The 57,671-nt window shown below is 70.8% G+C and carries 45 protein-coding genes, 1 tRNA gene and 1 pseudogene (2 of these 47 running past the window's edge); 24 read left to right on the forward strand and 23 right to left on the reverse strand.

The window, feature by feature from the left end:
- A protein-coding gene (locus tag A949_RS0126610; protein ID WP_026005061.1) for an ABC transporter ATP-binding protein crosses the window boundary here: on the forward strand, window positions 1-1,668 show its 3' portion. The gene continues 102 nt to the left of window position 1, outside the view; 1,668 of the gene's 1,770 nt are visible here — the last part of the coding sequence; the start codon falls outside the window, past its left edge; the stop codon is at window positions 1,666-1,668.
- A 42-nt stretch (window positions 1,669-1,710) separates the two neighbouring features.
- Here A949_RS0126610 and A949_RS0126615 read toward each other — a convergent pair whose 3' ends face one another.
- Window positions 1,711-2,505, reverse strand: a complete 795-nt coding sequence (locus tag A949_RS0126615; RefSeq protein ID WP_019359099.1) for a metal-dependent hydrolase — start codon at window positions 2,503-2,505, stop codon at window positions 1,711-1,713.
- Window positions 2,506-2,674: 169 nt separating this feature from the next.
- Between A949_RS0126615 and A949_RS0126620 the strand changes: the two genes are divergently transcribed.
- The gene (locus A949_RS0126620; protein WP_026005062.1) at window positions 2,675-5,203 is read left to right on the forward strand and encodes a DEAD/DEAH box helicase; all 2,529 of its coding nucleotides are present in this window, start codon (window positions 2,675-2,677) and stop codon (window positions 5,201-5,203) included.
- A gap of 52 nt (window positions 5,204-5,255) precedes the next feature.
- Complete coding sequence (gene tesB, locus A949_RS0126625; RefSeq protein WP_019359101.1) at window positions 5,256-6,179, forward strand: acyl-CoA thioesterase II; 924 nt, start codon at window positions 5,256-5,258, stop codon at window positions 6,177-6,179.
- A 55-nt stretch (window positions 6,180-6,234) separates the two neighbouring features.
- On the opposite strand, the gene A949_RS34680 is transcribed toward tesB, so the two are convergent.
- The gene (locus A949_RS34680; protein WP_158687639.1) at window positions 6,235-7,227 is read right to left on the reverse strand and encodes a DUF6397 family protein; all 993 of its coding nucleotides are present in this window, start codon (window positions 7,225-7,227) and stop codon (window positions 6,235-6,237) included.
- Between the two features lie 87 nt (window positions 7,228-7,314).
- Entirely contained in the window at window positions 7,315-7,722 is a 408-nt protein-coding gene (locus tag A949_RS0126635) for a roadblock/LC7 domain-containing protein (protein ID WP_019359103.1), read from the reverse strand.
- Between the two features lie 183 nt (window positions 7,723-7,905).
- Here A949_RS0126635 and A949_RS0126640 point away from each other — a divergent pair, with 183 nt between their 5' ends.
- Window positions 7,906-8,520, forward strand: coding sequence for a class I SAM-dependent methyltransferase (locus A949_RS0126640; RefSeq protein WP_019359104.1), 615 nt, complete (start codon window positions 7,906-7,908; stop codon window positions 8,518-8,520).
- Between the two features lie 81 nt (window positions 8,521-8,601).
- Here the strand turns inward: A949_RS0126640 and A949_RS0126645 are convergent, their stop codons facing one another.
- On the reverse strand, window positions 8,602-9,522 hold the full coding sequence (locus tag A949_RS0126645) for an oxygenase MpaB family protein (protein ID WP_019359105.1): 921 nt from the start codon (window positions 9,520-9,522) through the stop codon (window positions 8,602-8,604).
- A gap of 138 nt (window positions 9,523-9,660) precedes the next feature.
- Between A949_RS0126645 and A949_RS0126650 the strand changes: the two genes are divergently transcribed.
- Window positions 9,661-10,446 carry a hypothetical protein gene (locus tag A949_RS0126650; protein ID WP_026005063.1) on the forward strand — a complete coding sequence of 262 codons (786 nt, stop codon included), beginning with the start codon at window positions 9,661-9,663 and terminating at the stop codon, window positions 10,444-10,446.
- 126 nt (window positions 10,447-10,572) lie between these two features.
- On the opposite strand, the gene A949_RS0126655 is transcribed toward A949_RS0126650, so the two are convergent.
- On the reverse strand, window positions 10,573-10,755 hold the full coding sequence (locus tag A949_RS0126655) for a hypothetical protein (protein WP_019359107.1): 183 nt from the start codon (window positions 10,753-10,755) through the stop codon (window positions 10,573-10,575).
- Window positions 10,756-11,004: 249 nt separating this feature from the next.
- Between A949_RS0126655 and A949_RS0126660 the strand changes: the two genes are divergently transcribed.
- Together A949_RS0126660 and A949_RS0126665 are read left to right on the forward strand one after the other, a co-directional pair.
- Window positions 11,005-13,977: a DEAD/DEAH box helicase gene (locus A949_RS0126660; protein WP_051019653.1), complete on the forward strand. Its 2,973-nt coding sequence runs from the start codon at window positions 11,005-11,007 to the stop codon at window positions 13,975-13,977.
- A 53-nt stretch (window positions 13,978-14,030) separates the two neighbouring features.
- Window positions 14,031-15,353 (forward strand): SWIM zinc finger family protein, encoded by a 1,323-nt coding sequence (locus A949_RS0126665; protein ID WP_026005064.1) that lies wholly within the window; start codon window positions 14,031-14,033, stop codon window positions 15,351-15,353.
- 57 nt (window positions 15,354-15,410) lie between these two features.
- On the opposite strand, the gene A949_RS0126670 is transcribed toward A949_RS0126665, so the two are convergent.
- From A949_RS0126670 to A949_RS0126690, 5 genes are all read right to left on the reverse strand, one after another.
- Window positions 15,411-16,211, reverse strand: a complete 801-nt coding sequence (locus tag A949_RS0126670) for an SGNH/GDSL hydrolase family protein (protein WP_019359110.1) — start codon at window positions 16,209-16,211, stop codon at window positions 15,411-15,413.
- A gap of 182 nt (window positions 16,212-16,393) precedes the next feature.
- Window positions 16,394-16,966: a hypothetical protein gene (locus tag A949_RS0126675; RefSeq protein WP_237735917.1), complete on the reverse strand. Its 573-nt coding sequence runs from the start codon at window positions 16,964-16,966 to the stop codon at window positions 16,394-16,396.
- Between the two features lie 323 nt (window positions 16,967-17,289).
- A complete protein-coding gene (locus A949_RS0126680) occupies window positions 17,290-18,099 on the reverse strand; it encodes an SAM-dependent methyltransferase (protein ID WP_026005065.1) in 810 nt (269 codons plus the stop codon).
- 57 nt (window positions 18,100-18,156) lie between these two features.
- Window positions 18,157-18,393 carry a DUF397 domain-containing protein gene (locus tag A949_RS0126685; RefSeq protein WP_026005066.1) on the reverse strand — a complete coding sequence of 79 codons (237 nt, stop codon included), beginning with the start codon at window positions 18,391-18,393 and terminating at the stop codon, window positions 18,157-18,159.
- 3 nt (window positions 18,394-18,396) lie between these two features.
- Complete coding sequence (locus A949_RS0126690; protein WP_019359114.1) at window positions 18,397-19,269, reverse strand: helix-turn-helix domain-containing protein; 873 nt, start codon at window positions 19,267-19,269, stop codon at window positions 18,397-18,399.
- Window positions 19,270-19,490: 221 nt separating this feature from the next.
- Here A949_RS0126690 and A949_RS34685 point away from each other — a divergent pair, with 221 nt between their 5' ends.
- The 5 genes from A949_RS34685 (at window position 19,491) to A949_RS0126715 (ending at window position 23,694) form a co-directional block, all read left to right on the forward strand.
- Window positions 19,491-19,904 carry an ATP-binding protein gene (locus A949_RS34685; RefSeq protein ID WP_037707841.1) on the forward strand — a complete coding sequence of 138 codons (414 nt, stop codon included), beginning with the start codon at window positions 19,491-19,493 and terminating at the stop codon, window positions 19,902-19,904.
- A gap of 122 nt (window positions 19,905-20,026) precedes the next feature.
- The gene (locus A949_RS0126700; RefSeq protein WP_432069284.1) at window positions 20,027-20,845 is read left to right on the forward strand and encodes a basic amino acid ABC transporter substrate-binding protein; all 819 of its coding nucleotides are present in this window, start codon (window positions 20,027-20,029) and stop codon (window positions 20,843-20,845) included.
- Window positions 20,818-21,621, forward strand: a complete 804-nt coding sequence (locus A949_RS0126705; protein WP_037707764.1) for an amino acid ABC transporter permease — start codon at window positions 20,818-20,820, stop codon at window positions 21,619-21,621. Before A949_RS0126700 ends, A949_RS0126705 begins: the two co-directional genes overlap by 28 nt.
- 40 nt (window positions 21,622-21,661) lie before the next feature.
- The gene (locus A949_RS34690) at window positions 21,662-22,510 is read left to right on the forward strand and encodes an amino acid ABC transporter ATP-binding protein (protein ID WP_051019654.1); all 849 of its coding nucleotides are present in this window, start codon (window positions 21,662-21,664) and stop codon (window positions 22,508-22,510) included.
- Window positions 22,511-22,650: 140 nt separating this feature from the next.
- A complete protein-coding gene (locus tag A949_RS0126715) occupies window positions 22,651-23,694 on the forward strand; it encodes a sigma-70 family RNA polymerase sigma factor (protein ID WP_019359119.1) in 1,044 nt (347 codons plus the stop codon).
- Window positions 23,695-23,852: 158 nt separating this feature from the next.
- On the opposite strand, the gene xylA is transcribed toward A949_RS0126715, so the two are convergent.
- The gene (gene xylA / locus A949_RS0126720; protein WP_019359120.1) at window positions 23,853-25,019 is read right to left on the reverse strand and encodes a xylose isomerase; all 1,167 of its coding nucleotides are present in this window, start codon (window positions 25,017-25,019) and stop codon (window positions 23,853-23,855) included.
- 134 nt (window positions 25,020-25,153) lie between these two features.
- Here xylA and xylB point away from each other — a divergent pair, with 134 nt between their 5' ends.
- The 5 genes from xylB (at window position 25,154) to A949_RS0126750 (ending at window position 32,626) form a co-directional block, all read left to right on the forward strand.
- On the forward strand, window positions 25,154-26,602 hold the full coding sequence (gene xylB, locus A949_RS0126725; protein WP_019359121.1) for a xylulokinase: 1,449 nt from the start codon (window positions 25,154-25,156) through the stop codon (window positions 26,600-26,602).
- A 153-nt stretch (window positions 26,603-26,755) separates the two neighbouring features.
- On the forward strand, window positions 26,756-27,973 hold the full coding sequence (locus tag A949_RS0126730) for an ROK family transcriptional regulator (RefSeq protein ID WP_026005068.1): 1,218 nt from the start codon (window positions 26,756-26,758) through the stop codon (window positions 27,971-27,973).
- A 222-nt stretch (window positions 27,974-28,195) separates the two neighbouring features.
- Window positions 28,196-28,846, forward strand: a complete 651-nt coding sequence (locus A949_RS0126735) for an N-acetylmuramoyl-L-alanine amidase (protein ID WP_019359123.1) — start codon at window positions 28,196-28,198, stop codon at window positions 28,844-28,846.
- A 1,415-nt stretch (window positions 28,847-30,261) separates the two neighbouring features.
- A complete protein-coding gene (locus A949_RS0126745; protein WP_019359125.1) occupies window positions 30,262-31,032 on the forward strand; it encodes a bestrophin-like domain in 771 nt (256 codons plus the stop codon).
- A 136-nt stretch (window positions 31,033-31,168) separates the two neighbouring features.
- Window positions 31,169-32,626: an acyl-CoA synthetase gene (locus A949_RS0126750; RefSeq protein WP_019359126.1), complete on the forward strand. Its 1,458-nt coding sequence runs from the start codon at window positions 31,169-31,171 to the stop codon at window positions 32,624-32,626.
- A 114-nt stretch (window positions 32,627-32,740) separates the two neighbouring features.
- Here A949_RS0126750 and A949_RS0126755 read toward each other — a convergent pair whose 3' ends face one another.
- From A949_RS0126755 to A949_RS0126770, 4 genes are all read right to left on the reverse strand, one after another.
- Window positions 32,741-33,793, reverse strand: a complete 1,053-nt coding sequence (locus A949_RS0126755; RefSeq protein ID WP_019359127.1) for an MsnO8 family LLM class oxidoreductase — start codon at window positions 33,791-33,793, stop codon at window positions 32,741-32,743.
- Window positions 33,794-33,848: 55 nt separating this feature from the next.
- The gene (locus tag A949_RS0126760; protein WP_019359128.1) at window positions 33,849-34,523 is read right to left on the reverse strand and encodes a response regulator transcription factor; all 675 of its coding nucleotides are present in this window, start codon (window positions 34,521-34,523) and stop codon (window positions 33,849-33,851) included.
- Window positions 34,524-34,605: 82 nt separating this feature from the next.
- A complete protein-coding gene (locus A949_RS0126765) occupies window positions 34,606-35,817 on the reverse strand; it encodes an FAD-dependent monooxygenase (RefSeq protein ID WP_019359129.1) in 1,212 nt (403 codons plus the stop codon).
- Between the two features lie 222 nt (window positions 35,818-36,039).
- Window positions 36,040-38,664, reverse strand: a complete 2,625-nt coding sequence (locus A949_RS0126770; RefSeq protein ID WP_019359130.1) for an excinuclease ABC subunit UvrA — start codon at window positions 38,662-38,664, stop codon at window positions 36,040-36,042.
- Window positions 38,665-38,758: 94 nt separating this feature from the next.
- Between A949_RS0126770 and A949_RS0126775 the strand changes: the two genes are divergently transcribed.
- Window positions 38,759-40,213 (forward strand): lipase maturation factor family protein, encoded by a 1,455-nt coding sequence (locus A949_RS0126775; protein WP_019359131.1) that lies wholly within the window; start codon window positions 38,759-38,761, stop codon window positions 40,211-40,213.
- A gap of 302 nt (window positions 40,214-40,515) precedes the next feature.
- Here A949_RS0126775 and A949_RS0126780 read toward each other — a convergent pair whose 3' ends face one another.
- On the reverse strand, window positions 40,516-41,862 hold the full coding sequence (locus A949_RS0126780; RefSeq protein ID WP_026005071.1) for an NAD(P)/FAD-dependent oxidoreductase: 1,347 nt from the start codon (window positions 41,860-41,862) through the stop codon (window positions 40,516-40,518).
- Window positions 41,863-42,159: 297 nt separating this feature from the next.
- On the opposite strand from A949_RS0126780, the gene A949_RS0126785 reads away from it, so the two are divergent.
- From A949_RS0126785 to A949_RS0126800, 4 genes are all read left to right on the forward strand, one after another.
- Window positions 42,160-42,233, forward strand: a tRNA-Pro gene (locus tag A949_RS0126785).
- Window positions 42,234-42,814: 581 nt separating this feature from the next.
- The gene (locus A949_RS38285; RefSeq protein WP_019359133.1) at window positions 42,815-42,958 is read left to right on the forward strand and encodes a hypothetical protein; all 144 of its coding nucleotides are present in this window, start codon (window positions 42,815-42,817) and stop codon (window positions 42,956-42,958) included.
- 1,310 nt (window positions 42,959-44,268) lie between these two features.
- Window positions 44,269-45,627 carry a hypothetical protein gene (locus A949_RS0126795; protein WP_019359134.1) on the forward strand — a complete coding sequence of 453 codons (1,359 nt, stop codon included), beginning with the start codon at window positions 44,269-44,271 and terminating at the stop codon, window positions 45,625-45,627.
- A gap of 150 nt (window positions 45,628-45,777) precedes the next feature.
- On the forward strand, window positions 45,778-46,647 hold the full coding sequence (locus A949_RS0126800) for a transposase (protein ID WP_237735913.1): 870 nt from the start codon (window positions 45,778-45,780) through the stop codon (window positions 46,645-46,647).
- Window positions 46,648-46,716: 69 nt separating this feature from the next.
- Here A949_RS0126800 and A949_RS39795 read toward each other — a convergent pair.
- The 4 genes and pseudogenes from A949_RS39795 to A949_RS0126820 form a co-directional block, all read right to left on the reverse strand.
- Window positions 46,717-46,833: pseudogene (locus A949_RS39795) on the reverse strand (hypothetical protein); the annotation flags it as partial.
- 809 nt (window positions 46,834-47,642) lie between these two features.
- Window positions 47,643-48,161 (reverse strand): hypothetical protein, encoded by a 519-nt coding sequence (locus tag A949_RS38290; protein ID WP_158687640.1) that lies wholly within the window; start codon window positions 48,159-48,161, stop codon window positions 47,643-47,645.
- A gap of 43 nt (window positions 48,162-48,204) precedes the next feature.
- The gene (locus A949_RS34700) at window positions 48,205-50,721 is read right to left on the reverse strand and encodes a hypothetical protein (RefSeq protein ID WP_158687641.1); all 2,517 of its coding nucleotides are present in this window, start codon (window positions 50,719-50,721) and stop codon (window positions 48,205-48,207) included.
- A 247-nt stretch (window positions 50,722-50,968) separates the two neighbouring features.
- Window positions 50,969-51,874 carry an Lrp/AsnC family transcriptional regulator gene (locus tag A949_RS0126820; protein WP_019359139.1) on the reverse strand — a complete coding sequence of 302 codons (906 nt, stop codon included), beginning with the start codon at window positions 51,872-51,874 and terminating at the stop codon, window positions 50,969-50,971.
- A 224-nt stretch (window positions 51,875-52,098) separates the two neighbouring features.
- Between A949_RS0126820 and A949_RS0126825 the strand changes: the two genes are divergently transcribed.
- Complete coding sequence (locus tag A949_RS0126825) at window positions 52,099-53,796, forward strand: amidohydrolase (RefSeq protein ID WP_019359140.1); 1,698 nt, start codon at window positions 52,099-52,101, stop codon at window positions 53,794-53,796.
- A complete protein-coding gene (locus A949_RS34705; protein WP_019359141.1) occupies window positions 53,793-55,124 on the forward strand; it encodes an MFS transporter in 1,332 nt (443 codons plus the stop codon). The genes A949_RS0126825 and A949_RS34705 overlap by 4 nt, the downstream gene beginning before the upstream one ends.
- A 112-nt stretch (window positions 55,125-55,236) precedes the next feature.
- Here the strand turns inward: A949_RS34705 and A949_RS0126835 are convergent, their stop codons facing one another.
- From A949_RS0126835 to A949_RS0126845, 3 genes are all read right to left on the reverse strand, one after another.
- Window positions 55,237-56,034, reverse strand: a complete 798-nt coding sequence (locus A949_RS0126835; RefSeq protein WP_019359142.1) for an SAM-dependent methyltransferase — start codon at window positions 56,032-56,034, stop codon at window positions 55,237-55,239.
- A 258-nt stretch (window positions 56,035-56,292) separates the two neighbouring features.
- The gene (locus A949_RS0126840) at window positions 56,293-57,048 is read right to left on the reverse strand and encodes a dienelactone hydrolase family protein (protein ID WP_026005073.1); all 756 of its coding nucleotides are present in this window, start codon (window positions 57,046-57,048) and stop codon (window positions 56,293-56,295) included.
- 318 nt (window positions 57,049-57,366) lie between these two features.
- On the reverse strand, window positions 57,367-57,671 hold the 3' end of the coding sequence (locus tag A949_RS0126845) for a site-2 protease family protein (RefSeq protein WP_026005074.1). 838 nt of this gene lie beyond the right edge of the window; the window shows 305 of its 1,143 coding nt (coding positions 839-1,143); the start codon falls outside the window, past its right edge — the gene reads right to left on this strand; it ends in the stop codon at window positions 57,367-57,369.

Raw genomic sequence — 57,671 nt, forward strand, 5'->3', positions numbered from 1 at the left:
CGCCACCGGCGCGCCTTCGTGCTGCTCGTCGGGGTGAACAGCGGCGCCGTCCTCGCCTCGACGGTGGGCCCCTGGCTGCTGGGCGGCATCGTGGACGGGCTCGCAGCCGGCCGGGAGGACCTGCGACTGGGCCGGGTCACCGCCCTGTTCGCCCTCGCCCTGCTGGTGCAGACGGTCTTCACCCAGCAGGTGCGGGTGCGCGGAGCGATGCTCGGCGAGGAGATGCTGGCGGACCTGCGCGAGGACTTCCTCGTACGTGCGGTGGGGCTGCCGCCCGGCGTGCTGGAGCGGGCCGGAACGGGCGACCTGCTCTCCCGGATCACCACCGACATCGACCGGCTGGCCGACGCCATGCGCAAGGCGGTACCCCAACTGGCGATCGGCCTGGTGTGGGCCGCGCTGCTGGTGGGGGCGCTGTGCGTCACGGCACCGCCGCTGGCCCTGACCGTGCTGCTCGCGCTGCCGGTGCTGCTGGCGGGCTGCCGCTGGTACTTCCGCCGGGCTCCGCACGCCTACCGGGCGGAGGCCGCCGGCTACGCGGCGGTCGCCGCGGCACTGGCCGAGACGGTGGACGCGGGCAGGACGGTGGAGACGCACCGGCTGGGCTCCCGCCGGGTGGCGCTCTCCGAGCGCCGGGTCGCCGAGTGGACTGCCTGGGAGCGCAGGACCCTGTGGCTGCGCACCGTGCTCTTCCCCGCCGTCAACCTCAGCAACATGCTGATCATGGGTGGTGTGCTGCTGCTGGGCGGCGTCTTCGTCCTGCAGGGCTGGATCGGCGTCGGCCGGCTCACGACCGGTGCCCTGCTCGCGCAGATGCTGATCGAGCCCGTCGGCCTGATCCTGCGCTGGTACGACGAGCTCCAGGTCGCCCAGGTCTCCCTCGCGCGGCTGGTGGGCGTCCGGGAGATCGAGACGGAGGCGGGCGAGGGTCCGGCGCCCGACGGCGAGGACCTCCGCGCCGGCGGAGTGCGGTTCGGCTACCTGGCCGATGTCGACGTCCTGCACGGGGTGACCCTGGATGTCGCCGCCGGCAGCCGGGTCGCTTTGGTCGGGCCCTCCGGGGCGGGCAAGTCGACGCTCGGACGGCTGCTGGCCGGGATCTACGGACCGCGCCGCGGCGAGGTCACCCTGGGCGGGGCCGCGTTGAGCGAGCTGCCGGCGGAAGAGGTGCGCCGCCATGTGGTGCTGGTCAACCAGGAGCACCACGTCTTCGTGGGTACGCTGCGCGACAATCTGCTGCTGGCGCGGCAGGACGCGGACGACGCCGGGCTGTGGGCGGCACTCGGCGCGGTGGACGCCCGCGGCTGGGCCGAAGCACTGCCGGACGGGCTGGACAGCGCGGTCGGCTCCGGCGGGCTGGCCGTCACCCCGGCACAGGCCCAGCAGATCGCACTGGCCCGCCTGGTACTGGCCGATCCGCACACACTCGTTCTGGACGAGGCGACGTCGCTGCTGGACCCGCGTGCTGCCCGGCATCTGGAGCGTTCGCTCGCCCAGGTCCTCGAGGGGCGCACCGTGGTGGCGATCGCGCACCGGCTGCACACCGCGCACGACGCCGACGTCATCGCGGTGGTGGAGGAGGGCCGCATCAGCGAACTGGGCTCCCACGACACGCTGGTGGCCGCCGACGGCCCCTACGCCGCCCTGTGGCGCTCCTGGCACGGCTGATCCGCGGCGGGGGCCGCGGCGCACCGGGGCCGCGGCGGGGGCTCAGCCTATGAACCCCAGGGCCACCACGCTCCCGGCCCCGCTCAGCACCATGAAGACGGGCATCAGCACCGCGTTCTCGACCTTGGCTCCGGCCCGGAAGCGCATGAACCGGGGGGTACCCAGCGGATACCACCGCTTGCCCGCTATCGGGATGGGCCACAGTATCGGGCAGCCGGAGATCGTCAGAGCGTCGCCGATGTTGTGCACCATCGCGCCCAGCACGATCGGCAGCCCCATCCACAGGTACTCCTGGCCGTCCCCGGTGAACAGCCAGTCGGCACCGCTGCCGGGCTTCTCCAGCAGGTTGGCCAGGATCCATGCGCACGCGGCTCCCAGCAACCACACCAGCACATCGCTGGAGACCCGGGCCATCCGCCACAGCAGGCCCTCCACCGCGAGGACCACGTGGATGAAGAGGATGACCAGCACCGCCCAGCGGCCCCAGACGGCGGCGGCCGCGGAGAAGCCCGCACCGATGAGGAGCGCCCAGGGCCAGGTGTGGGTGAGGGTGCGGTGTCCTCCGGAGCGGCGCCGCTCGCCACCGGAGCGAGTGCTGTTGTAGACGGCGGCGGAGGTCTTGTCCACCACTCCGCACAGCAGGCGGGAGAGCGGACCGAAGGCCCGGGAGATGGTGGCGGACTTCTGGTCGAGGTCGGGGGCCAGCGCCGCCCCGGCGCACAACAGCGCCCCGATCACGACCACCGGCCAGGGCATCGGATGGTCCAGCAGCGCCGCGGCCGCCCCCACCCCGAGCCAGGCAGTGGCTCCCGACAGCGAGTGCGCCGGTCCCATCATGCGTATCCCCGCCCTGTTCCTTGTGTCGCGTCGGCGGCGGCCCACGCGGGGCCCGCCCCGCGCCCGCGCCGCTGCCCTCGGCAGCTGATGCCCGTTCGGCGACACAGCGTAGCGCCAGGTGATCTTCATGAGCCCACCGGTTCCCTGATCGTCCCGGGCAGCAGGCAGTATGGGGGGCGTGACAGCCACCCTTATCGACCAGATGCCGAGCGACGCCGATCCCGATGCCCTCTTCGAGTCCTTCTCCGGATGGGCGGAAGAGCGGGGCATCTCGCTCTATCCCGCCCAGGAGGAGGCGCTGATCGAGGTGGTCTCGGGGTCGAACGTGATCCTGTCGACCCCGACGGGATCCGGCAAGAGTCTGGTCGCGGCGGGAGCGCACTTCGCCGCGCTCGCCCAGGACAAGGTGACGTTCTACACCGCGCCGATCAAGGCACTGGTCTCGGAGAAGTTCTTCGATCTGTGCAAGCTCTTCGGCACCGAGAACGTCGGGATGCTCACGGGGGACGCGTCCGTCAACGCGGACGCACCCATCATCTGCTGCACCGCCGAGGTGCTGGCGTCCATCGCGCTGCGCGACGGGGCGGACGCCGATGTCGGCCAGGTGGTGATGGACGAGTTCCACTTCTACGCGGAGCCGGACCGGGGCTGGGCCTGGCAGATCCCGCTGCTGGAGTTGCCGCAGGCGCAGTTCGTGCTGATGTCGGCCACCCTGGGGGACGTCTCGCGTTTCGAGGAGGATCTGGCCCGGCGCACCGGCCGCTCCACGGCCGTGGTGCGCTCCGCGACCCGCCCGGTGCCCCTGTCGTACGAATATCGCACCACGGGTCTCACGGAGACGCTGACCGAACTGCTGGAGACGCATCAGGCACCCGTCTACATCGTGCACTTCACGCAGGCGCAAGCCGTGGAGCGGGCCCAGGCGCTGATGAGCATCAACATGTCGACCCGCGCGGAGAAGGACGAGATCGCGAAGGTCATCGGCAATTTCCGCTTCACGACGGCGTTCGGCCGCAACCTCTCCCGCTATGTGCGGCACGGGATCGGAGTGCACCACGCCGGAATGCTGCCGAAGTACCGGCGGCTGGTGGAGCGGCTGGCCCAGGCGGGACTGCTGAAGGTCATCTGCGGCACGGACACCCTCGGTGTGGGCGTCAACGTGCCCATCCGGACCGTCCTGTTCACCGCGCTCACCAAGTACGACGGCAGCCGGGTGCGCACCCTGCGCGCCCGCGAGTTCCACCAGATCGCGGGCCGGGCCGGCCGAGCGGGCTTCGACACCTCGGGCTTCGTCGTCGCGCAGGCCCCCGAGCACGTGATCGAGAACGAGAAGGCGCTGGCCAAGGCGGGAGACGACCCGAAGAAGCGCCGGAAGGTGGTCCGCAAGAAAGCCCCGGAGGGCTTCGTGAGCTGGGGCCAGCAGACCTTCGAGAAGCTGATCGCCTCCGACCCGGAACCGCTGTCCTCCCGCTTCCGGGTGACGCACGCCATGCTGCTGTCGGTGATCGCACGTCCCGGTGACGCCTTCGCGCAGATGCGGCGGCTGCTGGAGGACAACCACGAGGGGCGGCGGGCCCAGTTGCGGCACATCAGGCGGGCCATCGCCATCTACCGCTCGCTGCTGGACGGCGGCATCGTCGAACAGCTGGAGGAGCCGGACGCCGAGGGCAGGCGGATCCGGCTGACCGTGGACCTCCAGCAGGACTTCGCGCTCAACCAGCCCCTGTCCACTTTCGCGCTCGCCGCCTTCGAGCTGCTGGACCCCGAGTCGCCCTCCTACGCGCTGGACATGGTGTCGGTCGTCGAGTCGACGCTGGACGACCCGCGCCAGATCCTCGCGGCCCAGACGAACAAGGCCAAGGGCGAGGCCGTTGCCGAGATGAAGGCCGACGGGGTCGAGTACGAGGACCGGATGGAGCGGCTGATGGACATCAGCTATCCGCAGCCGCTCGAGGAACTGCTCTTCCATGCCTACGGCCTCTATCGCAAGTCCCACCCCTGGGTCGGGGACCACCCCCTCTCCCCCAAGTCGGTCATCCGGGACATGTACGAACGCGCGATGACCTTCAGCGAGTTCGTCTCCTTCTACGAGCTGGCTCGCACCGAGGGCATCGTGCTGCGCTACCTGGCGAGCTCCTACAAGGCTCTGGAGCACACCGTTCCCGACGACCTGAAGTCGGAGGACTTCCAGGACATCATCGAGTGGCTCGGCGAGATGGTCCGCCAGGTCGACTCCAGCCTGCTGGACGAGTGGGAGCAGCTCGCCAACCCCGAGGACGAGTCGGCGGAGGAGGCCCAGGAGCGGGCCGACCAGGTCAAACCGGTCACCGCCAACCCCCGCGCCTTCCGGGTCCTGGTGCGCAACGCGATGTTCCGACGGGTCGAACTGGCTGCCTTGGACAAGTTCTCCGAGCTGGGTGCCCTCGACGGCGACGCGGGCTGGAGCGAGGACGCGTGGGCCGAGGCCATGGCCGGATACTGGGAGGAGTACGACGAACTCGGCACCGGACCGGACGCACGCGGTCCCCGGCTGCTGCGGATCGAGGAGGCTCCGGAGGACCGGCTGTGGCGCGTCCGGCAGGTGTTCGCCGACCCGCGCGGCGATCACGACTGGGGTGTCTCTGCCGAGGTGGACCTCGTCGCCTCGGACGAGGAAGGCCGCGCGGTCGTCGAGGTGACCGGCGTCGGCCCCATGTGAGCACGGTACCGCGCGTACCGGCTGCGCCGGACGCGAGAGAGGAACCCACGAGATGACCGGGCCCAGCCCTGCCGAACGCCTTGTCGACCTGCTGAACCTGGAGGAGATCGACCTCAACATCTTCCGGGGCAGGAGCCCCAGGGAGTCCCTCCAGCGGGTCTTCGGCGGCCAGGTCGCCGGGCAGGCACTGGTGGCGGCGGGCCGCACCGTGGACGAGGACCGTCCGGTGCACTCGCTGCACGCGTACTTCCTGCGGCCGGGGATTCCCGGTGTGCCGATCGTGTACCAGGTCGAGCGGGTCCGGGACGGGCGCTCGTTCACCACACGCCGGGTGATCGCCGTCCAGCGGGGCCGCACCATCTTCAACCTCACCGCCTCCTTCCATGTGAGAGAGCCCGGCTTCGAGCACCAGATGCCGATGCCCGGGGTGCCGGAACCCGAGAGCCTGCCGCGGCTCGCCGACGAGGTGCGCCGGCGGCTGGGCTCCCTGCCCGAGCCGCTGGAGCGGATGGCGCGCCGGCAGGCTTTCGACCTGCGCTACGTGGACCGGCTCCGGTGGAGCACCGAGGAGCTGACGGGAGTCGAGCCGCGCAGCGCGGTGTGGATGCGGGCGATGGGCTCGCTCGGCGACGACCCGCTCGTCCACACCTGCGCCCTCACCTACGCCAGCGACATGACCCTCCTGGACGCGGTACGGCTGCCCATCGAACCCCTGTGGGGTCCGCGCAACTTCGACACCGCCTCGCTGGACCACGCCATGTGGTTCCACCGCCCGTTCCGGGCCGACGAATGGTTCCTCTACCAGCAGGAGTCCCCCATCGCGACCGGTGCGCGCGGTCTGGCCCGGGGCCAGATCTTCGACCGGCAGGGCAACCTGATCGTTTCGGTGATGCAGGAGGGCCTGTTCCGCCCGCACAGCCCGGAGCCGGGGACCTCGTCCAGCGAGGAAACCCGAGGAGAGACGCCTTCGCCCTGAGCACCCCCTCCTGCGCCCCGGTACGCGGGGCGGACGGGCTGCCGCGCGGCCTGGTTCACCCGGCGGCCCGCACCCCGGGCCGCGGCCTGCGGCGGCGCAGCAGGGACCACCGGCGCCGCGCGCCGGAGGCGGCGGGCGGTCCCGCGACGGGACGCGCGGTTCCGGGGCGGGGCCGCCCCTCTCCGGCGGCGCCCGAGGGACCGCTGCGGCCCTCCGCGGGTCCGGAACCCGGCTCGCGGGCACCGCGGGCGGCGCACGCCGCTGCGGTGGCCTCTGCGGCCCTGGCAGTCTCCAGGTCGGCGTCCAGCAGGAAGCGGTACCAGCGGATCTCGTCGGCGCCGTCGGCCAGGCAGACGTCCTCCAGAACGTCCCGCGTGGCCTCGGCGACACTGCGGGCCCCCAGGAAGTCGGGCCGCAGCGCCCTGAGCCTGGCGCGTTCACCCGAGTCGGGCACGGCGTCGGCGAGCGCCGCGTCGTCCAGCACGCTCGCCCGGGCGGCGGCCCGCTCCCAGTGGCCGACGGCATGCCGGGTGAGCTGGCCCACCCGGCGTCCCCGCCAGCGCCGGGCGCGGTGGTCGGTACCGGCCTCCAGCCCGGCCCGCAGTCCGGCGGGAAGGCGATCGGAGAGCAGCCGGGGGTTGTTCTCCGCGAAGTCCCGGAGCTCCTCGGCGAGATAGAACCAGACGACGGTACGGTACCGGTTCACATAGAAACCGGCCGGGCCGAAGCAGCCTGCCCTGGCGAGCCGTGCGCACCGGGAGTGGCTGATGTCCAGCAGTGCGGATGCCTCCCCTGCGTCCATCACGCGCAGCCGCTCGCGCAGCGCCCCGGGGAATCCCGGAGCGGCCTTGATCCGCTCCACTTCCGTCCGGGGCACCCGGCGTGCCCGGCCTCCCGGCCCCGGTACGGTACGCACCTCTTCGATCTGCACCGCCAGGTCGAACTCCCTGGGGCGCAGCCCCAGTTCCCGCGCAGCCGTACGCAGACCCACGTCGGCTGTCTCCCGGAGCGGCGCCGACGTGCGGTGCTCCATGGGCTGATGTCGCATACGGTCATCCCCCGTCGCTCGTTCCTCACCTTGCGTGACAACGACGGTAGCCCGGAGCGCGGAACCCCGCCCGGCCTGTGGAAAACCCTAGGGACCCGCAGGCCGGTCGCCGTTCCGGGCGGCCAGCCCGAGGTGCTCGCCGACGCGGTTGACCAGCAGCGTCATCTCGTAGGCGACCTGCCCGATGTCCGCTTCGGCCTCCGCCAGCACACACAGGCAACTGCCGTCGCCCGCCGCCATCACGAAGAACACTCCCTCGTCGAACTCGATCATGGTCTGGCGCACTCGTCCGGCCTTGAAATGCTGCCCGGATCCCTTGGCCAGGCTGTGCAGCCCGGACGAGACCGCGGCCAGATGTTCCGCGTCCTCACGCTCGAGGTCGTGGCTGCTCCCCGTCACGAGCCCGTCGTTGGAGAGGACCAACGCGTGCCGGACCGACGAGATCCGCTTCGTCAGGTCGTCCAGCAACCAGTCGAGTCCCGTGTTCAGTGCCACGACGCGCCCCCTTTTCCTCGGCATCTGCCGTGCCACCCTTACCCACGAGAGCACAGTCAGCAACCATGAGCTGGTGATCTGTTGCGCACAGTTACTCCCTTGTCGCAACTGTCACAGAGGTAACGAGGGAGCGGGTCCGAATCAGCTTTGCCGAAGTCGCCGCCGGGCGGGGAGGATAGGAGGATGGCACAGGACCTGGCAGACGACCGCGAAGCGGTCCGGGCGTTCTTCGGCGAGCGCGCCGCCCACTGGGACGCACGCTTCCCCGACGACGGACCCGCCTACGCCGCGGCCGTGGCCGAGATCGGGCTGCGGCCCGGCGACGCCGTACTCGACGCGGGGTGCGGGACCGGACGGGCGCTGCCCGCGCTGCGCGACGCGGTGGGTCCGCGGGGCACGGTACTGGGCGCCGACCTCACTCCGGAGATGCTGGCAGAGGTGGTGCGGGCGGGCCGGGGGAACACGGCCCTGCTGTTCCTCACCGACGTCGCCCGGCTCCCTCTGCGACGGGCCTGCCTGGACGCGGTGTTCGGCGCCGGGCTCATCTCCCACCTCCCCGGCCCGCAGAGCGGTCTGCGCGAGCTGGCGCGCGTCGTTCGCCCGCGCGGGCGGCTCGCCCTCTTCCACCCGGTGGGCCGCGCCGCGCTGGCGGCCCGCCGGGGCCGCCGGCTCACGCCGGACGACGTCCGGGCCGAGCCGCGACTGCGGACGCTGCTCGACGCCACCGGCTGGCGGCTGGTGTCCTTCGCCGACGAGGACGACGGATATCTGGCACTGGCGGAGCGACTGCCCCGATGACACCCCGGAACCGGAACCGGGAGACCGTACCGGCATCCCCGCGGACCGGCGGCTGGGGAACGAGCCGGGGCGCCGCCGCGCTCAGGCGTGCCGGTCACGCGGCTCCTCCGCCGCCCGCGGCACGGGACACGAGCCGACCGGGCCGCCCCGGGCGGGAAAGACCCCCAGATCAGCGATACGGAAGCCGTCCGGATAGCCGGGGTATCCCTTGATCTCCGGGTTCTGCCTGGCATAGTGCGGTCGCCGGCGCGGCGGCATCAGCCGCACCGCCCGGCCGCGGAGCCGCAGCGCTCCCCTGGTCAGCCTCCGGGCGAGTACGCCCGGCTCCGGGTACCGGAACGCCCGCAGCAGCGCATCGTCGAGCAGCGCCAGACTCGCACCGCGCACCACAGGGGCGAGCGGGCGCGGATACCAGGACGCCATCAGCTCCAAGGTGGCGTCGGAGACCTTCCGCGCTCCCTGGTCCCAGCCGAAGTGCTCCGCCTCGTAGCGGTCGAGGAAGCGCTCGAACTCGGCGTAGCTGCCGGGGACCTGCTTGATGCCCATACGCTGCCCGAGGGTGCGGTAGTAGGTGCTCACCGCGCGCAGCTCGTGCTCGGTGAGACGACGCCAGCCGAACGCGTCGAGCCAGCGCTTGGGCATGACGACGAAGGTGCACAGCACGTAGCGCATGTCGTCGTCGCCGATGTCATGAGCGTGATGCATCTGGTTGATCCGGCGCACCGCGGTACGCCCCTGCACACTGTCGAAGCCATGCTCGACAACCGCGTCCAGCAGGAGCGCCGTGTCGTCGTAGCGCTTCTGCGAGCGGTCGGTCAGCTCCGCGGTGGCGGCCAGCAGCGCGCCGATGCTCGGTACGGCGTACGTGCGGTACAGGGCGAGTTCGAGGGCCCGGGTGAAGTCCCAGGGGAACTCGTATGCCGCGATCAGGCGGTAGATCTCATGCGCGTCCTGCTCCGGGTCGAGCCGGAGGATGTGGCCGAGCCGTTCGTAGCGGCGCACGCGGGGTGCTCCTCTCCCTCGGATGCTGGTGTCGGTCACGGAGGTGTTTCGGCTGCCCCTCCTGGACACGTTCCATCTGTCGCCTCCGGACTCCGGGGGCTATCGTCACCGAGATCCACCAGGAACGGGAGGTCATCGGTGGCTGCGGAAGAGGAAGATTCGCTCTATGTGCTGACTGCCGTGCTGCTGACGCCCGCACAGTTCCCCAGTGTGCTTGCCGACGACTACCCCGCCGCTTGCGCCGCGCTGGGCCTGGAGCCCTATGCCGAGGGATACGGACTCGTGCTGGGACAGGACGGGGCCGGTGCGCGCTGGACCGTGGTGACGGAGGAGGTGCCCCAGGTGGCGTGTGCCATCGCGGCCTGGGACTGCGGTATGGAAGCGGATCTGTCCGCGGACGAGCGCGACATCGTCGCGGTGCTGCCCGGGTGGCCGCTGGCACTCGCGGTCTCCGCACCCGGTCTGCCCGAGCCGCACGATCCGGCCCTGGAGGGGGAGCTGGCGGACGCCGGGCCCCTGCTCGCGCCGCCGGACACCTCCGGCTGGGGACCGGCGCAGCGGCGGCTGGGCGCGGACGAGATAGCGCTCCAGTGGGCGCAGTGGCGGGCGCAGGTCGACGACGAGGTGGAGTTCGTGGAGTCGGGCGGCGAGCCCGCCGCACCGGTGCGGCGGGTTCTGGAGGAGGTGCGGGCCTATCTGGCGGCGCCCCCGCCGCCGGGGCGGATACGGTCCGCGTTCGCCTCGGGCGACTCCCGCACCCTGCGGGCGGACGGCCCCGGCTGGAGCGTGGTGGCACGCACCGACGACATCGCGTTCGTATTGCTGGACGAAGCGCCCGGAGAGGTCCTCCCGGTCGGCCGCGGTCGCGAACTGCCCGAGCTTCTCACGGCCCTGGACGGCATCGCGCTGCGCCCGGCCGCGTGACGGCTGGGCACCGCCCGGTCACCGCACCCGGCCGTGTCCTGCGGCGCAGCGGCGCCGGGGCGCCCGGTGCCCCGGGCATGCCCGCCCCGGCGACGACTGCGTGGGGTGCGCCGCGGGCCGAGCGGCTCAGCGGTCCAGTTCCTTGCGGCTGACTCTGCGCAGCCTCCTGCGCTGCGACGGATCCAGCGCCAGATAGGCGACCGCGGGGACGCCCACGATCACCAGCAGCGCGATCCAGAACGACGTCAGCCACCACAGCAGCAGCCCGACGGCCACCCCGCCGACGGCGATCTTCGCTCGGTTGGTCATCTCCGTACCTCCTGCGCACCCGCGGCGTGCCCTCTGTCGTCCAGTCCGGCAGCTCCGCCTCTCCTTCCATTGAACGCCATCCGGGCACGGCGGGTTCCCTCTCCCACCGGCGGGACCACCGCGTGCCGCGGGGATGCGCCGTACGCGGCGGACGGCTCCGGCGTGCTGTACTCTCGGCCGCCCCGCTCACTAATCAAATTTGAGGAATGCATCAGCACTGTGGCAGCGACCCTGGCAAACACCCCCCGGATGTCCCAGCTCAGCGACTGCGTGGCCGTCTTCCTGCCCGCCGACCCGCCACGCCGGTCCCGTGTCGCCTTCCGGCTCCCCGAAGGTGCCGTGCAACAATCCGCCGCGCCCGATGCGGCGCCGTACCGCACCCGCGGAGCCGACTGCGGTCCTGATGCCGATCTTCTCGAAGTGACAGTTGCCGTTCCGGTCGACGGCAGCGCGGAGACCCGTACGGTGCCGACTCTCACGCTTCCTGCGGCGGCGGCCCTGCCCGTACTCATCGGAGCCCGTGCCGCGCACCAGGAGGAGGGGGCGGGGCCGACCACAGCATTCTGGGGCGCCGCCGCGCTGTTCGCCCTCCGGCTGACCGCCGAGGGGCGACTGCGGCCTCGAGTGACGCCGGCCGGCTACGACGCCTGGGGCCTGGGCCCGCTCACCGGTGCGGACCGCACGGCGCTGGAGGAGCTGGCCGCCGCGATGCCTCCGGAGGCCCACGCCGTGCCGCTGCCCGGAGGCGGCCCGCTGCGCGTTCCGGAGCCCGGTCCACTGCTGTCGGCCTTCCTGGACGCGGTCGCGGACGGCCTGCCACGCACTCCTGCCGCAGCGGAGGCGGCAGGAGCTGCCGCGTTCGCGGGTGACGAGCCCGTCGCGGTGCCTCGGCTGCGTCAGTGGGCCGCGGAGGTGGCCGCCGGCGTCGACGGAGGGCTGGGCCTGTCGCTGCGGATCGAGATCGAGAGTCCGCATGCGGCCGGCGAGGAGGCAGCACGGAACGGAGCGCGCCCCGAGGAGCAGGGCGGCCCCGTCTTCCGGGGAGTGCTGCAACTGCACGCGCCTGCCGACCCTGCGCTGGTCGCCGACGCCGCAGCGGTGTGGGCGGGCACCGCGCCCCTGACGAAACGATTCGGCCCGCAGGCGCGCACGGACGCGCTCCTCGCGCTGCGGCGCGCGGCTGCCGCCTGGGAACCCCTCGCCCCGCTGCTGTCGGCTGCGGTGCCCGACTCGCTCGAACTCGCCGAGGAGGAGGTGGCCGAGCTGCTGGGCACCTCGGTTCCGCGTGCCCTGGCCGCCGTCGGCTTCCAGGTGCACTGGCCCCGGGAGTTCGCCCGGTCGCTCACCTCCCGCGCCGTGATCGGCCCGGACGGCGGAACCGGTCCCTCCGGCGCCGACGGACAGGATCCGCGACGCCGGGGGCTGCCTGCACGGCTGGATCCCGGCACGCTGCTGCGCTTCGACTGGCGCTTCGCCATCGGCGACCAGGAGGTGACCCGCGCCGAACTCGACCGGCTGGCCGAGGCGGGACGCCCGTTGGTGCGCCTGCGCGACCGGTGGGTGCTCGTCTCGCCGCAGGAGATCGCAGCCGCGCGGCAGCGCGAGGACCGCAGGGTGGGCACACTGGAGGCACTCGACGCCGTACTCACCGGAGCAGCAGGCACCGGAGCGGCCGGCCGGGAGGCGGCACGCGTCGAGATCGAGGCCACCGGATGGCTGGAGACGCTGCGGGAGCGGCTGTCGGATCCGGAGCGGCGCGAGGAGCCTCCGCTGCCCGCACCCGCGGAGCTGAGGGCGACGCTGCGCGACTACCAGTCGCGCGGACTGGACTGGCTGCACCGGATGACCTCGCTCGGCCTCGGCGGCTGCCTCGCCGACGACATGGGGCTGGGCAAGACGCTCACCCTGATCGCCCTCCACCTGCGCCGGCAGCACGTCGAGGGCTGCGGCGGGCCGACCCTGGTGGTGTGCCCCGCGTCCCTGGTGGGCAACTGGCAGCGGGAGATCGAGCGTTTCGCGCCGGACACCCCGGTTCGCCGCCACCACGGCCCGAACCGCTCGCTGGAGGGGCTGCGCGAGGGTGAGTTCGTACTGACGACCTACGGCACGATGCGACTGGACTCCGATCGCCTGGTCCCCGGCGACGGCGAGCCCTGGGGCATGGTCGTCGCGGACGAGGCCCAGCACGTCAAGAATCCGTTCGCCGCGACGGCCAAGGCGCTTCGCACCATCCCGGCACGGGCGCGGGTGGCGCTGACGGGAACACCGGTGGAGAACAACCTCTCCGAGCTGTGGGCGGTGCTGGACTGGACCACTCCGGGGCTCCTGGGCCGCCTCGGTACGTTCCGCAGACGCTACGCGGACGCGGCCGAGGGCGGCGACCCGGTGGCCGCGGAGCGGCTGGCACGGCTCGTGCGGCCGTTCCTGCTGCGGCGGCGCAAGACGGATCCGGGCGTCGCCCCCGAGCTCCCGCCGAAGACCGAGACCGACCGGGCGGTCGCCCTGACGCCCGAACAGGCGGGGCTGTACGAGGCCGTGGTGCGCGAGAGCCTGGAAGCGCTGGAGGGGACCGAGGGGTTCGAACGGCGCGGCCTGGTGGTCGCACTGCTCACCTCACTCAAGCAGATCTGCAACCACCCCGCGCAGTACCTCGGGGAACACCGCGGCCGGCTGTCCGGTCGCTCGGGAAAACTGGAACTGCTGGACGAACTGCTCGACGTCCTGCTGGCGGAGGGAGCCTCCATTCTCGTCTTCACCCAGTACGTGCAGATGGCCCGGCTGCTCGAACGCCATCTCGCCTCCCGGCGCGTACCCACCCAGTGCCTGCACGGGGGTACCCCGCTGCCCCGGCGCGACGAGATGGTGCGCCGCTTCCAGGAGGGGGCCGCACCGGTGTTCCTGCTCTCCCTCAAGGCCGCCGGGACCGGTCTGAACCTCACACGGGCGAGCCATGTCATCCACTACGACCGCTGGTGGAACCCGGCGGTCGAGGCCCAGGCCACCGACCGGGCCCACCGCATCGGCCAGACCCGGCCCGTTCAGGTGCACCGGCTGGTCACGGAGGGAACCGTCGAGGACCGGATCGCCGACATGCTGCGGCGCAAGCAGGCACTGGCCGACTCGGTGCTCGGCACCGGCGGGGAGCCGGCGCTGGCCGGACTCACGGATTCCGAACTGGCCGAGCTCGTCGAGCTCGTCGAGCTGCGAAAGGTGGAGCGTTGAGCGGCGGAGACGCGCAGGAGCACGTCATGGCGGAGGCGGGGAGCGGAACGCACATGAGCACTGCGGCACATGCGGAAGGCGCTGAGGGGCGCGAACGCGTCTTCGCGCCCCTGCCTCCCGCGCACGGGCGGTCCTTCGCCCGCACCTGGTGGGGCCGGACCTGGCTCAAAGCCCTCGAGGACACCGCACTGGACGGTGCGCAGCTCAAGCTGGGCCGCGCGTTCGCGCGGCGGGGCGCGGTGGGGGCCGTCGCCGTCCGCCCCGGCCGCATCACCGCGCTGGTCCTCGGCACCGACCGGACACCGTGCCGCGCCGATGTGCTGCTGCGCCGACTGACCGCGGACGAATGGGACCGGCTGCTGGACGTGGTCGTCGCGCAGTCGGGCCATATCGCCGCACTGCTGGACCGGGACATGCCGCCCCGGCTGGTGGAGGACGCGGCCGATGCCGGACTGGATCTCCTGCCCGGCATCGGCGACCTGGAACCCGAGTGCGCGTGCGGCGGATGGGACCACTGTGCACACACGGCCGCGCTCAGCTACCAGACCGCGCGGCTGCTGGACGAGGACCCGCTCGCTCTGCTGCTGATGCGCGGGCGGGGAGAGCGGGAGCTGCTGGAGACGCTGCAGGTGCGCAGCGCGGCACAAGCCGCCAAGCAGGACGGCAGACCGCCCGGGGCAGCCACGCACGAGGAGGACGGGCCGGAGGGGGTTGATGCCACGGAGGCGTTCGCCCTCGGCATGCTGCTGCCCCCGCTGCCCGAACCGCCCGTGCCGGTGAGCGGAACCGCGGGGGCCGTTGCGCTGGACGGTGCCGCCGATGTGCCCGGACTGGACGTCGGGGCGCTCTCCTTCCTGGCCGCGGATGCCGCCGCGACAGCGCGCCGCATGCTGGCCGCGGCCGTCTCCCCGCAGGCGGCCGGCCAGCCGGGGCAGGAGTCGCTCACGGCTCAGGAGGACGCCGTGCGACTCGCCGCCGCGAGTCCCGGACCGGCCGTCACGGCCCGGCTGGCCACCTTCTGCGGCTGCTCGGAGGCCGAACTCGGGATCGCCGTACGCGCCTGGGGATTCGGCGGCGCGGAGGCGCTGGCGGTCCTGGCGGACCGGCCGGCATCAGCTGCGGCTCTTCGGCAGGCGCGGGACGAACTCGACCTCGCCTGGGACGGGATGGAGACCCGGCCGGTGCTGCAGGGCCAGGGCCCGCGCTGGACGGTGCCGGGAGGCGAGGCCCAGCTGCGCTACGGACCGGACGGCCGCTGGTGGCCCTTCCGCATCCGGGGGCGGGTGTGGTGGCCGGTGGGCGGGCCGGAGCGGGACCCGGCGGCCGCGCTCGCGACCGCGCTGGCCGGCGCGGAGGAGTCGCCGCCCGGGCGCTGAACACGGGCGTGCCGCCGCCCCGGGACACGGGCGGCGGCACGGACCGAAGGTGTTCTGTCAGGCGAGGCCCTCCAGAACGGGGAGGTAGCCACCGGACTGCCCGGCGGCGGTGGGGTGGTAGGACTCGTCGATCGGGAAGGTGACGCTGTGCAGCCACTCGTCGTCCGAGCAGATCTCGTGGCCCGAGAAGGTGGGACGGACGTCGCCGAAGCTGAAACCGTGGTCGGCGGCGCGCTTGGCGGTGACCTCGTCCAGGGCGTCGGACGCGGAGTTGATGGCTGCGCGGGACTTCTCGCTGATGCCCACGATGCAGCCGCCGTCGAGCTGGTAGATGTGGGGATAGCCCAGTACGACGACCTTCGCGGCGGGGGCGCGCTGGGCGATGGCGTCGTAGACGCCGTCGAGCTTGCCCGGCAGGGTGTTCTCGACGTAGTCGCGGGCCTCCTGGACGCGCGCCAGACAGGCGCTCTCGCCCTGGGTGACGCAGGTCGTCATGGTGTCGGCGAACCCGGCGTCGTTCCCGCCGATACTGATGCTCACCAGGCCCGTGGAGGAGCTGAGGGGGCCGAGCTGACCGGCGAGCACATCGTCGGTCCGCGCGCCGGAGCAGGCGGTGAAATCGAAGGACGAGGGGGAGTTGGCGGCGTTCCAGAGATTGGGGTAGGCGTGTGCGCTTCGCTTGCAGTCGCCTCCCGAGTAGTCCCCGGCGCCCACTCCGGAGGAGTAGGAGTCGCCGAGGGCCACATAACCGGTCGCGGCCGCCTCTTCGGCGGAGGCGGACGCGGCACCGGTGAGGGAGGAGAGTCCGAGGAGGACGGCGACGGCCGCAGCCGTGGATGTCCATCTGCGCAGCTTCATGGAGCCTCTCAGGGATAGGCACGGTAGGAACTGCTGTCACTTCGGTCGCGGCTGGACTTACCCCGCGATCGATGCGTCCATGCCAACTTTGGAAGCTCAACTACGCGCGCAGACCGTCGCGTTGAAGCGACAGGGGAGCGTACTCCCGGCCGATCACACCGGCCGGGCCCCACCGGGAAGGTTCACACCAGGGGTTTCGAGAGCTGCTTCCCCTTGCCGGCCGTCAGACTGCAGGTGACATAACTCAGGGCCGTTCCCGCGTTCTTCGCCTTGGGGTAGGTGATGAGTGTTCCGCCCACCGTGCCGCGCGGCTGCTTCGCGGCCTTGTTCCGCAGCAGGGTGCGGCACATCGAGTCCGCCTTGCTGCGGACCGCGTCGTTGGTGCTGTAGTCCCCGGTGAGCTTCTTGCGGCTGACCACCTCCGCGTCATGGGACTCGTCGCACTCGCGGTCGATGATCGCGCCCTCACTCTCGTCGGACTGGTCGAAGCAGTCGCCGACGCGGAGCAGGAACGACGGGAGCGGCACATCGCTGGGGCTCTCGTCGGGGTCCTCGGAAGGGGCGTCCGGAGTCGGATAGTCGGTCGCCTCCTCGTCGGAGGGCTCGTCCGTCGGCGTCGGACTCGGCTCGGGGGAGGACGAGGACGAGGGGGCAGCCGCACCCCCGGCGGAGTCCTCGGAGCCGGAGTCGCCCCGCGTCAGGTACACGACCGACGCGGTGATCAGGGCGAGCGCGACGACGGCCGCCGCGACCACCGCCGCCACCACCTTCCCGGTGTTGCGACCGGGCGGCGGTGGAGGCGGCCATCCGCCACCCGGCATTGCGCCGAAACCACCGGAATCGGGAGGCCCGAAACCTCCTCCCGGAGGCTGCGCCGGGGGCGGCGGACTGCCTGGAGGCGGATGATTCGGCGGCGGTGGCATCGTCATGGACACCACTGTGTCATGTCGCACTCACTGTCGGCATCGAGGTTCCGGCGGAGGCACCGGCTCCGGCACGGCACGCGCTCCCCCGGTCCGCGGCGGCGGAAGGCGGGGCCGCGACGGGTCCGTCGCGGCCCCGGAGACCGGGCCGTTGGTCACTTGGCCCCGACGCCGCCGTATCCCATGTGACGCCGGAGGTCGGCGCCACGCGGCACGGGCCCGTCCGGCCGCCACAGCGGGAGCTGGACCAGACCCGGCTCCAGAAGCTCGAACCCCTCGAAGAAGGCCGAGATCTCCTCCCCGGTCCGCCACTGGGCGCTGGAGGTGGACTCCTCGTTGTAGACCTTCGTCACCTTCCCGAAGCCGTCGCTCTGGTTGAAGTCCGCCGTACCGTGGCTGAGGATCAGCCGGCTTCCGGCGGGCAGCCGCTCGGTCAGGGACCGCACGATGCCCACCGCGTCCTCGGCGTCGGTCACGAAGTGCAGTACGGCGAGCAGCACCAGTGCGACCGGCTCGTCGAAGTCGATGAGGTCCTGGGTGACCGGGTGGTCCAGGATCGCGGCCGGATCGCGGATGTCGGCCAGGACGAACCCGGCGTTGCCGGAATTGGTCAGCTTCGCTCCGGCGTAGGCCGCGACGATGGGGTCGTTGTCCACGTAGGCGACCCGCACCTCGGGATCCACCCGGCGGGCGACGTCATGGGTGTTGGGTGAGGTGGGGATACCGGTGCCGATATCGATGATCTGGCGGACACCGCTGTCGACCACTGTCCGCACGGCCCGGTGCATGAAGTCCCGGTTGCTGCGGGCCGTGACCCCCACGTCCGGCAGAGCCGTGAGAATGCGGTCCGCCGCGTCCCGGTCGGCCTCGTAGTTGTCCTTGCCCCCGAGGTAGTAGTCGTACATCCGGGCCGGGTGCGGCCTGGTGGTGTCTATCTGATCCGGGCTGAATCCAGCCTCCGACACGTGCTTCTCCCACTCGTCCGTCGATCCGGACCGGGCTTTCGCGGTCCGGTGGTGTGCTCAGCCGACCAGGAAGTCGGCTTCCCCCGCCTTGGCCGCCTCGATGAATCCCGAGATGTCACTCCGGCTGCAGATGAGCGCCGGGCCGTCGGGATCGGTGGACTGGCGCAGCGCGACCCGGCCGTCGGCCAGCTTGAGCGCCTCCACGCAACTGCCGCCGTTGCCACCGCTCCAGGGCTTGCGCCAGCCCTCGTCGCCCAGATGTGCGGCGGGCATCCCGTTGTAGATTCGACCCATGGTTCAGATCTCCTTGCGCAGTGCACTCAGGACCGCCCGGGTCCGCACCAGCGGCACGGCCTGGGCGCTCATCCGGTCCAGCGCCTCGAGGAACACGCTGACGTCGTCGCGCTGGTCGAAGTAGACCGCGCCCACGAGACTCTCGGAGCAGACCATGTCGGGCAGCTCGTCGAGAGGGAACCGGAAGAGGTGGAAGGGGCCGTACATGGCCGGATGCGGCCCCGCGCTGAACGGCATGATCTGCAGCGCCACGTTCGGCCGCTCGATGGCCTGGATGAGGTGGTCGATCTGCTCGCGCATCACATCGGGCGAGCCGAGCGGGCGCCGCAGGACCGTCTCGTCGATGACGGCCCACAGCAGCGGCGGGTTCGTCTCCTGGGTGAGCACGGTCTGCCGTTCCATGCGCAGCGCGACGCCCCGTTTGATCTCCGCCTCCGGTGCGTGCGGCATACCCGCTCGCAGGACGGCCCTGGCGTAGCTCTCCGTCTGCAGCAGTCCGGGGACGTAGTGCGGCTCGTAGGCGCGGATGACCTCGGACTCGCTCTCCAGGCTCACGAACACGCTGAACCACTCGGGCAGCACGTCGCGGTACCGGTGCCACCAGCCGGGCTGGTTGGCCTCCCGGGCGAGCGAGACGAAGCCGTCGATCTCCTCCGGGTCGCTCACCCCGTAGGTGCGCAGCAGCTTCTCCACATAGGGGACCTTGAGGCCGACCTCCGCCTTCTCCATCCGGCGGATGGTGGCGTGCGTGACGTCGAGCGATCTGGCCGCCTGTTCGAAGGTCACTCCCGCCCGCTCACGCAGGTGCTGCAGTCTCTTCCCGAGCACCACCCGCAGCACGGTGGGCGCCGCACCGCCCGTCCGTGAGTCCGCCACAGCCGCTCCCCTCCAACTGACATCGGTAGAGGGAAGTTTGGCATGTGCCAGCTCGCCAGCACACCCTGTCAAACACAATTCTGCAATTCACAGACTGATCCTTGCCTAACGCGAGTGACGAACCGCATAGTGGACCTGTGGCTGCCCCCCATGACGCCCTGCCTTTAGAACACCGGCCAGACGGCGCGCCGACGACCCGTCCGCTGCGCGACGCCTTCCACCTGCCGGCCCGCGACACCTCCGTGGCCCTGGCACGCGCACGCGTGCTGGAGAGACTCCGCGAGTGGTATGTCGACGACGAGTCCAACGCCGACGCGCAACTGCTCATGTCCGAGCTGTTCACCAACGCCGTCCGCCACACGGACAGCGAGAAGGTGAGCTGCGAACTGTGGGTCATCGGAGTGCGGCTCCGCCTCGAAGTGGCGGACGAAGGCGGCGGCCGGTCGGTCATGCGCGTCGAGGACGCGGACCGCGGCCGGACCGGCGACGACGAGCGCGAGAACGGAAGGGGCCTGCTGCTGGTGAGCGTGCTCGCCGACGACTGGGGCATACGCAGGGCCCGCACGAGCGGCTCCGGGACGACGACGGGGCACGCGGTGTGGGCCGAACTGGAATGCAACCGCACGCACGGCTGACACTCCGCTCGCGATCGACGGCGGACGCAGAGCTGACAGCGCCCCGCACCGGTGGCAGGATGCACGGCACTTACCGGCCATGATCGGGCTCCTTTGCCGACCTGTCCCCCTGTGGAGGCGCTGTGTCCGCACGATCCGCGCGTAAGCGACAGTACGGGATATCCCTGACCGCAGTGCTGACGGCCGCCCTGCTGACGGCCGTCACGGCCTGTTCCAGCACCAAGACCTCCGGCAGGAGCGGCGACGAGGTCCAGCTGGTGGCCTCGGGCAAGCTCACCGTCTGCACCCATCTGCCCTACGAGCCCTTCCAGTTCAAACAGGGCAAGAAGATCGTCGGCTTCGATGTCGACCTGGTCGACCTGGTCGCGGAAGACCTCGGCGTCGAGCAGAAGATCGTGGACACCCCGTTCGAGGGGATCCAGTCGGGCGAGGACCTCAACGCGAGCAAGTGCGATCTCGCTGCCGCGGGCATGACCATCACTCCGGTCCGCGAGAAGAACCTCGACTTCTCCGCTCCCTACTTCGAGGCCACCCAGGCGCTGCTGACCGGGAAGGGCGGGAAGTACGACTCCCTGGAGGACCTCAAGGGCCGGAAGCTGGGGGTCCAGCAGTCCACCACGGGCGAGGAGTACGCCAAGAAGCACGCCGACGGCGTCACCGTGCGCCACTACGAGGATCTCGCCCTGCTGCTCAGTGCCGTCAAGACCGGTCAGGTCGACGCGGGGATCAACGACAACGGCGTGCTCTACGACTACGCGAAGAAGAACCCGGACACCGAGGTCACCACCGAGTTCGACACCGGTGAGCAGTACGGCATCGGTGTGCGCACCGGGAACGACGCACTGCGCGAGCAGATCGACAGGACCCTCGAGAAGGCCAAGGCCGACAAGCGGTACGACAAGCTCTACAAGAAATGGTTCGGCACGGAGCCGAAGAAGTGAGCCGCCGCAACCGCACCCGCGCCATCCGAACCGCCCAGTACGGCGTTCTGCTGGCCGTCGTGCTGGCCCTGGCCCTCGCCGCGGACTGGGGCGAGCTGCGCCGCGCCTTCTTCGACGTCGAGGTCGCGAGGAAGCAGTTCCCGGACGTGGTGACCACCGCCTTGGTCAACACGGTGATCTACACGGTGCTCGGCTTCACCTTCGGGCTGGCGCTGGGGCTGCTGCTGGCCCTGATGCGGCTGTCGCAGGTACCGCCCTACCGCTGGCTGGCCGTCGCCTACATCGAGTTCTTCCGCGGCGTACCGGCGCTGCTGGTGTTCATCGCGCTCGGCTTCGGCGTACCGCTGGCGTTCCAGGTCTCCATCAACCAGTACGTGACGGTGATGCTGGCGCTGGGACTGGTCGGCGCCGCCTACATGGCCGAGACGATCCGCGCCGGTATCCAGGCGGTCCCCCGGGGCCAGACGGAGGCGGCCCGGTCCCTGGGGATGTCGCCGACGTGGGCGATGGTCTCGATCGTCATCCCGCAGGCGTTCCGGATCGTGCTGCCGCCGCTCGCAAACGAGCTGATCCTGCTCACCAAGGACTCCTCACTGGTGTATCTGCTCGGGCTCTCGATGGACCAGTACGAGTTGGCGAAGTTCGGCAGGGACGCGCTCAACCAGCACCGCAGCCTGACCCCGATTCTGATCGCGGGACTGTTCTATCTGGCCATCACGCTGCCCCTGGGCCACCTGGTGCGGCGCCTCGAGGCCCGTACGGCGAAGGCGAGGTGACACCGGGGTGAGTGAGAACACGGGAGCGCCGGCGGCGGACATGCCCGCCATCGAGGTGCGGGGGCTGCGCAAATCCTTCGGCGAGCTGGAGGTACTGCGCGGGATCGAGGTCACGGTGCGGCGCGGTGAGGTGGTCTGCGTCATCGGCCCCTCCGGATCGGGCAAATCCACACTGCTGCGCTGTGTGAACCTGCTGGAGGAACCCACCTCCGGCACGGTGCGGGTGGCCGGCACCGAGGTGACCGACCCGGAGGTGGACATCGACCGGGTCCGGCGCCGCATCGGCATGGTCTTCCAGTCGTTCAACCTGTTTCCCCACCTGACGGCTCTGGGCAACCTGACCATCGCGCAGCGCCGCGTGCTGGGACGCGGCAGGGCGGAGGCGGAGGAGGTGGCACGGCGCAATCTGCGCCGTGTGGGACTCACGGACAAGGAGTCCGGCTACCCCGCCCAGCTCTCCGGAGGGCAGCAGCAGCGGGTGGCCATCGCCCGCGCACTGTCCATGGGCCCCGAGCTGATGCTGTTCGACGAACCGACCTCGGCACTCGACCCGGAGCTGGTCGGCGATGTCCTGGCGGTGATGCGCGGACTGGCCGACGAGGGGATGACCATGCTGGTGGTCACCCACGAGATGAGCTTCGCCCGGGAGGTGGCCGACCGGGTGGTCTTCATGGACGACGGACTGATCGTCGAGGAGGGACCGCCGGAGCAGGTCGTGGGCGCCCCGCGGCAGGCACGTACCCGCGCCTTCCTCGCCCGGGTGCTGGACCCTGCTGCCGCCGGAGTGCTGGAGGGCGGCGCGGCACGGCCGGAACCACCGCAGCCGGAACCACCGGCCGCGCCGCCCGGACAGGTCCCGGAGGAGGTGCGCAAGCGGCCGCTCCGATAGCGGAGGCCGCCGTGCGGAAGGACGCCGTCCGCCCTCAGGGGGCGCCGGCCTGTCAGACCTGTGCTCTACATTTCCTCTCATCGAGGACGAGTGTCCGCCGGCGCCGACGGGCGCCCGGTGGAGAACGAAAGGCCAGGACCATGGCAGACAGCCCCCGCTCGGCGGACGCTCCCGTCACCGAACCCCCGGCCGGCCCGGAAGAGCTGCTGGAACAGGCGAAGCCCTACCGCAAGGAGCTGCTGGCGCACTGCTACCGCATGATGGGCTCGGTGCACGACGCCGAGGACCTGGTCCAGGACACCTATCTGCGCGCCTGGAAGGCCGGGGACCGGTTCGAGGGCAGATCCTCGCTGCGCACCTGGCTCTACCGGATCGCCACCAACGCGTGTCTGACCGCGATCGAACAGCGCGGCCGCCGGCCGATGCCCTCCGGTCTCGGCGCGCCCAGCGACGATCCGGAGCGCCCGGTGGTCGAGGCCCCGGAGGTGCCGTGGCTGGAGCCGATCCCGGATGCCATGTTCGCGGGCTCCTCCGGGCCCACGGACCCGGCCTCGGTGGTGGTGGGCCGCTCCTCGATGCGGCTGGCGCTGGTGGCGGCCCTGCAGCACCTGCCGACCCGGCAGCGGGTCGTCCTGCTGCTGCGGGACGTGCTCAAGTGGCGCGCCGCCGAGGTCGCCGAACTGCTCGGGACGACGACGGCGAGCGTGAACAGCGCCCTGCAGCGGGCCCGTGCCCAGCTCGAGCAGGTCGCCCCCGTGGAGGAGGAGCTGACCGAGCCGGCCGACCCGGCGGCACGAGAGCTGCTGGACCGGTACGCGGCGGCGTTCGAGTGTTCCGACGTGACGGCCATCGTGGACCTGTTCAAGGAGGACGCCGTCTGGGAGATGCCCCCCTTCCCGGAGTGGTTCCGCGGCCGGGAGAACATCGTGCGGCTCATCGGGGCCCAGTGCCCCATCGGCCGGGACGAGGGCCTCATGCTGCCGACCTGGGCCAACGGCCAGCCCGCCTTCGGGCTCTACAGCCTGCGGGGGGACGGTGTGCACCGGCCGTTCCAACTCCAGGTGCTCACGCTGCGGGACGGACAGATCGCGCATGTGGGTGCGTTCTTCGGCGAGGAGCTGTTCGCCACGTTCGGCCTCCCCGCCGAGGTGGACGCGCAAGGAGCGGCGGCGCTGCGGCGCTGAACCGGCTGCGGCGCACGACACCCCGCCGCGACGGCGCGCGGTACCGCCCGGTAGCGGGCGGGCGCGCCGTGCGGTGAGGGCCGCGCGCCGCAGCCGGGGGCCGCGCCGCCACGCCCCGGGCAGCGGGGACGTTCGGGAGCGCCCGGCCCTCCGGCGGCTCAGACGCCCAGCAGGTGGTCCATCGCCAATTGGTCCAGGTGTTCGAAGGCCATGCCCCGCTCCGCTGCCGCGGCGGGATCGAAGTCCTCGAAGGCGGCACGGTCGGCCAGCAACGCACCCGGCGTCTCCTGCGGGCCGAGCGTCGGGCGGGAGAGCTCGTCCACCCTCGCGGCCCGCAGCGCCTCCTGGACGGCGGGATCCGCGCGGAACGCGGCGGCACGCTCCCGCAGGATGAGGTAGTTGCGCATGCAGCCCGCCGCCGAGGCCCACACCCCGGCGGCGTCCTCGGTGCGGGGAGGCTTGAAGTCGAAGTGTCGCGGGCCCGCGTAGCCGCTGTGCTCCAGCAGGTCGACCAGCCAGAACGCGGCTCGCAGGTCCCCGGCGCCGAACCTGAGGTCCTGGTCGTACTTGGCACCGGACTGACCGTTGAGGTCCAGGTGGAAGAGCTTGCCGGCCCAGATGGCCTGCGCGATGGCGTGCGGGTAGTTCAGCCCGGCCATCTGCTCGTGTCCGACCTCCGGGTTGACACCGAAGAGTTCGGAGCGCTCCAGCTGCCCGATGAAGGCGAGGGCGTGTCCGACCGTCGGCAGCAGGAGGTCGCCGCGCGGCTCGTTGGGCTTCGGCTCCAGGGCGAAGCGCAGTGCGTAGCCCTGTTCGGTGACGTACTCGGCCAGCAGGTCGAAGGCTTCCTTCAGCCGGTCCAGGGCGGCCCGGACGTCTTTGGCCGCACCGGATTCGGCGCCCTCCCGGCCGCCCCAGGCGACGTAGGTGTCCGCCCCCAGTTCGGCGGCCAGGTCGATGTTGCGCATCGTCTTGCGCAGGGCGAAGCGCCGGATGTCGCGGTCGTTGGCGGTGAAGGCGCCGTCTTTGAAGACGGGGTGGGTGAACAGGTTCGTCGTGGCCATCGGCACCGCCATGCCGGTCGCCTCCAGTGCCTTCCGGAACCGTGCGACGTGCGCCTCGCGTTCCCCGTCCGGGGCGCCGAAGGGGATGAGGTCGTCGTCGTGGAAGGTGACTCCGTAGGCGCCCAGTCCGGCGAGCCGGTGCACCGACTCGACCGGGTCGAGGGGCTCCCTCGTCGCGTCACCGAACGGGTCCCGGCCCTGCCAGCCCACCGTCCACAGGCCGAAGCTGAACTTGTCCGCCGGTACGGGTTCGTAGCTCATGCTGTCGTTCCTCTCCCACGCATCGTCGCCCTCGGTACGCACGGGCGGGCACCTCGATGCGCAGCTATTCGTCATGGCTGCTTACAAATTAGTATGCGCACAGCACCGGAAGCCAGGGAAGGGAGCGGCAGGCCATGAGCGCACCGGAAGGCCCGTTCGTCATCGGGGTCGACAGCTCGACCCAGTCCACCAAGGCACTCGTGGTGGACGCCGCGACCGGCCAGGTGGTCTCCCGAGGACAGGCACCGCACACCGTCTCCCCGGGCGACCGGCGCGAGTCGGACCCCGAGGAGTGGTGGCAGGCGCTGCGCACCGCGGTGGGGCAGTGCGGGCGGGCCGCCGGCGAGGCCGCCGCCGTGTCCGTCGCAGGCCAGCAGCACGGCCTGGTGACGCTGGACGGCGCGGGAGATCCGGTGCGGCCCGCACTGCTGTGGAACGACGTACGCTCGGCGCCCCAGCGCGACCGCCTGGTCGCCGACCTCGGCGGCCCCACGGCCTGGGCCGAACGGGTCGGCAGCGTCCCGGCACCGGCCTTCACCGTCACCAAGTGGGCCTGGCTGCGGGAGAACGAACCGGAGGCCGCACGGTCGACGGCTGCCGTGCGGCTGCCGCACGACTTCCTGACCGAGCGGCTGACCGGGCAGCCGGGCACCGACCGGGGCGATGCCTCGGGCACCGGCTGGTGGTCCTCGGCGACCGGCTCCTACGACACGCAGATCCTGGAACTCGCCGGCCTGGACCCCGCGCTGCTGCCACCCGTACTCGGCTCCGGGGAGGCGGCGGGCACGGTCAGGGAGACCGGGGACGGTCTCCTGCCGGCCGGCACCCTGGTGGCCACCGGTACCGGGGACAACATGGCGGCGGCACTCGGCCTGGGGCTGCTGCCGGGACAACCGGTGCTCAGTCTCGGCACCTCGGGCACGGTGTACGCCGTCTCCAGTCGCCGCCCCGCCGATCCCAGCGGAACGGTCGCGGGCTTCGCGGACGCGCACACCGGCTGGCTGCCACTGGCCTGCACCCTCAACTGCACCCTGGCCGTGGACCGGATGGCCGCGCTGCTCTCCCGGGACCGCGAGGACGTGGAACCGGGCGGGCGGGTCACCGCGCTCCCCTTCCTCGACGGCGAACGCACGCCCGACCTCCCGTACGCGACCGGACTGCTGAGCGGGCTCCAGCACGCCACGACGGGCGGCCAGGTCCTCCAGGCCGCCTACGACGGCGCCGTCTTCGCACTGCTGCGTGCGCTCGACCTGGTGCTGGCCGAGGGCGGGGACCCGGCTGCGGCGCAGGAAGCACCGCTGCTGCTGATCGGCGGCGGCGCCAAGGGCACGGCATGGCGCGAGACGGTGCGGCGGCTGTCCGGCCGGGCCGTCCAGGTGCCCAGCGCGCAGGAACTGGTGGCACTGGGGGCCGCGGCACAGGCCGCGGGGCTGCTGCTCGGCGAGGACCCGGGCGCCGTCGCCCGCCGCTGGCGCACCGCGCAGGGGGCCTCGTACGAGCCCGTGGCACGCGACGACGACGCACTGGCCCGCCTCTCGGCGACGCTCGAAGGGGCGGGTGCGCTGCTCGGCCGGCGCCCGTGACCGGCGGCCCTCCGGCACCGGCTCCGGACCCGCGGCCGCACATGTTCCGCCGCCTCCTTGCCGCGGCTCCGGCCACTCGCACCGGCCCCTCGCACGGGCGGCGCACGACCGGCTCCGACGAGTCCCACGGGGCGCCACGAGAAGGAGCCGTTCATGACAGCTGAGGCACCCGGACCGCAGCGCGAGATTCGCAGGCGGAACCTCTCGCGCGTGCTGTACGCGGTGGCCCAGCAGGGGCCCTCGTCCCGTGCGGCGGTGGCGACGCGGCTGGGGCTGACGCGCACGGCCGTCTCGACCCTCGTGGACGAACTGCTGCGCGGCGGCCTGCTGACCGAGCAGGGGCCGACGCCGGCGGCCGGCGGGCCCGGGCGGCCCGGTACGGCACTCGCGCTCACCGACAGCGGGCCGTGCGGGCTGGGCGCCGAGATCGGCGTCGATCATCTGGCGGTCTGCGCGACCGACGTACGGGGCCGGGTGCGCGCCCGCGCGGAGACCGGCTCGCCGGGCAGGGACGGTGTGCCGGGCGCCGTGCTCACACCGCTGCGGGAGCTGGTGGACCAGGTGGCGGCCCGGGCACGCGGGCTCGGACTGGCCCCGGCCGCTCTGGCGGTGGCGGTACCCGGACTGGTCGCCCGCGGCACGGCGTCGGTTGTCCGCGCACCCAACCTCGGATGGCAGGGTGTCGACCTCGCTCCCCCGCTCGCGGAGGCGGGAGCGGAACGGGATCCCCTGCCGCTCCTGGCGGACAACGAGGCCAACCTCGGAGCGCTCGCCGAACTCTGGCTGGGCGGCGGCAGGGTCCCCCGGGACTTCGTGCACGTCTCGGCAGAGGTCGGTATCGGTGCCGCCGTGGTGCTGGACGGCGCACTGCTGCGCGGCCACCGCGGGTTCGCCGGGGAGATGGGCCACATGCCGGTACACCCGGACGGAGACCGGTGCGCCTGCGGGGGCAGGGGCTGCCTGGAGCAGTACGCGGCGGAGCCGGCCCTGCTGCGCGCCGCCGGGATCGCAGCCGACCGGCCGCGTGCCGCCGCACTGGCCGACCTGCTGGAGCAGGCAGCAGCAGGCGGTGTACGCGCGCTGGACGCTCTGGAGGCGGCAGGTGGCGCGCTGGGGCTGGCACTGGCCGGAACGGTGAACCTGCTGGACCCCCGTGCTCTGGTGCTCGGCGGCGTACTGGCCCGCTTCGCTCCGTGGCTGCTGCCGCCCCTGGAGCGGGAGCTGAGCGAACGCACCGCCGCGCCCGGCGCCCTCCCGGAACTGCTCGTCTCGGAACTGGGCGCGGACGGACCGCTGCTGGGTGCTGCGCACGCGGCCGTGCGCGTGGTGCTGGACGACCCGCTCTCCCATCTGGCCGGGCCGCGGGGCTGACCGGCCGGCCCGGGGGCGCGCCCCCGGGCCGGCCAGGTGTCCGCAGGCCACTCCCGGCGGCCGAGGATCACCAGCCGCTCCGCGGCGGGGCACTGCACGACGGCCACAGGTCGGTCCAATGGCACATTCTGGCGACTCTTGGCAGCCCTTCCGGGTGCTGCCATCATCAACGCGCGTCAACTCGCCCTGCACGTGCACCCATTCCCCCCACCGGGAGAGACGATGGACTCAGCACGCCAGAACCCCGCATCCTTCCCCTCACGTCCCCACCTGCCGCGGCGCGCGCTGCTGCGCGGCGGGGCGGGCTTCACTCTCGCCGCCGGCCTCGCAGGCGCCTCACTCGTCTCGGGCGGAGCCGCGGTGGCCCGGCCCAGAAAGCCGCTCGCCGTGGACTATCCGGCAGCGGAGTGGGTCCCCGCCTCCTCCGCCAACTACACGACGGCGAACCGGCCCGCGCAGTACCCGGTCGAGTTCGTGATCATCCACGTCACCCAGGAGTACTACGCGGACACGCTGGAGATCTTCCAGAACCCTGACAAGGCGGTCTCCGCGCACTACGTGGTGCGCTCCGACGACGGTCACGTGGCCCAGATGGTGCGCGAGAAGAACGTGGCCTGGCACGCGGGCAACTGGGACTACAACACGCGCAGTGTCGGCATCGAGCACGAAGGCTGGATCGACGAACCGGCCTGGTTCACAGAGGCCATGTACGAGGCGTCGGCGGCGCTGACGGCGGACATCTGCCGCCGGCACGGAATCCCACTGGACCGCCGGAACATCATCGGACACAACGAGGTACCCGGCGCCGACCACACCGACCCCGGCGGCGAGTGGGACTGGGCGCACTACATGGACCTCGTCAAGGCCCAGTAGCAGAACGGGAGACGGGCCCGGCGGAGTCGGCGGAGACCGACCCGGGTCCGGTCGACGACGGGCCGACGGCAATGGGGCAGCCGTCGGCGGCGGATCGGCCGCCGGCCGCCGAACGGGCGGGCGTACTCGCTTCCGTACGGGTACGCGTGCCCGTTGCCCGTTCGCGGACGGACGTCGCGGTGGCCATCCGCCCTCGGCACCCGACCCGGCGACCGAATCCATCGGAGCGGAAGCGTGTGCGTCCCTGCCGACCGGCCCTGATCACACGCCAGTTCGGGCGCGTGATCAGCCGGGCACGCAAACACTTCAACCCATCGTGTGACTACCGGCCGGAAGGCTTCTGCGCAGCACACCATCCCCGCCATCCTCGGCGTGTGCGACAACAGGAGAACAAGCAGGCCGTCGGCCGCGACGGACGGCACAAGCTGGCAGCGGCGGCACTCCTGTGCCTGGCGATGGGGGCAACGGCCGGTGGCCCGGCAGCCGCATCGACGCGTGCCGAAGCCCCCGCCCGCGCCGACGAATCCGTCGTGCTCGCGGCCGCCTCCCGGCCGGGCGGCGGTGAACCGCGTGGCGGCCCGCAGCCGAAGACCGCCCGTGCGGCGAGCAGTTCCCCGGCGGCCCCGGCGCCTACGGCGACGGACGCCGCCACCCCCGCCAGCAACACCGCCGCCGTCCGGACGGTGACGCCGTCGCACCTCACGCCCACCGCGGCTCCACAGACGGCGGCGACCGGCCAGCGGCCCCACCGGGACGGTGGCGCCCGCCTCTCGGTCGGCACGGAGGGGACCCGTCTCGACGCGACGGCAGAGCGGGGCGGCCGCTGTCCGGGCGCGTCCCTGACGGTGCGGACGCCCGGTGCCGGCCTCCGGCTCTCGGCGGGAGGGCCGTGCACCCCGCGTCCGCCCCGGCCCACTCCGCCGGCACCGACACCCTCGCCGCAACCTCCGGAGCAGAGCCCTCCCACACCGGCCCCGTCTCCCGCGCCCTCGGAACCGGCGCGTTCTCCGGCCGCAGTGCCTTTCGTCGCCCCCGAGCCGCAGGCCGCCCCCGAGGCGTCGGCGGTCCGGGCCGCCGCACGTCCGGTCCGGCCGGACCGGGCGTCCCCCCGGCCCGCGGCGACGCCCCGGCCGCTCCGTTCGCCGACGCCCTCGCGCACGGCGGTCGCCGCTCCACGCCGGCCCGCGCCGCAGCGCGAGCGACCGGACGGAAGCCTGTCGATGGTCACCCGCACGCTCCTGATCGTCACCCCGGCCGTCCTCGCGGCCGCCGCCCTGCGTCCCCGTTCGAGCGGTGGACGACAGACGGCAGCCGGAGGCACCGGCACGAGCGGCAACTGACCTCATTCCGGATCCCGGCAGTGCACGTGGTGCACCGCCGCCCCTCTCCCCTGTCCAACGCTTCGTGGAGGACCCGTGTCCGAAAGGTTCATGCTGGCGCTCAGCCTGGTCGCCGCCTGTCTGGTCGTCGTCGTTGTCGTCGTCCTCAGACGCCGGCGTGCCACGCCGGGCGATCCGGCGGAGACACCGGACGTGATCGAGTACATGACGATGATGATCGGCGTGGTGTACGCGATCGTGCTGGGCCTGGCCATCGCCGGGGTCTGGGAGGAACGCAACGCGGCGGACGAGGCCCTCGCCCAGGAGGCGCAGGCGCTGCACGAGGTGAGCGAGCGGGTGGGCGTCTACCCGGCGGCCGAACGCCAACGCGTGCGCGGCGACGTGGACGCCTACGTCCGCTACGCGGTCACCACCGAGTGGTCGCACATGGTCGAGCAGGGCGAACTCACCGAGCGGGGCACCCGCATGCTCAAGAGACTGCGCGGCGACGCGGCTTCCTTCGAACCGGCCACCATGCAGCAGGCGCAGTCCTACCAGGCCGTGATCGACCAGATCGCCGCCGCCGACACCGCACGCACCGCACGGGCGACCGGCGCCGGACCCACGATGCCGGGCGTGGTGTGGATCGGACTGTACGCGGGCGCGGTGATCTCGGTGGGGATGCTCTTCGCGCTGCAGATCCAGCGCTCCGGCAGGGAACTGATCCTGGCAGGCATCTTCAGCGCTCTGATCGCCTTCCTGCTCTTCCTGGTCTGGCACTTCGACGCGCCGTTCGCCCGCGGCCTCGAAGACCCCAAGGAAGCGTTCACGACACTGTTCCCGCGAGCGACGGGCTCCTCGGGCTGAGCGGCACCGGGCAGGCGCCGCTGCGGACGTCCGGGGCGGCCCGTCCCGCGGCCCGGGGAGACCCGTCGGCTCCCCCGGCCGCGGGACGGGTGAGATGCTGGCGGTCCCAGAGGCGAGAGATCACAAAGGAGTCCGGGTGTCCCTGCTCTTCCCCGCGCTGCACGCGGCGTCCTCGCACACGGCGCTGCGCTTCGGCGACCGAGTCCTCAGCTACCGCCGGCTGGCTGCCGTGGCCGGCGGCCTGGCCACCAGGCTGCAGACCTCGGCGCCCGTCGCGGTCTGGGCGACGCCCAGTCTGGAGACGGCGGTCGGCGTGGTCGCCGGACTGCTGGCCGGAGTGCCCGTGGTCCCGGTGAACCCGAAGAGCGGCGAGAGCGAACTGACGCACATCGTCAACGACAGCGCACCCGCCACAGTGCTGGCGGAGCCCGGTGCGGAACTCCCGGCAGCACTCGGGTCGCTGCCGCGCACGGACATCGCGGTCCCCGACGAGGCGGAGGAGGGGACCTGGGTCCTGCCCACCGAGCCCAACCCGGAGACGGCGGCACTCATCGTCTACACCTCGGGCACGACCGGGCCGCCCAAGGGCGTGGTGCTGTCGCGGCGCGCCGTGGCCAGCAATCTGGACGCGCTGACGGAAGCCTGGCAGTGGACGGAGGACGACGTGCTGGTGCACGGACTGCCGCTGTTCCACGTGCACGGGCTGATCCTCGGCGTCCTGGGGCCGCTGCGCCGCGGGGGCGCACTGCGCCATCTGGGGGCCTTCAGCACCCGGGGAGTGGCGCGGGAGCTGGCGGGCGGCGGCACGATGCTGTTCGGCGTCCCGACCATGTACCACCGGCTCGCCGACGCCTGTGAGAGCGATCCGGACCTGGTGCGCGCGCTGGCCGGAGCGCGGCTGCTGGTGTCGGGTTCGGCGGCGCTGCCGCTGCACGACCACGACCGGCTCACCGCCGTGACGGGCAAGCGGGTGATCGAGCGGTACGGCATGACGGAAACGCTGATGAACACCAGCGTGCGGCCCTCTGGGAGCTCCCGTACGGGTTCCGTCGGCCTGCCGCTGCGCGACGTGGACCTCCGGCTGGTGGACGACACGGGACAGCGCCTTCCCGCGGAGGACACCGAGACGGTGGGTGAGGTCCAGGTGCGCGGGCCGAACCTGTTCACCGAGTACCTCAACCGCCCCGACGCGACGGCCGAGGCATTCGACGGCGGCTGGTTCCGCACCGGCGACATGGCGACGCGGGACGCGGACGGGTCGGTGCGCCTCGTCGGCCGCAAAGCCACCGACATGATCAAGAGCGGCGGCTTCCGGATCGGCGCGGGCGAGATCGAGAACGTGCTCCTCGGCCATCCGGCCGTCGCGGAGGCCGCCGTCACCGGCGAGCCGGACGACGACCTGGGCGAGCGCGTCGTCGCCTGGATCGTGCCGGTGACGCCACAGCAGCCGCCGTCGGCGGAGGAGCTGACCGAACTGGTCGCCGGCCGGCTCGCGCCGCACAAACGTCCGCGCAGCGTGCGCTTCCTGGAGGCGCTGCCGCGCAACGACATGGGAAAGGTGCTCAAGCGGGAACTGCCCGGGCAGCAACGCTGACGGCCCACCGCGACCCGTGGTCCGCGACCGCCCCTCCTCCGACCGGTTGCCGGGCCGCGATGCACGTCGCTCGCGCGGGTCCCCGGCCTGCTCTGTCAGCTCGGGGCCCCGCAGTCAGGCAGGCCCCCGCCGCAGCTCCGCGGCATCGGCCAGCCGGCGGTAGGAACGGAGGCGGTCGTCGGGGTCGTGGGTGTTGAGCGTCAGCAGAAGTTCGTCGGCACCCGTGCGCTCCACGAGTCCGGCCAACGCGTCGGCGACCTCCTCCGGGGTGCCGCGCAGCTGGGTCTGCCGGGCCTCGTCGAAGGCGGCGCGCTCCTTCGGGCCCATCGTGCGGCCGAGCACGTCCTGGGGCGGAACGAGCGGGGTGAAGGTGCCACGAGTGCGGGACAGCGCCGTCGACCACGCCTCGGGGACCTGCAGCTCCTCCGCCTCCGCGCGGGTGTCGGCGGCGGCCGCGTTCACCGCGACGACGACGTGGGGCGCGGTCCCGTCCCGGACGGCTCCGCCCGCCCCGGTTTCCGGAGCGCCAAGGCCGGTGCGCGGCCGGAAGGCCGCCCGGTAGGCCCGTATCGCCTCCCGCGTCCGCTGTTCGTCGCGGGAGGTCCCGATCACCAGCGGCAGTCCGTGCTCGGCCGCCACCGCGGCACCCGAGCCGACGGCCAGGACGAACGGCGGTACGCGCAGTCCCTCCGCGGGCCGGGCACGTACCGGGCCGGTGCCCTCGAAGTAGCCGAGGAGTTCCGATATCTGCGCCCCGAAGTCCTCGGCGGCGTCCTTGCCGACGCGCAGTGCCTTGCGGACGCCGTCGGTGAATCCGACGGAGCGCCCCAGCCCCATGTCGATGCGGCCGGGATGGAGCGACTCCAGCACCCCGAACTGCTCGGCCACCACCAGCGGCCGGTGGTTGGGGAGCATCACCCCTCCGGTGCCGACCCGGATCCGGGAGGTGGCGGAGGCCACCGCGGCGGCCAGGACCGTCGGCGCGGAGCCCGCGATGCCGGGGACGGCGTGGTGCTCGGAGACCCAGAAGCGCAGGAATCCCAGCGCTTCCGCCTGCTGTGCGAAACGCACCGTCTCACGCAGCGCACCGCCGGGGTGCTCACCCTCCCGGGTGAGGGAGCGGTCGAGGACGGAGAGGGGTACCGGGATCCGGGGCGATGGAGTCACCTCCGCTACAACACCTGTCGGCGGTACGGATTCCCGATGCTCCTGCGAGGGCGGGCTACCGGTCGGCCGGGGACTCCTCCAGCAGTCCGGCGTCGTGCACGAGGAGAGCGAGCTGGACGCGGTTGTTGAGGTCGAGTTTGGTCAGGATGCGGGAGACGTGTGTCTTGACCGTGGGCACGCTCATGTAGAGGGACGCCGCGATCCGGGCGTTGGCCAGTCCGCGGCCGACGCCGAGCGCCACCTCGCTCTCCCGCTCGCCGAGCCGGGCGAGGGCGTCCTTGGCGCGGGAGCGGCGGGTCTCCCGGACCGCTGGGGTGACGTGCTGGATGAGCTGGCGGGTGACCGCGGGAGAGAGCACGGGCTCCCCGGAGGCGACCCTGCGCACCGCGGCCAGGATGTCGGCGGGTGGGGTGTCCTTGAGCAGGAAGCCCGCGGCTCCGGCACGCAGGGCGCGGAGCACCTGGGCATCGGCGTGGAAGGTGGTCAGGACGACGACCTCGGGCGGTTCGTCGCGAGCCCGGAGCAGCTCGGTTGCGGTGAGCCCGTCCATGGCCGGCATCCGGATGTCCATCAGGACCACATGCGGACGGTGCTCGTCGACCAGTCCGAGCACCTGGCTGCCGTCCGCGGCCTCCCCCACGATCTCGACGCCCTGGGTGCCGCCCAGCATCAGCCGGAGCCCGGCCCGTACGAGAGCGTCGTCGTCGACAAGGAGCACGCGGATGGTCATGCACATACCGTAGCCAGCCGCCACCCGGCCTCCACCCCCGCCCTGCGGAGGCCACGGCCGACAGCGAACGGGCCGGGTGCGCTCACGCGCGGGCGCCCGCATCGTCGCCGACCGGTGCGTCCCAGTCGATGCGGTAGTCCAGCAGCCAGTCGCTGCCGGAGTCGTCGTCGCGCCGCGCGCGGGGCCGGGTCTCCGCGGGGCGCGGGACGACCCGGTCGTTCAACCGGGCGCTGCGTTCGACGACGGCCTCGACCCGGTTCCGGCGCAGCGACTCGAAGCGGATGAACGCCTCGGACACCCCGGGGAGGTCGCGGAGGCACTTGGCGAGAACGACGCTGTCCTCGATCGCCATGGACGCGCCTTGCGCCGCGTTGGGCGCCGCCGCGTGTGCCGCGTCTCCGAGCACGACCATGGAAGCGCGGTGCCAGACCGGGGTGCGGGCCATGTCGTAGGCGTTGGTGGCGACGATGCCCCCACTGCCCCGGACGATCTCGGCGGCCGGCGAGGCGTCTTCGGAGAAGAGCGAGACGACGTGGTCCCGCCAGCGCGCCGACTCCGCGGGTGTCCCGGTGGCCAGTTCCTCCCGGTCGCGCTCGCCGCCGGGGGTGTTGGCGAACCACCACACCTCGCCGTCGGGCGCCGCGGTGCAGCCGAGGAACGCGCGCCGCCCCTGGATCATCCGGTAGGTGCCGGGAGGCGGCGCTGCTTCCGGAGGAACCTCGGGTGTGTAGCCGCACACGGTGATCTGCCCGGTGTGGCGCGGCGCGGGCGCGCCGGGGTCGATGAGCGTGCGGGTGACGGAGTGGAGACCGTCGGCCCCGATGAGCAGGTCCCCTTCGGCGCACGAGCCGTCGTCGAAGCGGGCGGTGACCCGCCCGTCCGGAGCCGTGTCGGCGGAGACGAGACGCTTGCCGTGCTCGATGCTGACACTCCGGCGGATCGCCTCATCGTGAAGCGCGCGGTGGAGAGTCGCGCGCCGTAGCGTGCGCGGACCGAGAGCGCCGGTGGTGCCGGTGCCCCCGGCGACCGGCCGCACGCCCACGCTGTCCCCGGTGTGCGCGAGCATCTCCACCCGTTCTGCGGGAAAGGAGACGTCCAGCACGGCCCGGTGGGCGTCGACGGTGCGCAGGGCCTCCAGGCCGTTGTGGAAGAGCACGAGGAAGGCACCGGCATCATCGGCGCCGGACGGGTACGCCTCGTGCACGGTCGAGCTGATCCCCGCCCTGTGCAGGGACATCGCCGTCATGGCTCCGGCGATACCGCCGCCGATGATGAGCGCGTGCCGCTGCCTCATGGCACCTCCAGTCGCTGAGTGTTCCGTTCGCTGCCGCTCTCCCCTACTGACCGCCCGCGAGGGCCGGTGGTTGCGCACCGGCTCCCTCGGATGCCGCCCGGGTCGCTCGCCTCCCCGGCGGAAATGACCGCAGGCGGACGGAGCCCGCGTACGGCGGCAGCCGGAGGCCTCCGCCCCGGCCGCGCGGCGTCCCCTGTCCGGACCCCGGCGCCGCGCCTCCGGTCACCGGCCCAGGGCAGCCGCCAGATAGGGCGCGGTGGCACTGGTGCGGGAGGCGGCGACCTCCTCAGGGGTTCCGGCGGCGACGATCCGCCCTCCCCGGTCACCACCGCCCGGACCCAGGTCGATGACCCAGTCGGCGCCGGAGACCACCGCCGGATCGTGTTCGACGACGATGACCGTGTGGCCGGCCCGGACCAGTCCGTGGAGCTGCCCCAGCAGCACCTCCGTGTCGGCCGGGTGCAGCCCGGTGGTGGGCTCGTCCAGGAGGTAGAGCGTGTGCCCGCGGCGGCCGCGCTGGAGTTCGGCGGCGAGCTTGATGCGCTGGGCCTCGCCCCCCGACAGCTCCGTCGCCGGCTGCCCCAGCCGCAGATACCCCAGGCCGACACGTTGCAGTGCGTCCAGCCCGCGCCGTGCGGCCGGGACATCCGCGAGGAACTCCGCAGCACCGTCGACCGTCATGCCCAGGACGTCCGCGACGGTCGCCCCCCGGTAGGTGATCTCCAGCGTCCGAGGGTTGTAGCGCGCCCCATGGCAGTCCGTGCACGGTGCGTAGCTGCCGGGCAGGAAGAGGAGCTCCACCGCGATGTACCCCTCGCCCTGGCAGGTCGGGCAGCGGCCCTCGGCGACGTTGAACGAGAACCGTCCGGCTCCGTACCCCCGGGCCCTGGCTTCGTCCGTGGCGGCGAAGACCTTGCGCACCGCGTCGAAGAGGCCCGTGTAGGTCGCCAGATTGGAGCGCGGCGTGCGCCCGATGGGCTTCTGGTCGACGCGCACCAGGCGGTTCACGGCCTCCACTCCCCGGACCTCCGTGACCACGGTGCCGCGGCCCCCGCGCGGGAACTGGTCCGCCTCCGGCTCCGCATCGTCCGTGCCGGAACCTGCTGCCGGACCCCGCTGCTCCGCGGGGGCCGTCCCGGTGCCGGTGTGCGCGGCGACGACGTCGGCCAGGACCTGGGTGACCAGCGTGGACTTACCCGACCCGGAGACCCCTGTGACAGCGGTGAAGACACCGAGCGGGAACGCCACGTCCAGCCCCCGCAGGTTGTGCCGCCTCACCCCGGAGAGCGACAGCGTGCGCTCCGGCCGACGTGGTGGGACCGGTCCCCGCGCCCGGGCTCCGCGGCCGGTACGGCCGGACTGCGGTGCCCCGGAGGCGCGGGACTCCACACTGTCGCCTTGCGTCGTAGGGGATACGCCCGCCCCGGAGGCGCCGGGGGCTTCCGGGGGAAAGAGGTGGGTGCGCGTGACGGAGCGCTCCGACTGCGCCAGGCCGGGCACTGGGCCGCTGTAGAGCACCTCTCCTCCGTGCTCGCCCGCAGCGGGGCCGACGTCCACGACCCAGTCGGCCCGCCGGACCACGGCCATCTCGTGCTCGACCACGAACAGCGAGTTCCCCGCCTCCCGGAGCCTGTCCAGAACCCTCAGCAGTGCCTCGGTGTCGGCGGGGTGCAACCCGGCCGACGGTTCGTCCAGAACGTAGACCACGCCGAAGAGACCGGACCGCAACTGGGTCGCCAGCCGGAGCCGCTGCAACTCCCCCGCCGAGAGGGTGGGGGTGGGCCGGTCGGTGCTGAGATAGCCCAGGCCCAGCTCCACGAGCACGTCGATGCGGGAGAGGAGGTCGGTGGAGAGGGTTTCGGCGACGCTCTGCCGAATGCCTTCTTCGGGGGCCCCTCCCCCCTCCCCTCCCCCCGTTGCGGCTCGCAGCACCCCGGCGAGCCCCTCCAGCGGCAGGGCCGCCAGCTCGGCGATGTCCCGGCCCGCGAACGTCACGGCGAGCGCCTCCGGGCGCAGCCGGCGACCGCCGCAGACCGGGCAGTCGGCGCTGACCAGGAACCGCCGCACACGCTCCCGCAGGGTGGCGCTCTTCGTCTCCGCGAAGGTGTGCAGCACATAGCGCTTCGCGCTCTGATAGGTGCCTTGGTAGGGCCGCTGGATACGGCCCGCCTCCCGCACCGGGTGAACGGTGACGACGGGCTGCTCGTCCGTGAACAGCAGCCACTCGCGCTGTTCGGACGGCAGCTCCCGCCACGGACGGTCGATGTCGTAGCCGAGTGCTGCGGTCACGTCGCGCAGGTTCTTGCCCAGCCAGGCTCCCGGCCACGCCGCGACCGCCCCCTCCCGGACACTGAGCGACGGGTCCGGGACCAGCGACTCCTCGGTGACCCGGTGCACCACGCCCAGCCCGTGGCACTCCGGGCAGGCGCCTGCTGCCGTGTTGGGCGAGAAGGCATCCGAATCCAGCCGCTCGGCTCCTTCCGGATACTGCCCGGCCCGCGAGAAGAGCATCCGCAGCGAGTTCGACAGCGTGGTCACCGTACCGACCGACGAGCGGCCCGTGGGCGTGGAGCGCCGCTGCTCCAGCGCCACCGCGGGCGGCAGCCCGGTGATCTCCTGGACCCGCGGTGCTCCGACCTGGTGGATCAGCCGCCGCGCATAGGGGGCGACCGACTCGAAGTAGCGGCGCTGTGCTTCCGCGTAGAGCGTGCCGAAGGCCAGCGAGGACTTGCCCGAACCCGAGACACCGGTGAAGACGACCAGCGCATCCCGCGGAATGTCCACATCCACGCCACGCAGATTGTGCTCGCGCGCGTCGCGCACCCGTACGTAACCGTCGTCGCTCATCCTTCCATGATCGGACATGCCGTCGAGCACCAGCGGCAGCGGCCCTGCCCCGGGAGCGGCCACGGTGCGTGAAGGGCGCGCCGGGGTGGTACCCATGGCCGCCATGGAGTGGTTCACGCCGTGGTTCCCGGCGCCCGGATACGGGCTGAGCCGGCTGGTTCTCCAACGTGCGCTGGCAGGGGTCTACCTCGTCGCCTTCCTCTCGGCGGCACTGCAGTTCCGGGCCCTGCTGGGCGAGCGCGGTCTGATGCCCGCCGCGGCGTTCACGCGGCGGGTACCGTTCCGGGCCTCCCCCAGCCTCTTCCACTGGCGGTGCGGCGACCGCTTCACCGGGGCATGCGCCTGGGCGGGTGTCGCGCTGGCTGCCGCGGTGGTGGGGGGCGCCGCGGATGCCGTGCCCCTGTGGGCCGCGATGGTGATGTGGGCACTGCTGTGGTTCCTCTATCTCTCGTTCGTGAACGTCGGTCAGGTCTTCTACGGCTTCGGCTGGGAGTCACTGCTGCTGGAGAGCGGGTTCCTCGCGATCTTCCTGGGCAATGCGCAGACCTCACCGCCCGTGCTGACCGTGTGGCTGATGCGCTGGCTGCTCTTCCGGGTGGAGTTCGGCGCGGGGCTGATCAAGTGGCGCGGCGATGCCTGCTGGCGCAACCTGACCTGCCTCTACTACCACCACGAGACCCAGCCGATGCCCGGGCCCCTGAGCTGGTTCTTCCACCACCTCCCGCGGCGGATGCACCGGATGGAGGTGGCCGCCAACCATGTGGCCCAGCTCATCGTGCCCTTCGGCCTGTTCTTTCCGCAGCCGGTCGCCACCGTCGCGGCCGGGCTGATCATCGTCACGCAGTTGTGGCTCGTGCTGTCAGGCAACTTCTCCTGGCTGAATTGGCTGACGATCGTTCTGGCACTCTCCGCTGTCGACCCCTCTCCCGCAACGGGCGCCTCCTCCTACGGTCATACTCCGCTGTGGTTCGCCGTCATGGTGTGCCTCGCAACAGTGCTGATCGTCGTGCTGAGTTGGTGGCCCGCACGCAATCTGCTCAGCCGGACCCAGCAGATGAACCGCTCCTTCAACTCCCTCCACCTGGTGAACACCTACGGTGCGTTCGGCAGTGTGACCCGTGTCCGGCACGAGATCGTCCTCGAGGGCACGGACGAGGAGCAGATCACGCCGGAGACCGCGTGGCACGAGTACGAGTTCAAGGGCAAACCGGGAAACGTGCGCCGGCTGCCGCGGCAGTTCGCGCCGTACCATCTCCGTCTGGACTGGCAGATGTGGTTCGCCGCGTTGTCCCCGGCCTACACCCGCGGCTGGTTCGAGCCGTTCGTCTCCCGGCTGCTGGAGAACGACCCGGCCACCCTGCGGTTGCTGCACACCAACCCGTTCCCCCAGCAGCCACCCACTCATGTACGCGCGCTGCTGTACCGCTACCACTTCACGACACGGGAGCAGCGGCGGGCGACGGGAGCCTGGTGGCACCGGTCCTTCGAGCGCGAGTTCCTGCCGCCGGTCGCGCTCACAGGGCGTCCGGGTGGGCGCCGTCGCTGGTGACCGCGGCCGCTGACCACGGCTGGGTTCGCTGGTACGGCTGGCGGGCGCGCAGCGGCCGGCTGTTCTCGCCCGCATGCGCGTTTCGCCTGTGCGTGGAGGTGGATCCCTCATCGCCGTCCTCGCTCTCGATCCGTTGTCCCGGTACGAGGGACCGTCTCGCCCCGGTGGAAGGAGTCTGCCCCCGGTCGCCACGCTCGTGGGCAGCCATCGCATTTCCGGTGGACAACTGACCGGTTGTGCATAATCCCGCCACCCACATGGGCGACAAGGTCGAGCGGAACGCGGGACGGGGCGAACAGCACTCAGCGCGACGGGACCCGGGCCACCTCGGGCGAGTCCGACTCGAGCGGCACGGACCAGGACCGCACGAGCCCCAGTTGTGCCGCCTGCCGGGGCAGCACCGCATCCAGCGCCCAGTCCGCCAGCACCCGGATCCGGTTCCCCGGCATGGCAGCGAGGTGGTACCCACGGGTCACCAGATTGGCGAGCGGCCCCGAGAGCGGCACCCGGAGCGGGTTCGCTGCGGCCTTGACCCCGCCCAGGTCCACCATGAATCCGAGGTCGTGGTGTTTGTAGGGGCGCGGCTCCCCGTGCCCGAGTGAGGCGGCGAGGTTGCGGCCCGCGACCTTCCCCTGCCGCACCGCGTGCTGCGCCGTCATCGGAGTGATCTCCCCCGGCCGGGTCAGGTCCGGTACAGCGGCCGCGTCGCCGCAGGCCATGACCTCGGGCCTGTCCGGCACCCGCAGGTACTCGTCGACCACGATGCGCCCCTGCCGGGTCTCCAGCCCGAGATCCTTCACGACGGGGTCGGGCCGCATTCCCACACACCAGATCAGCGAGTGGGTCGCTACGAACTCGCCGTTGTCCAGCACCACCCCCTCGCTCGTCGCCTCCTGGACGGAGGTTCCGGCCCGCACCTCGACCCCCCGCTTGCGCAGCACTTCGTCCGCGGTCCCGGAAAGACGGTGATCCAGTTCGGGCAGCACGCGAGGCGCGACGTCGAGCAGCATCCAGCGGGTCCGCACCTCCCCCGTACTCCGAGTGCCCGCCGGTCCGCGCCCGTCCGTCCCCTGCCGGCTGTGCTGCCTGGCCAGCGATTCGGCGAACATCTGGCCGTGCGCCGCGACCTCTGTGCCGGTGTATCCCGCGCCGACGACCACGAAGGTGCGGCGCGCCGTTGCTTCCTCCGCGTCCTCGGCAGTGGCCGCCAGCGCGATCTGCCTGTTGATGTGATCACGGAGGTAGAGAGCCTCCGGCATGCCGCGGAAGCCGTGCGCGTGCTCGGCGACCCCGGGGATCGGCAGCAGTTTGTTGACGCTGCCGACTGTCAGCAGCAGCCGGTCGTAGCAGAGCTCGCCCGACCGGCCTTCGGGGTCCATGTAGCGGAGGCGGCGCCCGTCGAGGTCGACGCCGTCGACCTCGCCCAGCACGAGCCGCACCCGTGGCAGCGTGCCGGCGAGCGAGACCGAGACCCGCCGCGGTTCCAGGACGCCCGACGCGACCTCCGGCAGCAGCGGCAGATAGAGAAAGTAGTCGTTGGGGTTGACCAGCACGATCTCCGCTTCGTCACGGAGCGTGCGGGACAATGTACGCGCTGCCCTGTAGCCGGCGAATCCAGCTCCGACGATCACAATGCGGGACCGGCTCACAACCGGACCTCCTCTCAGAACCGGACCGGGGCAGGTTCCGTGCCCGCCCCAGCCGTCTGCCGCGGATCCGTCGGGTTTCCTGCCGGCTCTCCCACCAAACGCGTTCCGTGGGGGATCGGACGCAGCGGGCAGCCACCGGTCACGGGTCCGCACACTGCCCGCCCTGGAGGGACGACTGCCCACGCGTGATCGACCGACCGTGTCGGCACCGGGAGGGGGTGAGCGAGCACCCCTTGAAGTGCTGTATTGTTCTTTGTGCGCGAGCGGCGAGGGAAAAGCCCCGAGCCGAGCGAGCACCGGGACGTGGCGCAGTTTGGTAGCGCACTTGACTGGGGGTCAAGGGGTCGTGGGTTCAAATCCCGCCGTCCCGACTGCGAAGATCGCAGATCGGAAGCCGTTCCAGCATGTGCTGGGACGGCTTCTTCCGTACGTGCGTTTGCTCCCATGATGGGAGCCCTCTGGGAGCACTCGCGCTCCCACGCTCCCAGCCGGCAGCAGTGCCCGTTTTCTCCGTCCCACTCGGGTCGAGGCTGTGCGCGGTACACCACTGCTGCACGCCGTCGTCAACAGCGTGGCATCAGCCGCTACCCCGCGGAGGGACGGGTATTCCCGGATAGGGGGCACAAGAGCCCCTTGACCGCACAGGAGGGCAGGGCCGACCTCTACGGGCCTTGCGTCTGACACATTTCCCGCCCTCCGTCGCACGGGCGAGGGTCTTTGCCCAGGCCACCGCGACAGTGCTGGTCAGCCCGTGATGCAATCCCGTGCCTGGGTGGGGCGGATGACACTTGAGCACAGGTGGGAGCGTATCCGCGAGAGCGGGAGCAGTTGTGGGGCGCGGTAGCACCCTACAGAGAGCCCTTCCAACGGGGCCGATGCATGGGAGTCGGATCCGGACGGGACGGAGAGCTGACAGACGGCCGAGCGGGAAGAGCTGTCCCTGCTGTAGAGGTTGGCCGCCGAGCAGGACGAAGCGGTTCAGGTGCTGCGAAAGGGCGCCGTTCCTCTTCACGAGGGAGAGCAACCGATGAGCGCGGTGTACGCGTTCATCGAGGCGGAGAAGACCACTGCATCGCTCTCGTGCATCAACTATTGAAAGAGGCCCGCTTACCCCTTGAATACCTGGCGGGCCGATAAGACCCGGAGGACCACGCAGGCCAGGCAGGTCGGCGGAGCAGCCGTTGACCAGTTCGGCCACGAGGTGGCGCAGGGCGGCAAGAGAGCCATCTGCGGCCTGGTAGAGCTGGACCGCGACGCCGGTGTCGGGGGGGCGGGAAGGCCGTGCGGCAGTGAGCGACTCTGTCGGGGATCTTGGGGTTCTCGGGACGAGGCTGTTGGCTCTTGGAACACTTCGGACGGTCCTGCGCAGTTCCGCCGCAGTTCCGTCTTTCTGAGATGATCAGTGTCTGTTCGTCCCCGGTCCGGTGCGGTAGTTCCGGAGCTGACTGCCCAGATGGCCCGGGCCAGCAACCCTCGCGGCACCACGGCGATGTGGGCGCGTGACCGCCTCGATGGGCTCTGGGACGACAGGGACTTCGCTTCCTGGTACCCGCGCGATGGCCGCCCAGGACTCTCGCCGGCCCAGCTGGCCATGCAACTGGTACCGGATCTCGTAGCACCTCGCGAAGCTTTGCCTTGCTGCGATCTTGCGTTCAGCCTCTGACATCCCACGATCGAGAATGATGAGTAGAAGCTCGCTGCGCACCTGGGACAGCACCCCGAGGTATGCGCCGTACAGCTCTCGTTTGCTTTGCCTCCACTCCGCCACGGCTTCGCGCCGATCCTTGCGGACTTCAACTAGCAGAGCGGATCCGGTAGCGATCGCGGCACCAAGGAGAGTGGCCAGGAGCGGTGTCCAATCCATGTTGGCAAGGTAGGAGAGCCGCAGCCCACGTGGACAGAGTGCGTGCGGCTCCACGCCGGCGGGTCGACCGCAATGCAAACACAGCTTTAGGAGAGAGGGCGGAGGATCACGCTGCTCACCTGGGCCCTCGGTACCCGGTGATGTGACTGGCAACTGGACCGTAGAGACCCCTCGTTGACCGTGGCTGACCCCTGTATCTGGCACGGTTGTGGCACGAATCTCAGCCGATGACAGTCAGCCGCGACGGCGGGTGCGTCGCCCGATCAGGCGCGCGTATGCCTCGCTGCACCCCCACCCGCCTCGCCACGCTACTTGCCTGTGCTGGTCGGCCGCGCGGAGGGCCGGCCCCTGTCGGGGATGCCCGTACTGCTACGCGAAATAGCAGTCCAACAGGACCCGTCGCCGCATGCGCTCGGCGAGACTGTCTGGGTGATCGAAGTCGCATGGGCTGCTCTGGGCAGGGTCCTTGAAGTGGTCGCATTCCTGGTCAGCTTGTTTCTAGTGCTCGCAGTGGCGGGCGTGACCATATGGGGGTATCGGAGATGGTCGACCCACGTGACGTGTTGCGGGTCCGGTGGTTCCTGCAACGGGTGCTTGCCCTGGCCGAACTCGTCGGATGGGCTTTGCTCGCCGCGGGCGTGTGGGTGTACCGACACACCCTGGGTCGTGTAGTGAGCGCCTATATCCGGTGGAGCAGGCGCAGGGTTGCGGAGCATCTGGCGTGGGCGAGAATGCCTTTTGGCCGTGATGCTCACAGGCTGTTTCCTGTCGGCCCACAGGTGCGCGCTGCGTTGCGCTCGTGGCATCAGGTAGGGCCGCTGGCTGCGGTCGCGTACTTCGTCAAGGCGTTCATCCTGTTGCAGACCCTGCTTAATCTGGGGCGCATCGTCAATGCCGTCACCAGGTGGTCGTCTCGTGTGTGGGCGGAGAGCGAAAGAGCTCCCGTTGTGTGGTGGGCGCCCGGCGGCGGCCTGTGGGGTCAGGCCCGGCAGGTTGAATGGACCGGCGAGCAACCAGGCATCGATGTGACGGTAGTGACGACTTTCCGGGCGTTCGGTGAGTCGATCTGGAGGAAGGCCACCCAATATCTTCCAGCACTCGGTGCCCCGGAAGGCCGCCCCGCCGAGGCGGCTACTGCGGTGTTCGGACTCGTTCTGACTGTCGCGCTTCTCCTTGCGCTACGAGCCGTGCTGGGACTTCTCGGCCGACGCGGGCCGACCAGGGCAGACAGCAAGCACGGTCCAGGCTTTGCCGCCCCTCATCCTCGCGGATGGTGGCTGCGGTCGCTGCTGAGCCTGCGTCCGGGGGCGGCCAAGCGCACCCGGCCTGTCGTGGTCCTGATCGACTGTGTTGGCCGCGTGGGGGCGGCGCGGCACTACTACCAGACCATCACGCAGCCTCATAGCGCTATCTATGCTGCGCGCGTGGACCTCTCCAGGGTTGAGCGGGTGGTGTGGTCGGCTTGGAAGGTTCGGCACCGCCAGGTGCCCGGTCCGCGTCGGCGCGAGTATCGGAAGCATGCGGCCGACGTAGTAGGGGCGATCCGACGGCTAGAGGCACGACAGGACATCGACGCAGACACAGGCCAGGTTTTCGAGGAAATGGCGCGCTTGCTGGTGATGATCACTGAACGGTACGCACAGGGCCGCACACTCGCCCTGCTCGATCCCAAAGATTTGAAGGACGCAGAGCCCGCCGTCAATCGGGAATGGGTACGGCTGATCATCCTTGGTGTTGTGATGACCGGTGCCGCCATTGCAGCGGGCCTGTCGGAGCTCTCGGCCGCCGGATCTACTCAAATCGTTGCCGTGGTCGGCGCCGTCGCCTGGGTGCTTTTGTACGGTGATCGGCTCGCCCCGGGCGATGTACTCGATGTGATGCGTGGCCAAAGCCGCAAGTGACCTTATGAGACCGACGCGGACCTAACGAGCTCGTGCATGGTTGGCGGTGGCGCGTCGAGACCGTGATCGTTGATCATGGTTGGCGTGGTGGGGAACCGGGCACGTGCAGCAATCATTGGTAGCCAACGAATCACAGGGCTCAAGCCTGAGGTGATCGCTGAACTCGTCGCGGAGATCGGCCCGTTGTGGCACGAGCGACACCAGGCGGTACTCACCGCACGTCCTCGACGCAGGGCAGTGGGCGCCGGCGCCAAGCACAAGCTGGTCTTCGTCGACCGGCTCTTGGCCACGCTCGTGCATCTGCGGCACGGCGCCACACACGACCTGCTGGCCTGCTGGTTCGGTGTCGACCGCTCCACCATCACGCGTGCGATCAGGGAAGTGCGACCGTTGCTCGCTGAGCGAGGCTGCACCGTCGCGCCCGGCCAACGGCTGCGCACCCTCGCCGAGGTCATCGACTACCTCGGCGCTGACGGGCACATTGGGATCATCGACGGAACCGAGGTCCGAGTGCGCCGTCCAGCGGCCGGACGCAAGGACCGGGAGAAGTACATCTCGGGGAAGAACAAGCAGAACGCCGTGAAGTCGATGGTGCTCACGGATGCCGACGGGCGCTTGATGTTCTGCAGCCCGGCTGAGCCGGCCAGCGTCGCGGACATCACGCACGCCAGGAAGTTGGGCCTGGTCAAGCTGCTGGCCGACGGGCCTGCCCTGGAGATCCTGGCCGATGCCGGATATCAGGGACTGGGCGCCCAGACCAGCGGGCGCGTGGTGACGCCACCCCATCGCAAGTTCAAGAAGAACCCGCCCGAGTGGTACGAGGAGATGCACGAACGGCAGCGCAAAGCGCACTCCTCACGACGCATCCGTGTCGAACACGGCATCGGGCATATGAAGAACTGGCGGTCCCTCGCCCGGCACCACGGCCGCCGCGAGCACATGAGCGACATCATCCAAGCCGTCGCCGGACTGCTCTCCCACCAACAGACCGCCACGATGTCCAGCTGTATGCGAACGTGAACGCAAAGGCCGATCCGTGGCCCTCGACTCGCCATCGCCAACCATGCACGAGCTCGTTAGGGACACATCAACAACCTTGCAGGGCCGGCCGCTGAGGACCACCCAGCTGCCCCTACGCACTTCGCGTGCTTGCACCGTCTCCGGAACGTCGACCGCTAGGTTGGGGTCCCAGTCCGTGTCACTCATGAATCCTCCTGTGAAAGGGCCTTACTTCACACATTCACGCACGGTACTTGATTACCAGGAAGCTTTTTCGGCTCACGCGGGCCGGAGCCTCGCAGACGAGCCCGGCGGCACGGACGGCGCCCCCAGCACTTCGGCCGTCTGCGCCTCACTGAGATCCGCGCAGCACTGTGCTGGCGGTGGAGCCGGCCACGCCCGGCGCCCCGGCCCGACAGCGACGCGGTGTACCGGGCAGGAACGCAGGGCACCGCTCACCGGCACATAGAGGAAGTCGATCCCTCCCACGTATGCCACCTCCACGTCGAGATCCCCGACGCGTACGTGAGCGGCTCGGTGGAGGGGCGACGGTGCGGTTGCATACGCCGTCGGAGCCACAACCAGAAGCACCTGCCTCACGCCCCGAGTGCACCGCAGGGCTGTCTCTCTTCCGCCCCTACAGCACTTGCGGGGATCACCCCGCCCCATGCCAGCACCATGAAGAACACGAGTGTTGGCCACATGATCGCCCGGGCAGGTCCTAGGCCTGGCTGCTGACCGCAGACGGCTCGATCACCAATGGGGAGATCCCCGTACCGCCATGCGGCACCCTCCTGGCCCGTGTCTTCGTGGTCGCGCTACGCAGGTACCGCTGGAACAGCATCATCATGGCCGTGGACATGTTGACCGCGACGAGTGGCTGAGGGGTCCGCCGGCAGCCTCCTGATCGATCGAGGAGGACCCTTCTCAGTCGTCGATCGGTGTGGTCCAAGGGCCGTAGTGGGGTGCGGCAGCAGCCGGTCAACAGTCACCAACGACAACCGACATCGCCTCCCCTACCGACTGCAGCGCTTCTCCTGCACGGCATTTCGGGCAACATTCTCGACGAAACGCCGAATTGCTCTGCGACGCTCCTCGACTTCCGACGGATAGTGGGTGTCATTGTCGCCGAACTCAAATCGCAGTACGAGATGCTGCTTCTTGTTTACTTCACATTCAGCCGTGACCATGGCCGCGCTGTCGGCGATGGCCCCCCTTCCCTCTACCGGGAGGTGATGCAAGGGCTGGACGTGCTCCCGCCGGACGCCTTCGAGGACTCTCACGGGGTCGAACCGCTGGTTCGTGGAACTTTTGCCGAAAGTCACTGCACTGTATCCATCCACGTCCACAGTGCATCCCGTGTCGGTCGTCGGCAGGGCATGGCCGTCTTCGGTCAGTTTCTTCCCTTCGGGCGGCAGCAGGGGACTGAGGGAACTCGGTTCGACAGGGGTTCCACAGACCGCTTTCGGAACGGCGAAGCCGCGCCCGCCGTCGGAGCAGCCGGCCGCCGCCATCAGGGCGAACGCGAGAGTCACTACCAGTGTGCTGCGCCATGGCGGGTTCTCCCACACGACAGGACTACTCTGCCCCGAGGATGCGCTCCGCGTTCTTCTCGCCGTCGTTCGCCTTTTCATCGAATCTGTACTCCAGGCTTTCCTCTGAGCCCCACTCGTCGTCATTCTGCGCAAAGTCACTGTTTCCGTTCACTTCGTACCACAGATGTCCGAGTTCTTTGATCTGATTCGCGCGAGCGAAACTGACGTCCTTGTTCTTCAGTGCCCCGTCCTCGGCAATCTGAGCTTGCTCGTCCTCGGTCCACGCTTTGGAGATACCGAACGCGGCATTGGCTATGTGCCCACCGACCGGGGCGAGAGGTGGGATGGTGGAGAGTTCGGCAACCGTGAAATATCCGAAGTAGCCTTTCCAGCCGGCGGCCTTCTGATCGGCCGCGGTCGAGTCGGCAATGGCCTGTTGGCGGGCCTGCACCTCGAAGCCGAGCGTCCGCCCCACGTGATCCGCACTCAGCGAGGGGTGATCCTTCTCGGTCAGGATGTCGTTGACCATGGACTGGTTCATCGCCTGGTTGAGTGCGGCGTATCCCTCCGGCGTCCGGGAGATCTGCTTGCTGATCTCCATCAGCTTCTGCTGATCCAACGGAGTGTCCCTGCTGCCGGCGACGGCGCTCATCGTGTCGTAGGTCTCGTCACCGTGGTTGCCGAGAAGCATGGCCATGCTCTCGCGCACCTCGGGCAGCATGTCGTCCTTCTCGGCCGCGAGGCGGTCGAAGATGTTGTGGAATGCAGTGTTCTGGCCTTGGAGGTGCTCGGTGTACGTGGCGTTCGGATCGTCGGGGTTCAGTCCGCTGCCGCCCGCGTAGAGCGCGTCTCCCAGCGCCTCGGCCGCGCGGCTCTTGCCGTCCTCCAGATAAGGGTCTTCGGGCGGGTATTCCCGGTCCCTGAGGTAGTACTCGGCCGTGTCCGGGTCCTTGAACAGATCCGTCGCGAAGTCAGGGTTGTGGCTGGCGGCCTTGAGGAGGCCGGCCATCGGGTCCGAGCCGCGGCCCAGACCGGAGGGATCGAGGTCGGTGCCCTGCCAGCCGACCATGGACCACGCCTGGCCCTCGCCCCCGATCTTCTTGTCGAACGCGCGAAGTTTCTCCTCGTAGTCGTGCAGGAAGTCCTTGTCGAACTTTCCCTTCCCCATGAGGCTGCTCATGACCTGGAACCCGACCGGGTCGTGCATCGCGTGCATGTCCGGGTAGGCGATCGGTCTGCCGCCCAGTCCGATGAGATCGTGCTTCCACTTGGCCATCTCCGGGCTCTTGACCCGGGATGCGGTCGCGAGCGTCATGCCCAGGTTGTCCCGCAGCCGGACCATCTCTCTGCCGTACTCGCTCTTGGTCATGATCTCGGGGCCGTCGCCGGACATCATGCGCCAGAACTCCAGAGTCCCCTTCGGTCCCAGCTTTGTCGCCAGTCTTTCGGCGAAGACCGGGTTACTGTGCTGGAGTTCGGCCAGGTCATTGAACGAGTCAAGTTTCGTCTGATCGATCCTGTCGCCGTTCGCCGCCTGCCTGGACAGCTCCTTGGCCAGGTCGGCCGCTTTGTCGGCATCAGCTCGGCCGACGACCTTCCGGATGTCGTCATAGCTGCCGTAGTCGGCTCCGGAGAAGTCATGCGCGTCCTGCACCAGCAGGCGCAGCCCGTCGGCCAGGGCATGCTGGCTCGACGCCGCTGCCTTCAGTATCTTCTCGATGCGGGTTTCGGCGGCCCGGACCTTCTTGTCCGACAGTTTCTGCTTGGCCTCGTCGGCGTAACACATGGAGTCGGTGACCGTTCCGTCACTCGTCACGATCAGACCGTCGCTCTGAATGTCCTCGACGGCTCGACGCAGATCCGACTGGTGCTTGTGCATCCGCTGGCGAGTGAGATCCATCGCCTTGTGAATGCTCTTGGCCTCGTTCGCCGCGTCGTGGAACTCCCGGGCCACCTCGACGACGAACGGTTTGCTGACGTCTGCATTGGCGCCTGTCCAGTCGGCCGCCGCGGCCTTGCTCTCCAGCCTCACAACATCGGCACCTTCGCCTCTGCCGGTGGCGATGTCGTGGAATTCCTTCTTGATCCCCTTCCATTTGGTGATAGCCGCATCCAGTTTGTCGAACTTCAACTCGCTCAGGTCTCGGTATGAAACCACTTCCACAGCCACAGATCGATACCTCTCAGACCCCTTCGTGTCGTAGTCGTTGTGGAAATAATCCGTGATTCTGGACGCCCTGTTCATGCTGAGGACGATGTCCTCCTCGTCTCTGGCGTGGGCTTTACGCGTGAAGTCCAGGTGGTTGGAGATCAGACCGAAGCCGTTCTTCAGGGTGCTGACCTGCGTGCTCCAGCTTTCATTCACCTTCAGCAGAGCGTTGGCCGGATCGCTCAGGCCGCCCTCGTTGAGGAGGTAGATCGCAGCCCGGCGCGTCTCACCACGCGCGTCATCCGCCTTGTTCTTGACACGGCCGTGCAATTGGAAGGCGATGTTGCCGATCCCGGCCGCCTTGTGAGTCTCCCACTCGTGTTCGAATTTCGTGAATATCTCTCGTTGCATCCAGAATGTCGATGTCCGCGTGACTCAGTGCGCCGCTCCACGAGGCACGAAGGCGTTTCCCCTGCGGCCATACCCTGACAGCTGTCCGTACTGACTGCCCTCCACGCCTTACAGGACGCATCGTTGCAGCGGGATGGTTTCCCCGATGGCGCACCCGTCCGGCAGACGGTGCCGGACGGGCAAGTCACCGCACGGCAACGCGCGCGGGACCGTCTCCCTGAAGGCCTGCGCCGCAGGACGCCCGCGCCTACGGCGATGTCCTCGCGATGCCGCGTGAGTAGTGCTCCTTGAACACCTCCAGGTGCGCCCAGGTGGTCAGGCCATGTACCTCGTCGAGGGCCTTCAGCTGCTCGGTGATGTGGTGCAGGCGGGTCGTCGAGTCGGCGCCGAGGGTGATCACCAGGTCGAAGCGGCCCACGGTGCGGGCGACGAACTCCACGCCGGGGAGCGCGGCGAGGAAGGCGGTCACGTGCTCGTCGTCGCCTCCGAGGTTCAACCCGGCGCCGAGTGCGGGTCTGCCGCTGCCGGTGCCCCGGCGCACCACGGCGGCCACGTGCAGGGCACGGCTGGTGACGAGCCGGCTGACCCGGGCGCGGGCGGCGCTCGGCGACATGCCGACCCGGGCTGCCAGTTCGACGAACGGCATGCGGCCGTCGCGTTCCAGCAGTTCGATGAGCCGCAGGTCGGTTTCGTCGACGTGCACGTCGCTGCGGAGCGGCCCCTGGGGCATGAAGACCGAGGTGACGACGTCGGTGTAGAGGAGGGTGTTGACCGCTCGGACGCGGGGCTGTGCGCGGAGGTGGGCGAGCGCGTCGTACAGTTCGCGGTCGCTGGTCACACGCAGCTCCGCGACGAGATCGTAGGCACCGCTGACCGCGGAGACGAAGACGGACGCGTCCGTGGCGCACAGTGCGCCGACCACCTCGTCGGCCGGACCCGACACGGCGACGGAGACGTGGGCGAGCGTGGTGAGCCCGAGCAGCTGGGGATGTGCCACGGCGACGATCTCCACGGCTCCGGAGCCGAGCAGGGCCTGCACCCGGGCCGAGACCGCCGTGCGCGGCGCTCCCACCCGGGCGGCCAGCTCGCTGTAGCTCGCCCTGCCGTCCTGCTGGAGTGCGGCGATGAGCTGTGCGTCCAGACCGTCGCTCATGAGTGTCCGAGACCCAATCTTTACAGAGTGATTCCGTACTTCCGTGGAGACAAGTTTACGGCTCGTGCGATCCCAGGAAACCGATCAGCCGAAAATCAGCGCCGTCGAGCGACAGAAACGCTGACAAGACTGCGGTCGACAGCGCACCTGGTATTGCTGCCGAGGGTGGGCGGACCTACGGTGCCGGTCACCGGAACGCCCCCGACCCCCGTACGAGGAATCACATGCGCGCACTGCGCCACCAGGAGACATCGGTCCTGGACGCGACCGTCACCCTTTTCACCAGCGCCGCCCTGCGCACCGTCGACCCCGGTACCGAAGGGGCCGAGGCATTCCTCGTGCACGGGAACCGGTTCGCCGCCGTCGGCACCGTCGAGGAGTGCCGGGCCGAAGCCGCACGGATCGGCCGGCCGGCCGAGGAGGTGGATCTCGGCGGCTCCGTCGTGGTCCCCGGCTTCGTCGATCCGCACGCCCATCCCCTGATGTACGGCCAGATGATGAGCTGGGTGGACTGCGGGCCGGACCGGGCGGCCGACATCCCGGGCCTCATCGCGCTGCTGCGCACGGCGGCCGAATCCCTGCCGCCCGGCCGGCCGGTGCGCGGCTACGGCTACGAGCACCGCAACCTCGCCGAGCGCCGCCACCCCACCAAGGAGGAGCTGGACCGGGTCAGCACCGACCGCGAGGTGTACCTGATGAACGCCAGCGGCCACGGCGGGGTTGTCAACAGTCGCACCCTGGCCCGGCACGGCGTCACCCGGGACACACCGGACCCGGAGGGCGGCACCTTCTTCCGGGACGCGGGCGGGGAGCTGACCGGGGAGATCTCCGATGCCGCCTGCAACATCCTCACCGGTGTCGGCGGCGTCAAGGTCGGCCGGCACGGGCCGAACTTCCACCTGGAGGACGAGCCCGAGGAGCATCTGCGGCAGTTGCGCGCCGCGCAGGAGCGCTTCCTCGCGGGCGGCGTGACGACGGTCGGGGACTGCCAGGTGACCCGCCGCGAATTCGACACCTATCTTCGACTGGCCGACGGCGGAGAACTGCGCACCCGCGTGGGCATGTACCTGCTGAGCCATCTGCTGGATCACGTGCTCGAAACCGGATTGCACGGCGCCTTCGGCAACGCCCGGCTCTCCTTCGCGGGAATCAAGTTCTACGCGGACGGCACTCTGGGCGGCTGGACGGCCTACTTCCCCGACGGCTACGTCGGGGACCCCTGCCGCACCGGGCAGCTGTACCACGAACCGCGGGCGTACCGGGAACTCATCGGCAGGGCGCACGCCGTGGGGCTCCAGACGGCCACCCACGCACAGTCGCCCGACGCGATAGAGATGGTGCTCGACGCCGTCGAGGCCGCACAGGAGCGTCACCCCCGGACGGACGCACGGCACCGGATCGAGCACTGCGGGCTGCCCACCGCGGAACAGATCACGCGCATGCGCCGGTTGGGCATCCACCCGGTCAACCAGACCCAGCACTACTACAACTGGGGCGAAGGCGTCACCGAGGCGATCGGCACCCCCGGCGAGCGGTTCAACCCGCTCGGCGAGTTCCAGGCGGCCGGGGTGCCCGTGACACTCAGCTCGGACGCGCCCGTGGCCGAGCCGAAGCCGCTGGAGGCGATCCAGGCGGCGGTCACCCGCGTCACCCGGCGCGGGCACCGGCTGGGCGACGGCTCCCTGCGGATCCCGGCAGCCGACGCACTCGCCGCGCACACGCTCGGCGGCGCCCGCACCCTGGGCCGCGAACACGAACTCGGCAGCATCACCCCCGGCAAGCTGGCCGACTTCACCGTTCTGGACGCCGATCCGCTGGTCGTCGCCCCCGGTTCCATCGCCGCGATCGATGTCCTCCAGACATGGGTCGACGGCGCACTCCAGCACTCCACCACCGCCACATCGACCGAGGGGCAGCCGTGACGGAACACGCTCAAACCCGCAGAGCACGCAAGGCGGGCGTCGCCGCGTTCGTCGGCACCACCATCGAGTGGTACGACTTCTACGTCTACGCCACCGCCGCGTCCCTCGTCTTCGGCAAGATCTTCTTTCCCGAGGGGACGGACCGGCTCACCGGCATCGCCGCCGCCTTCGCCACGTACGCGGTCGGATTCTTCGCACGGCCGCTCGGCGGTGTCGTCTTCGGCCACATCGGCGACCGGTTCGGCAGGCGCAGCGCGCTGGTGATCACCCTGACCATGATGGGCGCCGCGACATTCCTCGTCGGACTGCTGCCCACCTATGCCGGCATCGGGGTGTTCGCCCCGCTCCTGCTCGTCCTCCTCCGCTTCGTGCAGGGCATCGCGGTCGGCGGCGAGTGGGGCGGCGCCGTCCTGATGGCCGTCGAGCACGCACCGGAGGGGAAGAAGACCTTCTACGGAGGCTTCGCACAACTCGGCAATCCGGCCGGAGCCCTGCTGTCCACCGGCCTGTTCAGCCTGCTGTCCACGTTCGGTGACGACGCCCTCGAGGAGTGGGCGTGGCGGGTGCCGTTCCTGCTGTCGGCGGTGCTCATCGTCATCGGCATCCTCATCCGCCTGAAGATCGAGGAGTCGCCGGTCTTCGAAGCCGAGCCGGAGCCCGCCGGGGGCCTGCCGCTGACATACGCCCTCAGGACGAACTGGAAGCCCATCCTGCTGGGCATCGGCACGCTCCCCATCGCGGTGGGCGGCTACTACCTGGTGACCACCTTCATCACCGCGTACGCCACCGATCCCTCGGTGGGACTCTCGAAGACGGTGGTGCTGAACGCGCTGAGCGTCGCGGCTGTCGTCGAGCTGATCGCGACGCTGGGAGTCGCATGGCTGGGCGACAAGGTCGGGCGGGTCCGCGTGGTCATCTGGGGGCTGGCGGCGGTGGCCGTGCTGGCCGCACCGCAGTTCCTGGTGGTCTCCTGGGACTCGACGGTGCTGATCTTCCTGGTCTTCGCCGCGATGCGGCTGGTCATGGCGGCGACATACGGCCCGGTGGCCGCGGTCCTGGCCCAGATGTTCGGGCCTCAGGCGCGCTACACCAGCATCTCGGTGACCTATCAGGTGGCCGGCGCGCTGTTCGGCGGCCTCTCACCGGTGGTGTCGACGCTGATGTTCCAGGCGACCGGCAGCATCGTCCCGGTCATCGTGCTGCTCGTCGCCATGTGCGCGCTGAGCATCGCGTGTCTGCTGAGGGCACCGCAGCACACCGACGACCCCGCGCCCGCGCGGAGCCCGGGGCCCGCTGCGTCGGCCGGCACCGGGGCAGGTCCCGGGTGACGGGGAAGTCCGACCGCTGACTCCGTGGCCGTACCGGAGAGCCAGGGACGCGGACCGGGCCGCCTGCTCGGGTGAGTCCGCCGCGTCCCCGGCCCTTCGGCACGCCGCGCATTCACGGCTTGCGGGCGACTCCGCCGTAGGCGGCGATCCGCGGCCGCTCCCCGATCTCGTTGGACTGCGGCCGCCACTCGGTGATGCGGACGAAGCCCGGAGCGACGAACTCGAACCCGTCGAAGGCGGCGCGGATCTGATCCTGGGTGCGCGGATTGTAAGGAGCCCCGCCGGTCTTCGCGTACTCCTCGCAGAGGGTCACATACGCCTGGCTGTCGACGGAGCCGTCCCACAGGACCAGGTGACTGCCGGCGGGCACCGCCTCCATGACGGTGCGCACCACCCGCAGCATGTCCTCGTGGGTGTCGGCATGGCCGAGCACGCCCATGAACATGACGGTGATCGGCTGGGTGAAGTTCAGCACGTTCCGGGCGTCGGCGACGATCTGCTCCGGGTCGTGGAAGTCGGAGTTGATGTAACTCGTGACGCCCTCGTCGGAGGTGTTGGTCAGCAACGCACGGGCGTGGGCGAGTACCAGTGGATCGTTGTCGACGTAGACGACCTTGGACTCCTGTGCCGCGCCCTGTGCGACCTCGTGCGTGTTCTGCATGGTGGGCAGTCCGGTACCGATGTCGAGGAACTGGCGGCTGCCGGCCTCGCGGGCCAGGTGGCGCACGGCACGGATGAGGAACTGGCGGGACTGGACGGCCATGGTGGAGATGTCCGGGTCGATCTCCAGACACGCCTCTCCGACGGTGCGGTCGACCTGGTAGTTGTCCTTGCCGCCCATCCAGTAGTTCCAGATCCGGGCCGAATGCGGGATGTCGCTGCGGATCGCCGGTTCCTGCGTGTTCGGCATGGGCGTTCAGCTCCTCTTGGCCTTGATGAGCGGCAGACGATCGCCGCGACCGGCGCCTGCCGCGGGCCTCCTCCAGCCCGCAGGCATCACCCGGGCACGGCCACCGCACGTTACCCCTCGGACACACCCGTCGTACTGGTATTGAATATTTTCAACGCCGGTCATTCATTCAGTTCGGATGCGGTTCTCCACGGCCGCCGGAAGAGCCCCGGGAACGGGGCGCCGACCGGGAAGGTACCCGGCCGGCGCCCCGCGGACTCACGCCGAGGCGCCGGGTGACACGGGGGCGAGGTGCCGGGCGAAGAACCGCAGCGTGCTGTCCAGTTCGAAGGCCGGGAGGTCCGCGTGCGCACCCGGGTTGGCGTGCAGGGTCTTCTCGGCCGATCCCAGGGCGTCGAACAGTGCCAGGCACTGCTCCCGTGGCACTCGCTCGTCGTCCCACTGCACCAGGAACTCGACCGGGACGGTGATCCGCGCGGCGGGTCCGGCAGTTGCCCGTGCCCCGCCCAGCCCCAGCACCGCCGCGCGCACCCGGGGTTCGGCGGCGACGAATGGAACGCCGAGTCCGCAGCCCAGCGACACCCCCCAATATCCCACCGGGCCGGAGCCGACGGACTCGAGGTCCTGGAGCGCGTCCAGAACGGAGCGCCACTCCGGGACGGTCCGGCGCGCCACCCTCGCCTGGAAGTCCGCGATCAGCGGGGCCAGTTCCTCCCCGGCCGCCACACGGGCCTGGTTCTCGGCCGCGAGCCGTTCGTACTCGTCCTCCTGCGGCCGGTCGCCATGTCCGGGAACGTCGACCGCCGCCGCCGCGAAACCGCACTCGGCCGCGAAGCGGCGCGCACGGACCGCGACTCCCGGAGCCTTCTTGTGCTGACCGCCGCCGTGTCCCATCAGGACGAGGGGGCGGGTACCGGCAGCGCCTTCCGGTGTCCACAGCACACCGGGGATCTCGCCAAGGGTGAAAAGCTGTTCGGTTACGCCGTCATACGACGTCTGAGAGGTGAAGCGCATAGCGTTTCGAGCCCTTCGGAATGCCTTGAGCGGGCACTCCCCGGACCATGCGGGAGAGGGAGCCCCGACCTGTCACAGCGTTGATCGGTCTCACCTCCTCGGTTCGCAGCGGCGCACGGCGGGCTGAAATTATCACAACCGGCTCGGCCCGTCCCGGCCGAGGGAGCGGGGAGGGTTACTGACGCCGCGCCGGTGTCCGGAGGATCCGGGCCGGTGGATGTCGGCCGCCCGGCCGCGCCGGATGTCCACCGTGGTCGCGGCGGGCAGCGGCCACCGTCCTCCTCCCGGGGCGCTGCGGTCGAGGTGGATGCCGCCGCGTCACCAGGTCCGGGGGTGCTGCTGCTGCGGCATCAGCCAGCTCAGTGTGCGGCCGATGTCGCTGGGCGAGACGATGCCGACGACCTGGCCGTCCTCGAGTACCAGCACCCGGTGCTCGGCACCGGGCTCCATCCGCGGCAGCAGGTCCGCCAGAGGATCGTCCGGGCCCACGGTGACCACTTCCGACAGTGGCAGCATCACGTCACCGACCGCAGTGGTCTCCCGCTGGTCGGCGCGGACATGCTGAGCGCGCTCCAGCGTGATCAGCCCCGCCGCGTCGCCGGCAGCTCCCACGGCCGGGAAGG

The organism is Streptomyces sp. AA1529 (assembly GCF_000280905.1).
Lineage (GTDB): Bacteria > Actinomycetota > Actinomycetes > Streptomycetales > Streptomycetaceae > Streptomyces.

Bases quoted from the DNA above. Each gene is read 5' to 3' on its own strand.
- A949_RS0126835 (WP_019359142.1), bottom strand. From the start codon at position 56,034: ATGCCGAACACGCAGGAACCGGCGATCCGCAGCGACATCCCGCATTCG.
- A949_RS34680 (WP_158687639.1), bottom strand. From the start codon at position 7,227: ATGCGACATCAGCCCATGGAGCACCGCACGTCGGCGCCGCTCCGGGAG.
- xylB (WP_019359121.1), top strand. From the start codon at position 25,154: ATGAGCGCACCGGAAGGCCCGTTCGTCATCGGGGTCGACAGCTCGACC.
- A949_RS0126795 (WP_019359134.1), top strand. From the start codon at position 44,269: ATGGTCGACCCACGTGACGTGTTGCGGGTCCGGTGGTTCCTGCAACGG.
- A949_RS0126670 (WP_019359110.1), bottom strand. From the start codon at position 16,211: ATGAAGCTGCGCAGATGGACATCCACGGCTGCGGCCGTCGCCGTCCTC.
- A949_RS34690 (WP_051019654.1), top strand. From the start codon at position 21,662: ATGCCCGCCATCGAGGTGCGGGGGCTGCGCAAATCCTTCGGCGAGCTG.
- A949_RS0126820 (WP_019359139.1), bottom strand. From the start codon at position 51,874: ATGAGCGACGGTCTGGACGCACAGCTCATCGCCGCACTCCAGCAGGAC.
- A949_RS34700 (WP_158687641.1), bottom strand. From the start codon at position 50,721: ATGCAACGAGAGATATTCACGAAATTCGAACACGAGTGGGAGACTCAC.
- A949_RS0126715 (WP_019359119.1), top strand. From the start codon at position 22,651: ATGGCAGACAGCCCCCGCTCGGCGGACGCTCCCGTCACCGAACCCCCG.
- A949_RS0126665 (WP_026005064.1), top strand. From the start codon at position 14,031: ATGAGCACTGCGGCACATGCGGAAGGCGCTGAGGGGCGCGAACGCGTC.
- tesB (WP_019359101.1), top strand. From the start codon at position 5,256: ATGACCGGGCCCAGCCCTGCCGAACGCCTTGTCGACCTGCTGAACCTG.
- A949_RS0126660 (WP_051019653.1), top strand. From the start codon at position 11,005: ATGTCCCAGCTCAGCGACTGCGTGGCCGTCTTCCTGCCCGCCGACCCG.
- A949_RS0126685 (WP_026005066.1), bottom strand. From the start codon at position 18,393: ATGGGTCGAATCTACAACGGGATGCCCGCCGCACATCTGGGCGACGAG.
- A949_RS0126840 (WP_026005073.1), bottom strand. From the start codon at position 57,048: ATGCGCTTCACCTCTCAGACGTCGTATGACGGCGTAACCGAACAGCTT.
- xylA (WP_019359120.1), bottom strand. From the start codon at position 25,019: ATGAGCTACGAACCCGTACCGGCGGACAAGTTCAGCTTCGGCCTGTGG.
- A949_RS0126735 (WP_019359123.1), top strand. From the start codon at position 28,196: ATGGACTCAGCACGCCAGAACCCCGCATCCTTCCCCTCACGTCCCCAC.
- A949_RS0126705 (WP_037707764.1), top strand. From the start codon at position 20,818: ATGGTTCGGCACGGAGCCGAAGAAGTGAGCCGCCGCAACCGCACCCGC.
- A949_RS0126615 (WP_019359099.1), bottom strand. From the start codon at position 2,505: ATGATGGGACCGGCGCACTCGCTGTCGGGAGCCACTGCCTGGCTCGGG.
- A949_RS0126825 (WP_019359140.1), top strand. From the start codon at position 52,099: ATGCGCGCACTGCGCCACCAGGAGACATCGGTCCTGGACGCGACCGTC.
- A949_RS0126770 (WP_019359130.1), bottom strand. From the start codon at position 38,664: ATGAGCGACGACGGTTACGTACGGGTGCGCGACGCGCGCGAGCACAAT.
- A949_RS0126775 (WP_019359131.1), top strand. From the start codon at position 38,759: ATGGCCGCCATGGAGTGGTTCACGCCGTGGTTCCCGGCGCCCGGATAC.
- A949_RS0126730 (WP_026005068.1), top strand. From the start codon at position 26,756: ATGACAGCTGAGGCACCCGGACCGCAGCGCGAGATTCGCAGGCGGAAC.
- A949_RS0126640 (WP_019359104.1), top strand. From the start codon at position 7,906: ATGGCACAGGACCTGGCAGACGACCGCGAAGCGGTCCGGGCGTTCTTC.
- A949_RS0126655 (WP_019359107.1), bottom strand. From the start codon at position 10,755: ATGACCAACCGAGCGAAGATCGCCGTCGGCGGGGTGGCCGTCGGGCTG.
- A949_RS0126620 (WP_026005062.1), top strand. From the start codon at position 2,675: ATGGGGGGCGTGACAGCCACCCTTATCGACCAGATGCCGAGCGACGCC.
- A949_RS0126760 (WP_019359128.1), bottom strand. From the start codon at position 34,523: ATGACCATCCGCGTGCTCCTTGTCGACGACGACGCTCTCGTACGGGCC.
- A949_RS0126765 (WP_019359129.1), bottom strand. From the start codon at position 35,817: ATGAGGCAGCGGCACGCGCTCATCATCGGCGGCGGTATCGCCGGAGCC.